The sequence below is a fragment of the Streptomyces sichuanensis genome, from assembly GCF_020328095.1.
In the GTDB taxonomy this organism is placed as follows: Bacteria; Actinomycetota; Actinomycetes; order Streptomycetales; family Streptomycetaceae; genus Streptomyces; species Streptomyces cinnamoneus.
In genome coordinates, this window is the sequence record NZ_JAIXMK010000023.1 from 1 (window position 1) to 57,155 (window position 57,155).

A 57,155-nucleotide genomic window follows, 5' to 3' on the forward strand; every position below is an offset into this window, starting at 1 on the left:
GCCGCCCGCCCGCGGAGCCCCCGGCGGGCCGGGAGCCGGACGCGGTGGACCTCGCCGCGGCGGCCGCCGCCTCGCTCGACGGTGCCGTCCTGCACGGCATCCCGCCCACCCCCCTCGTCGCCGACCTCAGCAGCGGCGTGACCCCGGACGGCGGCCTCCGCGACGGCGGGGCCGCGCCCGCCGCGCGCGGGAAGAAGAAGGCCCCGGCCGCCGGGACGCCGGGGACCGTGCCGGACCTCACCAAGCCCGCGCCCGAACCGGCCGGCGGACTGCCGGCCCGTGCCGAGCAGCTGCAGCTCGCCGGGGACATCACCTACGCGCTGCCCTCCCTCGGCCTGCTGGAGCGCGGCGGCCCGGGCAAGACCCGCAGCGCCGCCAACGACGCCATAGTGGCCTCGCTGACGAACGTCTTCGCGGAGTTCAAGGTCGACGCCGCCGTCACCGGCTTCACCCGCGGCCCGACGGTCACCCGCTACGAGGTCGAGCTGGGCCCGGCCGTCAAGGTCGAGCGGATCACCGCGCTCACCAAGAACATCGCCTACGCCGTCGCCAGCCCGGACGTACGGATCATCAGCCCGATCCCCGGCAAGTCGGCCGTCGGCATCGAGATCCCCAACACCGACCGCGAGATGGTCAACCTCGGCGACGTGCTGCGGCTGGCGGACGCGGCCGGTGACGAGCACCCGATGCTGGTCGCGCTCGGCAAGGACGTCGAGGGCGGCTACGTCATGGCCAATCTGACGACGATGCCGCACGTCCTGGTGGCCGGAGCCACCGGTTCCGGTAAGTCGTCCTGCATCAACTGCCTGATCACGTCGATCATGGTGCGGGCCACCCCGGAGGACGTCCGGATGGTGCTCGTCGACCCCAAGCGCGTCGAGCTCACCGCCTACGAGGGCATCCCGCACCTCATCACGCCGATCATCACCAACCCCAAGCGGGCCGCCGAGGCGCTCCAGTGGGTCGTGCGCGAGATGGACCTGCGCTACGACGACCTGGCCGCCTTCGGCTTCCGGCACATCGACGACTTCAACGCGGCCGTGCGCGAGGGCAAGGTCAAGCCGCCGGAGGGCAGCGGGCGTGAGCTCTCGCCCTATCCGTACCTGCTCGTCATCGTGGACGAGCTCGCGGACCTGATGATGGTGGCCCCGCGCGACGTGGAGGACTCCATCGTCCGCATCACCCAGCTGGCCCGCGCCGCCGGCATCCACCTGGTGCTGGCCACCCAGCGGCCGTCCGTCGACGTCGTCACCGGCCTCATCAAGGCCAACGTGCCCTCCCGGCTCGCCTTCGCCACCTCCTCGCTCGCCGACAGCCGCGTCATCCTCGACCAGCCGGGCGCCGAGAAGCTCATCGGCAAGGGCGACGGCCTCTTCCTGCCGATGGGGGCCAACAAGCCGGTCCGCATGCAGGGCGCCTTCGTCACCGAGGCCGAGGTCGCGGCCATCGTCCAGCACTGCAAGGATCAGATGGCGCCGGTCTTCCGCGACGACGTCACCGTCGGCACGTCGAAGAAGAAGGAGATCGACGAGGAGATCGGCGACGACCTCGACCTGCTGTGCCAGGCGGCCGAACTCGTCGTCTCCACGCAGTTCGGGTCGACTTCGATGCTGCAGCGGAAATTGCGTGTGGGATTCGCCAAGGCGGGCAGACTCATGGACCTGATGGAGTCGCGGGGCGTCGTGGGCCCCAGCGAGGGTTCCAAGGCCCGCGACGTGCTGGTGAAGCCCGACGAGCTGGACGGGGTCCTCGCGGTCATCCGCGGGGAGGACCGGCCGTAGCGGCTGGATCGCAGGCGACTGGATCGCGGTCGGACCGTGGTCGGATCGCAGCTGGAAAAGATCCCTGGCCAACCGTTTCTCTCGGGCCCGAGGGCAGTTGAGCGAGGGGGGAGGGGCGATGTGCCACTGCTGTTACCGCAGAGCATTCTGATGGCCTACAAAGTCCGGCTTCCCGCTTGCCCGACCGTTTCGCATCCCCCCTAGACTGAATCTCCAGCAGGTGGCTGCACGCTCGAAAGGCGCCCACGTGTCCATCGGCAACTCCTCAGAGTCAGAGTCAGAGGGTGACCGGCCCTCCGTCGGACGATCCCTTCAGCAGGCCCGCATCAGCGCCGGACTGACCGTGGAAGATGTCAGTTCGTCCACCCGCGTACGCATCCCGATCATCCACACGATCGAACAGGACGATTTCACCCGCTGCGGCGGACGCGTCTACGCCCGGGGACACATCCGCACGCTCGCCCGCGCGGTCGGCCTCGACCCCCTCCCGCTCGTCGCGCAGTACGACGCCGAGCACGGGGGACGTCCCGCGCCCACCCCGGCCGCCCCGCTCTTCGACGCCGAGCGCATCCGGCCCGAGCCGCGGCGCCCGAACTGGACGGCCGCCATGGTCGCCGCGATCGTCGCGGTCGTCGGCTTCGTCGGCTTCACGCTCTTCAGCGGCGGCTCCAAGAGCGGACCGGTCTCGGCCGACCCGGCCACCAGCAAGCCGTCCGCGGCACCGAGCAAGGCCAAGGCGGGGAAGGCGTCGTCCGACCCCAAGGCCGAGGCGTCCGCCAGCGCCATCGCCGGCGTCCCCGCCAACAAGGTCACCGTCAAGCTCACCGCCGACAACGGCCAGACCTGGATCTCGGCCAAGGACCACAACGGCAAGCTGCTGGAGGAGGGCGTCCTCAAGCAGGGTGCTTCCAAGACCTTCACCGACAGCAAGCGCATCGACCTGGTGCTGGGCAACGCCGGAGCAGTGCAACTGTTCGTGAACGGCAAAGAGGTCAAGAATCTGGCCGACGACGGCCGGGTCCAGCGCCTGAGCTACACCAGGGGCGACCCCTCGGCAGGCTGACCTGGGCGGGAGCCACGGACGGCAGGCGCACGGACGGGCGCGGAGAGCGCGTGGGTGACCAGGCTCTCCGCGCCCGCCTGCCACTCGGCAACGGAGGAGGCGCCGGGACAAAGTAGGCTGAGCCCTATGCCCGAACGCCGTACCGTCGCTCTTGTCACACTTGGCTGCGCCCGTAACGAGGTGGACTCGGAGGAGCTTGCAGGCCGCTTGGCGGCGGATGGCTGGGACCTCGTCGAGGACGCCGCCGACGCCGATGTGGCCGTCGTCAACACCTGTGGTTTCGTCGAGGCCGCCAAGAAGGACTCCGTAGACGCCCTCCTTGAGGCCAACGACCTCAAGGACCACGGGCGCACCCAGGCCGTGGTGGCCGTCGGCTGCATGGCCGAGAGATACGGCAAGGAGCTCGCCGAGGCGCTGCCCGAGGCCGACGGCGTGCTCGGTTTCGACGACTACGCCGACATCTCCGACCGCCTCCAGACCATCCTCTCCGGCGGCGTCCACGCCTCCCACACCCCGCGCGACCGGCGCAAGCTGCTGCCGATCAGCCCCGCCGAGCGCCAGAGCGCCGGCGGCTCCGGACAGGTCGCCCTGCCCGGGCACGCCCAGGAGGACACTCCTCCGGCGGACCTGCCCGAGGGCGTGGCCCCGGCGTCCGGCCCCCGCGCCCCGCTGCGCCGCCGGCTCGGGGACAGCCCCGTCGCCTCCGTGAAGCTCGCCTCCGGCTGTGACCGGCGCTGCTCCTTCTGCGCCATTCCCTCCTTCCGGGGATCGTTCATCTCCCGCCGTCCCTCCGACGTGCTGGGCGAGACGCGCTGGCTGGCCGAGCAGGGCGTCAAGGAGGTCATGCTCGTCTCCGAGAACAACACCTCCTACGGCAAGGACCTGGGCGACATCCGCCTGCTGGAGACGCTGCTGCCGGAGCTCGCGGCCGTCCCCGGCCTGGAGCGGATCCGCGTCAGCTACCTCCAGCCCGCCGAGATGCGCCCCGGCCTGATCGATGTGCTGACCTCGACGGACAAGGTCGTGCCCTACTTCGACCTGTCCTTCCAGCACTCGGCGCCCGGCGTGCTGCGCGCCATGCGCCGCTTCGGCGACACCGACCGCTTCCTGGAGCTGCTCGACACGATCCGGGCCAAGGCCCCGCAGGCCGGAGCGCGCTCCAACTTCATCGTCGGCTTCCCCGGCGAGACCGAGGAGGACGTCGCCGAGCTGGAGCGCTTCCTGACCGCGGCCCGGCTGGACGCCATCGGCGTCTTCGGCTACTCCGACGAGGACGGCACCGAGGCGGCCACGTACGAGAACAAGCTCGACCCCGACGTCGTCGCCGAGCGGCTGGCGCGCGTGTCGATGCTGGCCGAGGAGCTCACCGCGCAGCGCGCGGAGGAGCGGATCGGTGAGACGATCGAAGTACTCGTCGACCGCGTGGACGACGAGGACGGCGTCATCGGCCGGGCGGCCCACCAGGCCCCCGAGACCGACGGCCAGGTGCGGCTCACCTGGTCCGACGACGTGGCAGCGCCCGCACCCGGCCGTATGGTCGTGGCGAAGGTGGTGGCGAGCGAGGGTGTCGACCTCGTCGCCGAACCCCTCGGAATCGAGGGCGGGTGTACCGAGGAGGCGGGCAGATGAGCGGACTCCCGGCCTCCGCCGCAGGAGGTCCGGCTCCGGCGACGGGCGTGCGTCCGGCCGGATTGTGGAACATCGCCAACATCCTCACCATGGCGCGGCTGCTGCTGGTGCCCGGGTTCGTCCTGCTGATGATGCACGGCGACGGCTACGACCCGGCCTGGCGCTCCTTCGCCTGGGCGGCGTTCGCCGTTGCCATGATCACCGACCTCTTCGACGGCCATCTGGCGCGGACGTACAACCTGGTCACCGACTTCGGCAAGATCGCCGACCCGATCGCGGACAAAGCGATCATGGGTGCGGCGCTGATCTGCCTGTCGGTCCTGGACGACCTGCCGTGGTGGGTGACCGGCGTGATCCTCTTCCGCGAGATCGGCATCACGCTGATGCGGTTCTGGGTCATCCGGCACGCCGTCATCCCGGCCAGCCGGGGCGGCAAGATGAAGACCCTCGCACAGGGCGTGGGGGTGGGCATGTACATCCTCGCCCTCACGGGCCCGCTCGCGACCCTGCGCTTCTGGGTGATGGCGGTCGCCGTCGTGTTGACCGTCGCGACCGGGCTCGACTACGTCAGGCAGGCCGTCGTGCTGCGGCGGGCCGGGCGCTCCCGGGAGTCGGCGCGATGAGCGCCCCGGGCCCCGACGTCGCCGCGGAGGTGCTGGCGGCCCTGCTGGGCCGCGGGCAGACCGTGGCCGCCGCCGAGTCCCTCACCGGCGGTCTGGTCGCGGCCCGGCTGACCGAGGCGCCGGGGGCGTCCCGCACGGTCCGCGGTGCGGTCGTCGCCTACGCCACCGAGGTCAAGCGGGACGTGCTCGGCGTGAACGGGTCGTTGCTCGACGCGCGGGGCGCCGTCGACGCCGAGGTGGCCCGGCAGATGGCGCGGGGCGTACGGACCGCGCTGGCCGCCGACTGGGGGATCGCCACCACCGGTGTGGCCGGACCCGACGAGCAGGACGGCCGGGCCGTCGGCACGGTCTTCGTCGCCGTCGCCGGGCCGCACGGCGCGGGCGCAGTGCGCGAGCTGTCGCTCGACGGAGACAGGACGGCCATCCGGACCGGGAGCGTCCGGGCGGTCCTCGCGCTGCTCCTTCGCGAACTCACGGGGAACGCGGGGGCAAAGGATACGGAACACAACGGGGGGAATGGATGTTTGCAGCCCTGAGTGAACACGACATAGCTCCCCGCACGGCCGCACCCCGAGGCGGTACGGTGGGGCGTGAAGGAACCGGATTCGCGGTCCAAGGAGGGAGCCACCGATGATTCTGCTCCGTCGCCTGCTGGGTGACGTGCTGCGTCGGCAGCGCCAACGCCAGGGCCGCACTCTGCGCGAGGTCTCCTCGTCCGCCCGGGTCTCGCTCGGATATCTCTCCGAGGTCGAGCGCGGTCAGAAAGAGGCGTCCTCCGAGCTTCTCTCCGCAATCTGCGACGCTCTGGACGTACGGATGTCCGAGGTCATGCGCGAGGTGAGTGACGAGCTGTCGCTCGCCGAGCTGGCGCAGTCGGCGGCGGCGAGCGAGCCGGTACCCGCGCCGATGCGGCCGATGTTCAATTCGGTGTCCGTGACGTCCGTGACGGGCGTTCCGGGGGAGCGCGTGACCATCAAGGCCCCCGCGGAGGCCGTGGATGTGGTCGCGGCCTGAGGCGGGCTGAGACAGCCCCGACGGCATGTGTTTCACGTTCGGGATCCCGGTCAGGAGTTCTGACCGGGATCTCTGCGTTTTCCGGCCCGTGCGGCACCCCTGTGTCATGGTGGTTGCCGGGGCGGGAAAACCGGGAAAACGCGGAGCAAACGGATATATGCCGCGAATCGGCCGTGAACAGGAGGAATCAGATGTCCGTCGTGAAGAGCCCCCTGTCCGAGCAGGATCGCAAGGTCGTCGGTGATGCGCTCCAGGGCGCGCTCGTCGACCTCGTCGACCTTTCGCTCGTCGCCAAGCAGGTCCACTGGAACGTGGTGGGCCCCCGTTTCCGTTCGGTCCATCTGCAGCTCGACGAGGTCGTGGCGACCGCCCGCGGGCACGCGGACACCGTGGCAGAACGGGCCTCGGCGCTCGGCATCGCCCCCGACGGGCGGGCCGAGACGGTCGCCAAGACCAGCGGCATCGACCCGGTCGGCGGCGGCTGGACCAAGGACACCGAGGCGGTGCGCACGCTGGTGGCGGGGCTCGGCGCCGTGATCGTCAGGATGCGGGAGCGCATCCTTGCCACGGCCGAGCCGGACCCGGTCACCCAGGACATCCTGATCGGCCTGACGGGCGACCTCGAAAAGCACCACTGGATGTTCCAGGCGGAGAACGCCTGACCGTCGGCACGCGGCGGGGCCGGCGGTGGCCGCGGCGTCGCTACCGGCACGGGTGGCGGAGGCGGCCGGAGCAGGGTCTCCTGGGGGCATGAGCGAGCATCCGGTGATCCGCTTCACGACAGAGCTCATGGTGGTCTCGGACCTCGATCAGGCCACCGCCGGAGCCTTCGTCCGCACGGTCTACCAGGAGGGCGTGCACGAGGGGGAGCAGCGGGTGATCACCGAGCTGCACCGGCGTGACCAGGAGATCGCCGAGCTGGAGCGGGAGCTCGCGCGGGCGCGGGGAGAGCGCTTCGGCTGAGGGGCCCGGCCTGCTCGGGGCAGGGGTGGGGATGGGGGCGGGGCCTCGGGGGCCTCGGGGGGCGTGCTCAGGTGTCGGCCCCCTAAGGAGGCAGCCATGGACCGTAGCGAGGCGCCGGAGCGCCGACGGCGCCTGGGGCCGGCCGGGTGGCTGCTCGCGGCCGTGCTGGGCGGGGTGTGGTGCTGGGCCGTCTTCCGGCTGATCGCACAGCCGGGGCGGACGGGGTTCCTGGAGGGCGTGGTGGCCACCGGCGGATGGGGCCTGAGCCTGCTGCCGGTGCACTGCGTACCGCGGGACCGCAAGGCCGGCGGTCGGGGTGAGGAGGGTGCTGAGGGTGGCGAGAGGGCCGGAAGCGGCTCACGCCGCTGGTGGCGGCGGGCCGGAGGGCCGGGCGACGGGCGTGCGGGTGATGGGGGGCTGGGGGGCGGAGCGGTGCCGGATGGACCTGGCTGTGGGCCGGGCGAGGGCGGGCCGGGTGGTGGGCCGGTCGTGGGTGGGCCCGGTGGCGGGCCGGTCGTAGAGGGGCCAGGCTACGGGCCGGCTGGTGGTGGGCCGGGCGGCGGGTTGGGCAGCGGCGGTGGGCCGGGTGACGGCCCGGTCGTGGGTGGGCCTGGTGGCGGGCCGGGCTAGGGGCCGGCTGGTGGTGGGCCTGGTGGTGGGCCTGGTGGTGGGTAAGGCGCGGCACAGGGGCGGCTGGGGAGCTGGTCGTCATCCCTTCGGCTCAGTGGGAGCCGGCTGCCGGCCCGTGGGCGGGGCGGGGCCGGTCTGGCAGTGCGGGCACCAGAACGTGGTGCGCTCCTGGCCCGCCGGGCCCTGGCCCGCGGTGAGGATGGGCGTGCCGCAGCGGCGGCAGGGCTTGTCGGCACGGCCGTAGACCCACAGGTGACGGTCGGGACGGGCGTCGGCGGTGGTGATCCGGGCAGTACGGGCCTTGTTGGCCTCCAGGAGCTTCCGGGCGAGGGCCACCAGGCGTTCGGGCCCGTGCACCGACGCGACCGGAAGCCAGGGGGAGACCCGCAGCATGAAGCACAGCTCCGACTTGTAGACGTTGCCGATGCCCGCGAGATTGCGCTGGTCCAGGACGGCCTCGCCGATCGTGCGGCCGGGGTCGGCGAGCAGACGGCGGACCGCCTCGTCGGCATCCCAGTCGGGACCGAGCAGATCCGGACCGAGATGGCCGACGACGGTGGACTCGTCGGTGGTGCGCAGCAGGTCCAGGACGGGCAGACGATAGCCGACGGCCGTGTGACCGGCAGTGGCGAGCACGGCACGGATCTGGTGCTCCGGGCCACCGCCCCGCCGCCGGCCGCCGGCAGCCTGGACGCGCCAGGAGCCGTCCATGCCGAGGTGGGAGTGGAGGGTGAGGCCGCCCTCGACGCGGGTGAGCAGGTGCTTGCCGCGCGGGACGGTCTCCAGGACCGCCCGGCCGGTCAGGTCGACGGTGGCGAGCTTGGGCACGCGCAGGTCCGAGCGGATCAGCTGCGCGCCCGTCAGGGCACGGTGCAGCTCCTGCGCGGTGCGCCAGACGGTGTCCCCTTCGGGCATGGGGCGCCTCCTTCGTGCCTACGGCCCATGATGTGGCCTTGCTTCAGGGTGCGCGCAGGCGCAGCCCCCGCGGTGTGGCGTGGAACCCCACGGACTCCAGGAGCGGGCCGAGGGGAGCGGACAGGGCGGGGGAGCCGTTGATGCGTTCGACCGTGACGGTGCCCAGGGCGCCTTCCCGGGCCGCCTCGGCCAGTGCCGCGGCCGCCTCCTGCAGCCCCGGGTCGTCACTGCCGGCCGACTCCGCGCCCTCGTGCTGGGGCCAGGCGAGCAGGGTCTTCCCGCCACGCTCCATGTAGAGCGCCAGGGCGCCGTCGAGGAGGACGACCAGGGAGCCGGCCTTGCGGCCCGGCTTGTGCGCCGCGCCGGCGGGCGGCTCGGGCCAGGCGAGGGCCGCCCCGTAGGCGTTGGCCGGATCGGCGGCGGCCAGGACGACCGCCCGTCGGCGGGCGGGCCGGGCGGGCTGCGGGTCCCAGGGGGCGGCGGGCGCGCCGCCGGACCGCTCCCGGGCCGTGCCCGCGGCGCGCAGCCGGTCGACGGCGCCGTCCATGGCGAACTGCGCGGCACCCAGGCCCTCGACCACATAGCCCCGGCGGGCCTGGCCGCTCTCCTCGAAGACGGAGAGCACGCGGTAGGCCGCGGAGAAGCCGCCTTCCACCCCCTCGGCGGCCACGGCACCCCGGGTCACCACGCCGTGCCGGTCGAGGAGCGTGCGGGCCAGGGCGTGGGCCCGCAGGGTGGCGTCGGGCTCGCGCTGCGGCAGCAGCGACCAGCGGCCCGCCACCGTCGGCGGCCCGCTGCGGGAGGCGGTGGCGCGGGCCGTCAGGCCGGACAGGCCCGGCCGGCCCGTGAAGGCGCCGTAACGGCCGCGCGGCACGGCCCGCTTGGCGCGGTGCGCCGTGGACCCGGCCGTACGGCCCGAGCCGAGGAGCGAACGCAGCGGGGCGAGCGTGTCGTTGGTGAGCCGGCCGGACCAGGCGAGCTCCCAGAGGACCTCGGCGATCCGCGCGTCCGTGCCCGCTGCTTCCCCGGCTTCCGGATCGGCTGCGCGGACGCGGTCGGCGATCTGACGGAAGAACAGGCCGTAGCCGCCGGACAGGGTGTCGAGGACGGCCCGGTGGAGCGGGGACAGCTCCAGCGGGTGCGGCGCGGGCAGCAGCAGCGGGGCCGTGTCGGCGAGCAGCAAGGAGACCCAGCCGTCCTTGCCGGGCAGGGCCCCGGCTCCGGCCCACACGACCTCGCCCGAGGCGGTGAGCTCGTCGAGCATCGCGGGGGAGTAGTCCCGCACCCGGGCGGGCAGGACCAGCTTCTCCAGCGCGGACGCGGGCACCGGTGCGCCCTGCAACTGCTCCACGGCGCGCAGCAGTCCGTCGGTGCCGCGCAGTCCGTGCGAGCCGACGTGCTGCCAGGCGGGGAGGAACGCGGCGAGGGTGGCGGGCGGCACGGGCTCCAGCTCGTGCCGCAGGGCGGCCAGGGAGCGGCGGCGCAGTCTGCGCAGAACGGCCGCGTCGCACCACTCCTGCCCGATGCCGGAAGGATGGAATTCGCCCTGGACGATGCGGCCGCCGGCCGCGAGGCGGTGCAGCGCGCCGTCGGTCACCGCCGTGCCCAGGCCCAGGCGGGCGGCGGCCTGCGCGGAGGTGAACGGGCCGTGGGTCCGGGCGAAACGGGCCAGGAGATCGCCGAGCGGATCCTTGACGGGCTCGGTGAAGGCTTCCGGGACACCCACGGGCAGCGCCGTGCCCAGGGCGTCGCGCAGCCGTCCGGCGTCCTCGACGGCCGCCCAGTGATCCTGGCCGGCGATGCGGACCCGGATGGCGCGGCGGGCGTCGCCGAGCTCCTCGGCCCACTGCGGCTCGGCGCCGCGCCCGGCGAGCTCGGCACCGGTGAGGGGACCCAGCAGCCGCAGCAGGTCGGCGACGCCTTCGGCGTCCTTGACCTTGCGGTCCTCCGTCAGCCACTGCAGCTCGCGCTCCAGCTCGGTGAGCACCTCCGGGTCGAGCAGCTCGCGCAGCTCGGCCTGGCCCAGCAGCTCGGCCAGCAGCCGCGAGTCGAGGGAGAGCGCCGCGGCACGGCGCTCGGCGAGCGGGGAGTCGCCTTCGTAGAGGAACTGGGCGACGTAGCCGAAGAGCAGCGAGCGGGCGAACGGCGACGGCTCGGGTGTGGTCACCTCGACCAGCCGGACCCGGCGGGCCTCGACGTCGCCCATGAGCTCGGTCAGGCCAGGGACGTCGAAGACATCTTGGAGGCATTCGCGCACGGCCTCCAGGACGATCGGGAACGAACCGAACTCGCCCGCGACCTGCAGCAGCTGGGACGCGCGCTGGCGCTGCTGCCACAGGGGGGTGCGCTTGCCGGGGTTGCGCCGCGGCAGCAGCAGGGCCCGGGCGGCGCACTCCCGGAAGCGGGAGGCGAACAGCGCCGAGGAGCCGACCTGGTCGGTGACGATCCCGTCGACCTCTCCCTTGTCGAACGTGACGTCGGCTGCCCCGACGGGGGACTGCTCGCTGTCGTATTCCGCGCCCTGTCGTACCGGGTCGGCGTCGAGCAGATCCAGGCCCATGACGTCGGCGTCGGGCAGCCGCAGCACGATGCCGTCGTCGGCGTGCATCACCTGGGCGTCCATGCCGTACCGCTCGGCGAGCCGGGCGCCGAGCGCCAGGGCCCAGGGGGCGTGCACCTGGGCGCCGAAGGGAGAGTGGATCACGACGCGCCAGTCGCCCAGCTCGTCGCGGAAGCGCTCGACGACGATCGTCCGGTCGTCGGGCACATGGCCGCAGGCCCGGCGCTGCTCGTCCAGGTAGGCGAGGACGTTGTCGGCGGCCCAGCGGTCGAGGCCGGCGGCGGTGAGCCGCTCGCGGGCCGCCTCGGGCGCCGTGCCGCCGATCTCGCGGAGGAACGCGCCCAGGGCGCGTCCCAGTTCGAGGGGACGGCCGAGCTGGTCGCCCTTCCAGAACGGCAGCCGTCCGGGGATGCCGGGGGCGGGGGTGACCAGGACACGGTCGCGGGTGATGTCCTCGATCCGCCAGGACGTCGTGCCCAGGGTGAACACGTCGCCGACCCGCGACTCGTAGACCATCTCCTCGTCCAGCTCGCCGACCCGGCCGCCACCCTTCTTGGGATCCGCGCCGGCCAGGAAGACGCCGAACAGGCCGCGGTCGGGGATGGTGCCGCCGGAGGTGACGGCCAGCCGCTGCGCCCCCGGCCGCCCCGAGACGGTGCCGGCCGTGCGGTCCCACACCAGGCGGGGCCGCAACTCGGCGAAGGCGTCGGACGGGTAGCGCCCGGCGAGCATGTCGAGGACGCCGGTGTAGGCGGACTCCGGCAGGGCGGCGAAGGGCGCCGCGCGCCGGACCACGGCCAGCAGCTCGTCCACGTCCCAGGCGTCCATGGACGTCATGGCGACGATCTGCTGGGCGAGCACGTCCAGCGGATTGGCCGGCACCCGCAGCGACTCGATGGCGCCCTGGCGCATCCGCTCGGTCACCACGGCCGCCTGCACCAGGTCGCCCCGGTACTTGGGGAAGACGACGCCGGTGGAGACCGCGCCCACCTGGTGGCCGGCGCGGCCGACCCGCTGCAGGCCGGAGGCGACCGACGGGGGCGACTCGACCTGGACGACCAGGTCCACCGCGCCCATGTCGATGCCCAGCTCCAGGCTGGACGTGGCCACGACGGCCGGCAGCCGGCCCGCCTTCAGGTCCTCCTCGACCAGGGCCCGCTGCTCCTTGGAGACCGAACCGTGGTGGGCGCGGGCGATGACGGCGGGCGCGCCCTTGGCCGGGCCGGAACCGCCCATCAGCTGGGCCGGGGAGTGGTGCTCCGGCAGGGGCTCGCCGGTGGCGCGTTCATGGGCGATCTCGTTGAGGCGGTTGCACAGCCGCTCGGCGAGGCGTCGTGAGTTGGCGAAGACGATGGTGGAGCGGTGCGCCTGGACGAGGTCGGCGATGCGCTCCTCGACGTGGGGCCAGATCGACGGCTTCTCCTTGCCGTCGCCGCCCTCCTGCACCGGGGAGCCGCCGAGCTCGCCCAGGTCCTCGACCGGCACGACGACCGAGAGGTCGAACTCCTTGCCGGACGGCGGCTGGACGATCTCCACCTTGCGCTGGGGCGAGAGATAGCGCGCCACCTCGTCCACCGGGCGCACCGTTGCGGAGAGCCCGATGCGGCGGGCCGGGCGGGGCAGCAGGGTGTCGAGGCGCTCCAGCGACAGGGCCAGGTGCGCGCCGCGCTTGGTCCCGGCGACGGCGTGCACCTCGTCGAGGATCACCGTCTCCACGCCCGTGAGCGCCTCCCGCGCCGCGGAGGTCAGCATCAGGAACAGCGACTCGGGCGTGGTGATCAGGATGTCCGGCGGCCGCGTGACCAGCGCGCGCCGCTCGGCGGCGGGGGTGTCGCCGGAGCGGATGCCGACCCGGATCTCCGGCTCGGGCAGCCCCAGACGCACCGACTCCTGCCGGATGCCGGTCAGCGGGCTGCGCAGATTGCGCTCGACGTCCACCGCGAGGGCCTTGAGCGGGGAGACGTACAGCACCCGGCAGCGCTTGCCGCGCTCGGCGGGCGGCGGCGTGCTCGCCAGCCGGTCCAGGGAGGCGAGGAAGGCGGCCAGCGTCTTGCCGGAGCCCGTCGGGGCGACGACCAGCACGTCCGAACCCTCGTCGATCGCCCGCCAGGCACCGGCCTGGGCCGCCGTGGGCGCGGTGAAGGCCCCCGTGAACCAGGCGCGGGTCGCGGGGGAGAACGCGGCGAGGGCCCCTGCCGGGTCCTCCGCCGTCGGAGCTGCCATGTCGTCCGCCATGCACCCCATCGTGCACCGCACCACTGACAATGCCCCGGACGAGCAGGTCAGCGGTGGTTTCAGGCGGGGGCGGGGGCCTGGACGGGGTGGCCGTACGCCCGCAGCGTCAGCAGCGCGTCGAGGGTCACCATCGGCCGGCACTCCAGGGCCGTGCCCGGCGCCCACGCCCGCCAGCGGATCGGCCAGCCCCCGTCCTCCTCCTGGGTGGCGGCGAGGAACTCCAGGGACCTGGCCAGCTCGGCGTCGGTGAACCAGGGCCGGGCCAGCGAGCCGGGGGCGCGCGCGAAGTCGTGGGGGAAGTGGTACTCGCCCGGTGCGTACCCCTCGGGCAGCGGGTACTCGTCCGCCCGTCCGGGGTCCAGGACGGCCAGCCGTTGTGCGCGCACGGCCCGCCCCAGGCGCTCGGCGGCCGCCTCGGCGCGTCGCCGGTCCGGCGCCCCGTCCAGGAACGCGAGGGCCGCCTCGACCTCGTACGGATGCGTCCGCGCCCCCCTGCCGAGGGCGTCGACCGCCGCCCAGCAGAAGTCGGTGGCCCGGAAGAGCCACGCGTGCCACACCTGGTTGCGGTGCAGCAGCCCCACCACGGGCCCGGTGGCGAGCAGGTCGCTGGGCGGGTCGTCCACCACAGGGATCCACGGGGCGGCCGGATAGCCGCGCAACGAGGGGTGGAGGGCGGGCAGCGCGCCGTCCGGGGTCGAGATCGCCGTGAGGTAGCGGCACACGCGCTCCACCCGGCGGTCCCGGCAGCGGCCGATCTCGTCCAGCACGCGCAGCGCGTGCGCCGTGTGCAGCGGCTGGCTCACCGGGCCGCGCAGGTCCGGTTCCAGGGCGTGCCCGAATCCCCCGTCGTCGCCCTCGTACGCGGCCAGCGCCGCCTCGACGGCTTCGGGGCTGCCGCCGAGGAAGTGGTAGGCGAACCTGCGCTGCTCCAGGACACGGGCGGTGAGCCAGACGAACCGTTCGGCACGGTCGACAGCGGATGATCCGGGTGGGGCCATGCACAAGACCGTAGGGCGCGAAGCGCCGCCGGTCACCGCCTCGTGCACGGCTGCACTCTCAGGGGCGGGATACTTGGACCATGCGGTTGACGGTCTTCTGGCAGCGGATGGCGGATTATTTCGGCGCGGCGTACGCCGACTCCTTCGCGCGCGATCATGTGATGTCCGAGCTCGGCGGGAGGACCGTGCACCAGGCGCTGGACGCCGGCTGGAACGCCAAGGACGTCTGGCGCGGGGTCTGCAGGGCGATGGAGATCCCCGAGGACCGGCGCTGACGGCTCTGCGGACGACGACGGCCGGGCGGTCCGTTACTCATTTCGTCTGATAGGCCACACTTGCTCCCGTGGCAGCGACAGAGGACACCCCGGACGACCGACCGCCCCGGCCCCACGACGAGGCCCGCATGCCGCGCTGGCTGCCCCGGGCCGTGGTGGTGACACTTGCCCTGTTCGCCTGCTTCCAGCTGGCCGTCTGGGCGTTCCATCAGCTCATCGGGCTCCTCGTCAACATCCTGATCGCGTTCTTCCTCGCGCTGGCCGTCGAACCGGCGGTCGACCGGATGTCCGCGCGCGGCATGCGCCGTGGCCTCGCGACCGGTGTGATGTTCCTGGCCGTGACCGTCGCCTTCCTCGGCTTCTTCACGCTGCTGGGATCGATGCTCGCCGGGCAGATCCAGACCATGGTGGAGAACTTCCCCTCCTACCTGGACTCGGTGATCAGCTGGACCAACCGGATGTTCCACACCAGATTCTCCCGGGTCGCGATCCAGGAGAGCGTGCTGCACTCGGACTGGCTGCAGAAGTACGTGCGCAACAGCGCCAGCGGAGTGCTGGACGTCTCGGCCACCGTCCTCGGCGGCCTGTTCCAGCTGCTGACCATCCTGCTGTTCTCGTTCTACTTCGCCGCCGACGGCCCCCGGCTGCGCCGCGCCCTGTGCTCGGTGCTGCCCCCGCACCGGCAGGCCGAGGTGCTGCGCGCCTGGGAGATCGCCGTCACCAAGACCGGCGGCTACATCTACTCGCGCGCCCTGATGGCCCTGATCTCCGGCATCGCGCACTACGTCCTGCTGGAGATCCTCGGAGTGCCCTACGCCCCGGCGCTCGCCGTCTGGGTTGGCCTGGTGTCGCAGTTCATCCCGACGATCGGCACCTACCTCGCCGGCGCGCTGCCGATCCTGATCGCCTTCACCGTGAACCCCTGGTACGCGGTGTGGGTGTTCTGCTTCGTCGTGGTCTACCAGCAGTTCGAGAACTACGTGCTGCAGCCGCGCATCACGGCCCGGACCGTGGACATCCACCCGGCCGTCGCCTTCGGCTCGGTCGTCGCCGGCACCGCGCTGCTCGGGGCGGTGGGTGCCCTGATCGCCATCCCGGCCACGGCGACGTTGCAAGCCTTCCTGGGGGTGTACGTGAAGCGCTACGAGGTGGCCGGCGCGACCGGTGCCACGGGCCGGGACGGGCGTCGCGGGGACGGCCGCCGAGGACGCCCCTCGCTCCTGGCGCGCATGGCCAGGGCCTTGCGCAGGCGTTGATCAAGGGCTCGCGCACGGGCCGGTCAAGGGTCGCGCGGCGCGCGGGGCGGCGCGCTTGACAGCAAATTCGAACATCCATTCTCATGGGTGTCCCGGGCCGGCGGAGCCGAGTTATCCACAGGCCGGGGCGACGCCCGGGCGCATTGTCAGTGGCAGGCGTTAGCGTCGTGGACGTGAAGCGATCGACTCAAGCAAACCGGGTGGAACCCATGGCAGGCACCGACCGCGAGAAGGCGCTGGACGCCGCGCTCGCACAGATTGAACGGCAATTCGGCAAGGGCGCCGTGATGCGCCTGGGTGACCGGGCGAACGAGCCGATTGAGGTCATCCCCACCGGGTCGACCGCTCTCGACGTGGCCCTCGGCGTCGGCGGACTGCCTCGCGGCCGCGTGGTGGAGATCTACGGACCGGAATCCTCCGGTAAGACCACCCTCACCCTGCACGCCGTGGCCAACGCGCAGAAGGCGGGCGGCACCGTCGCCTTCGTGGACGCCGAGCACGCCCTCGACCCCGAGTACGCCCGGGCGCTGGGCGTCGACACGGACAACCTCATCCTCTCCCAGCCGGACACCGGCGAGCAGGCGCTGGAGATCGTGGACATGCTGGTCCGCTCCGGTGCGCTCGACCTGATCGTCATCGACTCCGTCGCCGCCCTGGTGCCGCGCGCGGAGATCGAAGGTGAGATGGGCGACTCCCACGTCGGTCTCCAGGCCCGTCTGATGAGCCAGGCGCTGCGCAAGATCACCAGCGCGCTCAACCAGTCCAAGACCACCGCGATCTTCATCAACCAGCTCCGCGAGAAGATCGGCGTCATGTTCGGCTCCCCGGAGACCACGACCGGTGGCCGGGCCCTGAAGTTCTACGCCTCGGTGCGTCTGGACATCCGCCGCATCGAGACCCTCAAGGACGGCACCGAGGCGGTCGGCAACCGCACCCGCGTCAAGGTCGTCAAGAACAAGGTCTCGCCGCCCTTCAAGCAGGCCGAGTTCGACATCCTCTACGGCCAGGGCATCAGCCGCGAGGGCGGCCTGATCGACATGGGCGTCGAGCACGGCTTCATCCGCAAGGCCGGCGCCTGGTACACGTACGAGGGCGACCAGCTCGGCCAGGGCAAGGAGAACGCCCGCAACTTCCTGAAGGACAACCCCGACCTCGCCAACGAGATCGAGAAGAAGATCAAGGAGAAGCTGGGCGTGGGCGTCAAGCCCGAGTCCCCGGCCGGCGAGCCCGGTGCGGACGCGGCCGGCGCCGCTGCCGGCGAGCCCGCCAAGTCGGTGCCCGCCCCGGCGGCCAAGTCCGCGGGCAAGGCCGCCAAGGCCGCGGCCAAGAGCTAGCCGGTGACCCGGCGAAGCGAGTGGCCCGAGCCGAGCGGGCCGCACGCGGGCGACCGCGACCGTACGGGCGGTGGCGCCCCCTCCCCGTCGAGGGCCGGGGGCGGAGCGCCACCGCCACCGGAGGAGCAGGCGCGGGCGATCTGCCTGCGCCTGCTCACCGGATCACCCCGCACCCGCAAGCAGCTCGCCGACGCACTGGCCAAGCGCGGCATAGCGGACGAGGTGGCGGCGGAGGTGCTGTCCCGTTTCGAGGACGTCGGGCTCATCGACGACGCGGCGTTCGCCGACGCGTGGGTAGAGTCCCGGCACCGGGGCAGGGGCCTGGCCCGGCGCGCCCTGGTGCGCGAGCTGCGCACCAAGGGCGTGGACTCCGCCCTGATCGACGAGGCGGTGGGACGGCTCGACGCGGAGCAGGAAGAGCACACGGCGCGTGAGCTGGTCGAGCGCAAGCTGCGCTCGACCCGTGGCCTGGACCGGGAGAAGCGACTCCGGCGCCTCGCAGGAATGCTGGCCCGCAAGGGCTACTCCGAGGGCCTCGCCCTGCGCGTGGTGCGCCGCGCCCTGGAGGAGGAGGGCGACGACCCGGAGCTGCTGGACCACTACCTCCCGGAGACGTAGCACCGGCCCAGGCCGCAACGGGTCGCAGCCCGGCCGGGCCGGCTTCAGCGGTGTGGCGACAGGGGCAGGGGCCGGCCCGGGTGGACGACCGGCAGACCCGCTGATCGCCAGGCTTGGAAGCCGCCCACCACGTCGGTGGCCCGGTGCAGTCCCAGGCGCCGGAGGGAGACCGCGGCCAGCGACGACGCGTACCCCTCGTTGCAGATCACGACCACCCGCAGGTCGTGCCCGGTGGCCTGGGGGGCGCGGTGGTCGCACAGCGGGTCCAGGCGCCACTCCAGCTCGTTCCGTTCCACGACGAGTGCCCCCGGGATCGTCCCGTCGCGCTCGCGCAGGGCCGCGTAGCGGATGTCGACCAGCAGCCCGCCCGCCGCCTGCGCGGCGGCCGCTTCGGCCGGTCCGAGGCGTTGCAGCTCGGCGCGGGCCGCGGCCAGCAGCTCCTCGACCCTCATGCCCACTCCTCCGGCAGCTCCACCTGTTCGAGCCGCAGGACGGGACCGCTCCGGCCGTAGCGCCGCATCATGGGCAGCGGCGGGTAGTAGGCGTGCACGGAGATGGCGTGCCGCTGGGACGACGCGTTGAACACCTGGTGCACGTGGTGAGGGCCGAAGGCCCGGCCGGCGCCCTCCGTCAGCTGCCTCTCGCGGTCGACACCGTCCGCCAGCTCCAGCAACGTCCAGCCTTCCGTGGGCAGTTGCGCGGCCAGCGACTGTTCGGTCAGTGATCCGGCCGCCGTGGCGAAGGCGCCGTGCGAGCCGCCGTGGTCGTGCCATCCGGTGCCCGCGCCCGGCGGCCAGGAGATCAGCCACGCCTCGCTGCCGCCCGGCCCGTCGAGCCGGATCCAGGTGCGCCCTTCGGGATCGAGGGGCAGCGAGGAGACGAGCGTGGCGTCGGCGGCCGTCCGGCGCACGAAGTCGAGAAGGTCGGCCTCCGACGGCCCGCCGGCGCCGTGAGCGGCGGAAGAAGGCGTCGAGGAACGAACGGAAGAGGGCATGGAGCACCGTCCTGAGTGATCGCGAAGAGGGCCCGCGGACGGGCGGCCGGCTCACGGCCGCACGGCGGAAGGAAGCGGATCAGCAGGACGGACGACAGACGCAGCCCGCGTAGCGCACGAGGTCCAGATGGACCCTCCGCCAGAAACGCAGCCCGGTGTCAGTCACGCTCCGGAGTCAACCATGACGGTAGGGGCCGGTCAACGGTTGGCCGTAGCCTCACTGCCGGCTGTCTCGGCGGCCCCGGCCGCCGCCTCCGGCACCCGCTCTCCCCCCGTCGCCTTCGCCGATGCCGGCGTCGGCCCCGTCGCGCCGCCCCGTGTCGCATCCGCGCACGCGTACAGCTCGGCGGGCCGCACCCCCGCCAGCGCCGCCACCAGGAAGCCGTCGGGCCGCACGACCAGCACGGTGTGGGCGTCCGCCCCGGGATAGCCCTCGGTCACCAGGAGTTCCGCCTGCAGGGGCAGGGCCGAGACGGCCGCCGCCAGCCGGGGCATCAGCCCGGCTCCCAGCCAGTGCCGGCGCTCCCACACGCCCGTGCCCGGCGCGACGAGTACCACCAGCAGCTTTCCGCCCAGCCGGTCGTGCAGCTGCGTCTCGGAGCCGTCCGGTGCCGTCACCGGCACGTCCGTGACCAGTGCCCCCACGGCCGTCCCGACCAGGACCGAGCCTGCGGGCGGTGCGGCCGGGGCCAGGGGCGTACGGGTGTGGACCTGGGGCGCGCCCAGAAGCCCCCGCCCCAAGTGCCCGTCGGTCAGCAGCACATCGTGGGCGCGCGCCGCGCGCGGCACCACCGTGCGCCGTACGGTGTGCCAGCCGCCCTCCCCGCGCACCGTCGGCAGGGTCCGGTCGGCGGCCCGCAGCCGCGCCGCGACCGCCTCGCGCCGTTCCGCCTGGTAGCTGTCGAGCAGGGTGTCCGAGGCGCCGTGGTGCCAGGCGAGGGCCAGCTTCCAGGCGAGGTTCTCCGCGTCCCGCAGCCCTTCGTCGAGCCCCTGCGTGCCCAACGCCCCCAGCAGGTGGGCGGCGTCCCCGGCGAGGAAGGCGCGGCCGCTGCGCCAGCGGCGCGCGAGGCGGTGGTGCACGGCGTGCACGCCGGTGTCCAGCAGGTCGTACGCCGGTACCTCCCCGCACCACAGGGACAGCGCGTCGCGCACCCGGGCGAGCAGTGCGTCGGGAGTCACCAGCCGCCCGTCGGACGGCACGGGCCAGTCGAGCCGCCACACGCCGTCCGGCAACGGGCGGGCCGTCACCTCGTCACCGCGCGGGGGCGAACGGTGCAGCACGGCCTCGCCCGGCCACGGCAGTTCGGCGCGGAGCGCGGCGACCGCGTACCGCTCGACGGCCGTACGGCCGGGGAAGCGCGCGCCCAGCAATTTGCGCACGACGGACCGGGCGCCGTCGCAGCCGACCAGGTAACTGGCCCTCCAGACCGTGCCGTTGTCGCCCCGGGTGTGCACGGTGACGCCCGAGGAGTCCTGCTTGAGGAGGGTCAGCCGGCTGTCCTGGACGATCCGTACGTCCGCCTCACCGCCCAGCGCGGCCCGCAACTCGCGCGTCAGCGCGTGCTGGGGGAGGTGCAGCGGAGACGGTTCTGCTCCCAGGGCCCTTGCGTCCCCCGGGCTCCCGGCGTCACCGAAGTCACCGGCTTCCCCCGGGCCACCGGACCCCCCGAAACCACCGGACTCCCCGTACTCCAGGAGCTCGTCGTGATCGCGCTCCTCGGCCTTCACACTGCCCGCCGGTGCCGCGAAGGCCACCCGCGCCACCTCGGCCCGGCGCCGCAGCGTGCGCCAGCCCGTCCAGCGCGTGCCCTCCGTCGTGGCGCACCCCAGGCGCTCCAGCAGGGCGGCCGTCTCCGGCCGCAGGACGGCGGTCCGGGCGAGGCGGCGGTCGTCCTGCCCCGCGCTGCCGGGCGGTGCCTCGTCCAGGACGGTGACGGGCACCTCGTACCGTGCCAGCGCGAGGGCCAGCGTGAGCCCGACCGGCCCGGCCCCGACGACGATCACCGGGTCCACGGCACGACTCCCCGGACCCCGCGGCGGACGACGACGGAGGACGCGCGGCGCGCGTGGTGCGTACGGGACGTACGGGGACTGGCAGGGGGAAAACGGTGCGCGATCACAGAACGTATGCAACCCATTGCCGCAGCGTGCGTCAAGTGATCAGAGGTCCTGCCACGGCGCGTCACGAGCGTGCGCCCCGCCGGCCGCGAGCGGCCGACGGGGCGTCATCCACGCTGAACTCACGTGCCGTCGGTGGTCTCCGCGCCGGAGGCGCCCGGCTCCGCCCCGGCGGCGCCGTGTGCGGGATCGGCCATGACGGCTGCGCCGGTGGCCGCCATCGGCGGCGGACTGCCCTTGCGCGAGCGCTTCGTGCGCCGTTCGACCCAGGTGGCGAGGGAGGACAGCGCCAGGCACAGCAGGATGTAGATCGAGCCGAAGACGATCACCATCGGGATGAAGGCGTAGACGCCGTTCACGGGCGGGGTCTGCTGGGCGAACGCCTTTCCGACGAACAGCAGCTCCTCGTAGAGGATGATGAATCCCAGGGAGGTGTCCTTGAGGGTCACCACCAGCTGGCTGATGATCGACGGAAGCATCGACCGGACGGCCTGCGGCACGAGGACGTTCGTCATGACCTGCGTCTTGCGCAGCCCGATCGCGTACGCCGCCTCGCTCTGCCCCTTGGGCACGGCGTTGATGCCGGACCGGAAGATCTCCGCCTGCACGGAGCCGTTGTAGAGCGTCAGCCCGATCACCAGGGCCCACATGGGGTCCGAGGTGAACACCGCCGCGTACAGCAGGAAGATCATGATGAGCAGTGGCATGGCCCGGAAGAACTCCACGGCCACCGTCGCCGCCCAGCGGACGGGCTTGTGGTCGGAGAGCCGTGCCGTGGCCAGCACCGTGCCCAGCAGCAGGGAGAGCACCGCCGCGATGGCGAAGGTCTTCAGCGTCGTCAACAGGCCGTCGACGATGCGCTGCTGGGTGTCGGCGTACTCGTAGTCGTCCCACAGCCCCGCCTGGAACTGGCCGGTGTCGTCCAGTTTGTAGACGACGAAGGCGAGCAGGCCGACGATGGCCACGGTGGAGGCGATGCCGTAGACCCGGTTGCGGGCCCGTGCCCGGGGACCGGGCACGTCGTAGAGGACGCTGCCGCTCATCGGGCCACCGCCAGTCGGTTCTCCAGCAGCCGGAAGAGGCCGCTGATGGTGAACGTGATGATGATGTAGCAGACCGCGATCCAGGCGAAGATCACGTAGATGTTGTAGCCCGCGGCCGCGTTGAGGGTCTTCTGCACCGAGCCGAGCTCGGTGACGTTGAAGCCCGAGGCGATCGCCGTGTTCTTGGCCAGGGCGATCATCAGGCTGCCGATGGGCGGGATCGCCGTCCGGGCGGCCTGGGGCAGGACGATCTGGCCCAGGGTCTGGTTGAAGGTCATCCCGAGGGAACGGGCCGCCTCCGCCTGCCCCACCGGCACGGTGTTGATGCCGGAGCGGATGGCCTCGCAGATGAAGGCCGAGGTGTAGCACCCCAGGGCCATCACGGCGAGCCAGAAGGAGTCCCATCCCTTCAGGCCGAGCGCCGGCAGCCCCAGCGTGACGGCCAGGAACAGCAGCACCAGCGGGGTGTTGCGCAGCAGCGTCACCCACACGGTGCCGAAGACGCGCAGCGCGGGCACCGGAGAGACGCGGAACGCCGCGACCAGGGTGCCCAGCACCAGCGCGAGCAGCGCGCTGAGCGCCGTCAGTTCGACGGTGCCGACGAAACCTTCGCGGAACATCGCGAAGTTGTCCGACAGAACGTTCAAGTCACTTCTCCGGGAATCGCGTGGCGGTCATGCGGCACCGACTGCCGGTCAGTAGCGCTGGATCGCGGGCGGCGTCGCGGACGACCCGGACAGGCCCAGCGTGGCGTCGTACGCCTTCTTCCAGTCGCCGTTCTGCACGTGCGCTTCGATGGCCTTGTTGACCGCCTCGCGCAGTGCTGCGTCCTCCTTCTTCAGGCCGATGCCGTAGGGCTCCTTGGAGAAGGGGTTGCCGACGACCTTCAGGGCGCCCTTGTTCTCGGCGGCGTAGCCCTTGAGGATCGAGTCGTCCGTGGTGACCGCGTCGACCGAGCCGTTGACCAGGTCCTGCACGCAGAGCTGGTAGCCCTGCTGGGCCTTGGCCTCGGCCACGCCGTACTGGGGCTCCTTGATCCGCTTGAGCGGCGTGGAACCGGTCGCCGAGCAGACCTTCTTGCCCTTGAGGTCGTCCGGGCCCTTGATGCTGCTGTCCGCCTTGACGAGCAGGTCCTGGCCGGCCTCGTAGTACGGGCCGGCGAAGCCGACCTGCTTCTTGCGCTCGTCGTTGATCGTGTACGTGCCGACGTAGAGGTCGACGCCGCCGCTGGCGATCTGCGTCTCGCGCGCCTCGGAGGGCACGGTCTTGAACTTGATGTGCGCCTCGTCGAAGCCGAGGTCCGCCGCGATCATGCGGGCGATCTCCACGTCGAAGCCCGAACGCTTCTTGGTGCCGGGGTTCTCGTAGCCGAGGCCGGGCTGATCGGCCTTGGTGCCGATCGTGATCTCCTTGCCCTTGATCTTCTCGAAGACCGGCGAGTCCTTGACGTCGGCGGCGGTGTTCACCTTGTACGCCGGCAGCGCGGACGCCGACGCGCCGCCGCTCGCCTTGTCGCCGTCCTTGGTGTCGTCGGGGCTGCCCGACTTGCCGCAGGCGGTCGCTGTCGCGGCGAGCGCCAGCACCACGGCGGCCGCTGCGGCGGTGTTGCGGAGCTTCATGAAGAACATCCTTTGCGTCTGCGCCTGCGGGGCGTCGGGGGCGGTGTGGCGACACAACGAATCGATGGAAATCGCCAGAAAAAAGGGGTGAAGGGAAAGTGGGCGGGAAGCGGTCGGCGCATCCGGCCCGGCCCGGCCGGACCATCGGTCCGGCCGGCGCGGTGCGACGGGGTGGGGCAGAACCGGGCGGGTTCAGTGGTGCAGGATCTTCGACAGGAAGTCCTTGGCCCGGTCGCTGCGCGGGTTGTTGAAGAACTGGTCCGGCCGCGCCTCCTCGACGATCCGGCCGTCCGCCATGAAGACCACGCGGTTGGCGGCGGAGCGCGCGAAGCCCATCTCGTGGGTGACGACGACCATCGTCATCCCGTCCCGCGCGAGCTGCTGCATGACCTCCAGCACCTCGTTGATCATCTCCGGGTCGAGCGCGGACGTCGGCTCGTCGAAGAGCATCACCTTCGGGTCCATGGCCAGCGCCCGGGCGATCGCCACGCGCTGCTGCTGGCCGCCGGAGAGCTGCGCGGGGTACTTGTCCGCCTGCGCACCCACCCCGACCCGGTCGAGCAGCGCCCGGGCCTTGGTCTCCGCCTCCTTGCGGTCCTTCCGGCGGACCTTCACCTGCCCCAGCACCACGTTCTCCAGCACGGTCTTGTGCGCGAAGAGGTTGAAGGACTGGAAGACCATGCCGACGTCGGCACGCAGCCGGGCCAGCTCCCTGCCCTCCTGGGGCAGCGGCTTCCCGTCGATGGTGATCGAACCGGAATCCGTCGTCTCCAGCCGGTTGATCGTGCGGCACAGCGTCGACTTGCCGGACCCCGAGGGCCCGATGACGACCACGACCTCGCCGCGGGCGATCGTCAGGTCGATGTCCTGGAGCACATGCAGCGCGCCGAAGTGTTTGTTGACCTTGCTCAGGACGACCAGTGCGTCCGCGGCGGGCGCCACGTCCTTGGTCACCGATACCTCGCTCATCGGCGTTCCTCGCTCCGTCCTCCTCGATTGGGGTGGACCTTAATGAGCCGCAACGACCAGCGTCATTACATCTGAGCTGAAATTGAGCATAACGATCCGGCTTCAAGCGGACACTCTCCGTCAACGCGCGCGCACGGGATACGCGGGCGTACCGGCTGCATAACGGAAGCCGTTCTTCGGGCAGGAACCCCTTGACGCGAACGGCCGTCATCGGCGTGGATGCGGTGTTGCCGCACCTGCGCCCGGAGGGGGCCGATGAGACTGCTGCTCGTGGAGGACGACGACCACGTCGCCGCCGCCCTGTCGGCCGTGCTGGCCCGGCACGGCTTCCACGTCACGCACGCCCGCAGCGGCGAGGAGGCCCTGCAGGCCCTGCTGCCGGACGTCGGCGCCCCGTTCGGCGTCGTCCTGCTCGACCTCGGCCTGCCCGACCAGGACGGGTTCGAGGTCTGCGGCAAGATCCGCAAGCGCACGGCCACGCCCGTCATCATGGTCACGGCCCGCTCCGACACCCGCTCGAAGATCCACGGCCTGAACCTCGGAGCCGACGACTACGTCGTCAAGCCCTACGACACGGGCGAACTGCTCGCCCGCATCCACGCCGTCGCCCGGCGCACCCCGCACTCCGAGGGCGCGCCGGGCCAGAGCCAGCAGCCCGAGACCGACGGGCCGAACGCCCTGCTCCTGGGCCCTCTGACCATCGAGGTCCCCAACCGGCGGGTGTCCGTGGACGGTACCGCCGTCCCCCTCACCCGCAAGGAGTTCGACCTGCTGGCGCTGCTCGCCCAGCGGCCCGGCGTGGTCTTCCGCCGCGAACAGATCATCAGCGAGGTGTGGCAGACCAGCTGGGAGGGGACCGGGCGCACCCTGGAGGTGCACATCGCCTCGCTCCGCTCCAAGCTGCGGATGCCCGCGCTCATCGAGACGGTCCGCGGCGTCGGCTACAAAATCGTCGTCCCGGCGTGAGGACACCACGAGCCCCGTGCGCACCCGACTCCTCCCCCTGCTCATCGTCCTCATGGCGGGCGTCTTACTGGCCCTCGGCTTCCCCCTCGCCGCCGGCATCGCGGCCGTGGAACAGCAACAGGTGGTCGTCGACCGCATCGACGACACCGCCCGGTTCGCCTCCCTCGCCCAGTACGTCACCGCCCAGCCCTTCGCACCGGCCGACCAGGCCGACGGACGGTTCCTGACGCTCCGCTCCGAGCTGGACCGGTACGAGGACCTCTACGGCATACGAGCCGGGGTCTTCTACCGCAGTGGCAAGGCCATGGCCGCCGCCCCCGCCGACTGGGCCCTGCCGCCCGGAGGGGAGGGCAGGCGGGCCTTCCAGGAGGCGCTCGCCGGGCGGCGCAGCCGTGACCCCGGCCAGGTCTGGCCGTGGCGGCACAGCCGCCTCACCGTCGCCTCGCCCGTCATCCGGGACGGTGACGTCGTCGCCGTCGTCGTCACCGAATCACCCACCGGACAGCTGCGCTCCCGCATCCTCCACCAGTGGCTGCTGCTCGCCGCCGGGGAGACCGCCGCCATGCTCGTCGCGGTCGCAGCGGCCTTCCGGCTCACCGGCTGGGTGCTCAAGCCCGTGCGCACCCTCGACGTCGCGGCCCACGACATAGCGACCGGCCGGATGAACTCCCGCGTCGCGGCCGACAGCGGCCCCCCCGAACTGCGCCGCCTCGCCCGCTCGTTCAACGAGATGGCCGACAACGTCGAGAACGTCCTGGACCAGCAGCGCGCCTTCGTCGCCGACGCCTCGCACCAGCTGCGCAACCCCCTGTCCGCCCTGTTGCTGCGCATCGACCTGCTGGCCCTCGACCTCCCCGAGGGGCACGGCGAGGTCGCCTCCGTCCAGGCCGAGGGCAAACGGCTGGCGCGGGTCCTGGACGACCTGCTCGACCTGGCGCTGGCCGAGCACGACCCCGGCGACCCCCAGCTCACCGACATAGCCGAGATCGTCACCGACCGGGTGGGCGCCTGGTCCCCGGTCGCCGACCGGGAGCGGGTCTCCCTCACCTACCGCGGCCCGGCCGCCGCGACCGGCTGGGCCGATCCCATCGCGCTCTCCAGCGCCCTCGACGCGGTCGTCGACAACGCCCTGAAGTTCACCCCCGAGCACGCGCGCGTGGAGGTGACCGTCGGCGTCGACGGCGACCGCGTGCACATCTCCGTCGCCGACGGCGGCCCCGGCCTCACCGAGGAGGAGCTCACCCGCATCGGCGACCGCTTCTGGCGCAGCAACCGCCACCAGAACGTCTCCGGCTCCGGGCTCGGGCTGTCCATCTCCCGGGCCCTCCTCGCCGCGACCGGCGCCACGCTGTCGTACGAGCACAACCGGCCCACCGGGCTGCGCGCCACCATCGTCGTGCCCCGCGACGGCGGGCCCGCCGCACGCGGCGGCTGAAACGCGCCGCCGGGCGGAGGTTTACGGCTTGATCGAGACGTAATAGCGGCGGGCGCCGTCGTGCAGGGGGAGCGGGTTGGTGAAGACGGCCGTCCGCAGGTCCACCTTCTGCGCGGCGTGGATCTTGACGCCGATGCGGTCACGGCTGCGTATCACCGTGCGCGTGATGCTCTCCGTGAGGTCCGCGTCGGTGTCGTCGAGGGTCACCAGGAGGTTGGCCACCGCGATCGTCTTGACCACCTGGGTGGCGCGCAGCTCCGGATAGGCGTCCGCCGGCATCATCGCGGCCCGGTAGAAGCGTGTCTCCGCCCCCATGGCGTGCAGATCGCCGATCAGGTCGCCCAGCTGCACCAGCCGGATCGGCAGCCGCCGCCCCAGGGACTGCACGGCCGTCGTCGGCAGGCCGCCGGACCAGAAGAAGGCGTCGATCTCGCCCTTCTCCAGCAGCCCCGGCATCCGGTCGATGCCCACCCGCACCGGGGTGATGTCCGTCGCGAGGTCGAGCCCCGCGGCCTTCAGCAGCCGCTTGGTGATCAGCTGCACGCCGGAACCGTTCGCCCCCACGCCCACCCGGAGCCCCTTGAGGTCCCGCGTCGACTCCACGGGAGAGTCCTTGCGCACCACCAGCTGCATGTAGTCGTCGTACAGCCGCGCGCACGCGCGCAGCCGCTCCGCGCCCGGCTGCCGGTTCTCCCGGTAGGTCGCCACCGCGTCCGCGGTGGCGATGGTGAAGTCGACGCTGCCGCTCGTCAGCTGCCGCAGGTTGTCCAGCGAGCCCTGACTGCGCCGCAGCTCCACCTCCAGGGCCGGCAGGTCCTGGCCCAGGTCCTCCTTGAGCAGGTCGCCGTACTTGGCGTAGACCCCGGTCGGCACGCCCGTCGCCACCGCGATCCGGCCGCTGGGCGACGGCCCCGCGTCCGGCGGCAGCAGCCACCACATGAGCAGCGCGAGCACGGCGGCGGCCACCGCACCCGTCCGCACGGTGCGGCGCCTGCCGGGGCGCGGAATTCGGGGGGCCATGGGCGGATCCTGCCAGCCCGCTCCCGCGTGGGCCAGGGTTCGCGCGAGAGACGGACGGACGGTATGGAAACGGGCCGGGGTCCGGGCTGCAAGAACGGAGGAGCGGTCTGTCGGGGCGACCACGTACCCTGGTCGATTGAGATGAGTGCGAAGACATACGAGGTGCGCACCTACGGGTGCCAGATGAACGTCCATGACTCCGAGCGGCTCTCCGGCCTGCTGGAGGACGCGGGCTATGTCCGCGCGCCCGAGGGCACCGCCGAAGGCGACGCCGACGTCGTCGTCTTCAACACCTGCGCGGTGCGGGAGAACGCCGACAACAAGCTGTACGGCAACCTCGGCCGGCTGGCCCCGATGAAGACGAAGCGGCCCGGCATGCAGATCGCCGTCGGCGGCTGCCTCGCCCAGAAGGACCGCGACACGATCGTCAAGCGGGCCCCCTGGGTCGACGTCGTCTTCGGTACCCACAACATCGGCAAGCTGCCCGTGCTGCTGGAGCGCGCCCGCATCCAGGAAGAGGCACAGGTCGAGATCGCCGAGTCGCTGGAGGCGTTCCCCTCGACGCTGCCCACGCGGCGCGAGAGCGCGTACGCCGCCTGGGTCTCCATCTCCGTCGGCTGCAACAACACCTGCACGTTCTGCATCGTCCCGGCGCTGCGCGGCAAGGAGAAGGACCGCCGCACGGGCGACATCCTCGCCGAGATCGAGGCGCTGGTCGCCGAGGGCGTCAGCGAGATCACCCTGCTCGGCCAGAACGTCAACGCCTACGGCTCCGACATCGGCGACCGCGAGGCGTTCTCCAAGCTCCTGCGCGCCTGCGGGAAGATCGAGGGCCTGGAGCGGGTCCGCTTCACCTCGCCGCACCCCCGCGACTTCACCGACGACGTGATCGCCGCGATGGCCGAGACGCCCAACGTGATGCACCAGCTGCACATGCCGCTGCAGTCCGGCTCGGACACGGTGCTCAAGGCGATGCGCCGCTCGTACCGCCAGGAGCGCTTCCTCGGCATCATCGAGAAGGTGCGCGCCGCCATGCCGGACGCCGCCATCTCCACCGACATCATCGTGGGCTTCCCCGGCGAGACCGAGGAGGACTTCGAGCAGACCATGCACGTGGTGCGCGAGGCCCGCTTCGCGAACGCCTTCACGTTCCAGTACTCCAAGCGCCCCGGCACCCCGGCGGCGACCATGGAGGGGCAGATCCCCAAGGAGGTCGTGCAGGCGCGCTACGAGCGCCTGGTGGCCCTCCAGGAGGAGATCTCCTGGGACGAGAACAAGAAGCAGGTCGGCCGCACGCTCGACGTCATGGTCGCCGAGGGCGAGGGCCGCAAGGACGGCGCCACCCGCCGCCTGTCCGGCCGTGCCCCCGACAACCGCCTCGTGCACTTCACCCAGCCCGAGGAGCCGGTCCGCCCGGGCGACGTGGTGACCGTCGAGATCACCTACGCCGCCCCGCACCACCTGCTCGCCGAGGGCCCCGCCAAGGCCGTGCGCCGCACGCGCGCGGGCGACGCGTGGGAGAAGCGCACCGCCGCCGCGGCCGCCAAGCCGGCCGGCGTCATGCTCGGCATCCCGACGATCGGCGCCCCGGCGCCGACGCCCGCCCCCGCGGCCACCGGCTGCGGCGGCTGCGAGTAGACGGCCCCCCCGCTGGCCCCCTCGGCCGGCACTGGCTGAACCTGCGCCCCGCCGCGGGCCCGCTCAAGCGGCGGGCGCACGGCGGGGCGTATCGTTCCCGCCATGCTCGTCGCCGCCGCCGTATGCCCCTGCCCGCCGCTCCTCGTGCCCGAGGTGGCCGCGGGCGCCGCACCCGAACTGGACGGCCTGCGGGCCGCCTGTCTCGACGCCGTGGCCGTGCTGGCGGCCGCCCGCCCGGACCGCCTCGTCGTCCTGGGCCCCGCCGACGTGACCGGCCGCGGACCGCATCCGCAGGGCACCGCCGGTTCCTTCCGCGGCCTCGGCGTCGACCTGGACGTCCAGCTCGGCAAGGCCCCCCAGGACGCCGGTCCTGCCGGTGACCGCGTACTGCCGCAGTCCCTGGCCGTCGCGGCCTGGCTGCTGGAACGCACGCAATGGACGGCCGCGCCCGTCGAGGGCCTGGGCGTCGGCGAGGAGCTGGAGACCGAACGCTGCCTGGCCGCCGGCCGGGAGCTGGCCGGCTCCGCGGAGCGGGTCGCGCTGCTGGTGATGGGCGACGGCAGCGCCTGCCGGACGGTGAAGGCCCCCGGCTACCTCGACGAGCGGGCCGAGCCCTTCGACACGGCGGCGGCGAGGGCGCTGGGCGCCGCGGACACCGCCGTGCTGGCGGCGCTGGACGCAGAGCTGGCGTACGAGCTGAAGGCCGCCGGACGCGCGCCCTGGCAGGTGCTGGCGGGCGCGGGCGAGGGCGCCGGGCTGAGCGGAGTGCTGCTGTACGACGAGGCGCCCTACGGCGTGGGGTACCACGTCGCCGGCTGGTCCTAGCCGGCCTTCCGGGACCCCACGGGGGCCCGGGAACGGCGACGGCCGTGGAGCGCGCTCCACGGCCGGTCGCCGATGATGAGGGATCAGGAGGACTCGGGACGACGGATCAGCCGGGCGTCACGGAGTCCTGGAGTCCGTACCGCCGCTCTTGCCGTCCTTCTCGGCGAGGCGGCCGAGGGCGTCCTTGGCCTTGCCCGTGCCGGTCCGGATCTGGCTGCTGTACTTCCCCTTGGTCTTCGCGTCGACCACCTGCGCGGCCTTCTCCAGCCCGTGTTCGATCCTGCCCTCGTGCTGCTGGGCGAAGTCTTCGACCTTGCCCTTCAGCGGGCCGAGCTTGGCCTTGAGATTGTCCATCAGGCCCATGGTGACCGCCCCTCGTCCTACTGTGCCGAAACTACTTGCGGGCGCCCTCACCGGCCTCGCTGTCGGCCGCCTTCTCCGCGGACTGCTGCTTGGGGATCTCGACTCCCTCCGCAGCCTCCTCCGCGGCGTCCCCGGCCTCGGCCTCGGCCGTCGTCTCCTCCGGCTTCGCCTCGGCCGTCTCGGCGGCGTCGGTCGATTCCGCCGTCCGAGTGGCAGTCGCGGCCTCTTCCGTTGACGCCGAGGACTTCGACGACGACCTGCCGAGAAGCCTTGCAAACACGCCCATATCTACTCCATTACCTTACTGGTGTGAGCGAAATCCCGCGTCGCCCGGGGCGTCCCATGGCGCCTTCGGCGGGCACCGGTCCGCGAACCGGCTCTCGGAACCTCGCAACAGGCAACGAACCCGTCGGCGTCCCGTCACGTCGCTCGTTCGTGGGGTGTGCCGGAGGTTTGGGACACTGATCAGGTGAGAAACGCAGCTCCCGCACCTCGGGTCATCGCCGTCGTCGGCCCCACCGCAGCCGGCAAGTCCGATCTCGGCGTCGCCCTCGCCCAGCACCTGGGCGGCGAGGTCGTCAACGCCGACTCCATGCAGCTCTACCGGGGCATGGACATCGGCACCGCCAAACTCACCATGGCGGAGCGCCAGGGCGTGCCGCACCACCTGCTCGACATCTGGGACGTCACGGTGGCCGCCAGCGTCGCCGAGTACCAGCGGCTGGCCCGCGCGGAGATCGACCGGCTGCTCGCCGAGGGCCGCACGCCGGTGCTGGTCGGCGGCTCCGGGCTCTACATCAAGGGCACCATCGACGCCATGGACTTCCCCGGCACCGATCCGGCCGTGCGCGCCCGCCTGGAGGGCGAGCTGGAGGAGCAGGGGCCCGGCGCACTGCACGCCCGCCTCGCCGCCGCCGACCCGGCCGCCGCCCGCGCGATCCTGCCGGGCAACGGCCGCCGCATCGTGCGCGCCCTGGAGGTCATCGAGCTCACCGGCCGCCCCTTCACCGCGAACCTGCCCGGCGAGGAGCCCGTCTACGACGCCCTGCAGATCGGCGTGGACGTCGAGCGCCCGGAGCTGGACGAGCGGATCACCGTCCGCGTCGACCGCATGTGGGAAGCGGGGCTCGTGGACGAGGTGCGCGCGCTGGAGCGCGAAGGACTGCGCGAGGGGCGCACCGCGTCGCGGGCGCTCGGTTACCAGCAGGTGCTCGACTTCCTCGCGGGGGAGTGCAGCGAGGACGATGCACGCGCCGAGACGGTCAGGGCCACCAAGCGGTTCGCGCGCCGCCAGGACTCGTGGTTCCGGCGGGATTCCCGCGTCCACTGGCTGAGCGGGGCGGCCGACGAGAGGGCGGAACTCCCCCGCCGAGCGCTGTCGTTGGTCGAACGGGCGATTACAGCCTGATCACGTGATGGCATCGGGACGCTCCGTGTGCCGTGCAGGCATCCATCGGCGTGCCATCATCGAGCTTCGATCGAGCCGTGAAGTCCGGGTTGGGAGGGCGCGTGGCGATGGAGGCCGGCCCTCGTGACAGACCACAGCAGCCGCCGCACGGGGGATCCCTCCCCGCGATGGCCGGGGAAGAACCGGACGACTTGAGTCCGGACGGACCCGACGCTTCCGACGGCACCGAGGGCATCCCTGCCGACGGCACCGGGCCCGCGTCGTTCCGGGAGCTGCGGCCGCAGCGCAGACTGCGCGTCTGGCAGCTCGCGCCGATCGTCGTGCTCGCCGCGACCGGCTCCCTGATGTTCGCCTTCCCGCTCGCCTTCGAGTTCGGCGACGGCGGCCCCGTCGTCGCCATGCTCGGCCTGCTCCTCAGCTGCTGCGCCGCGGGCTGGGGCGTGATGGCCGCCCGCCGCGTCGGCTACACCTGGCCGGGAATGCCGCCGCGCGGCTCCGGGCGACGCCCGGACTGGCGCTACGTCGCCGCCTACACGGCCGTCGTCGCCCTCATGGTCGTCCTCGCCGTCTGGCGCGTGGCCCGCCTGCGCTGAGCCCCGCGGCCGGGCCCCACGGTCCCGGCGGGAGCGTTGCCGGCCGGCCCCCGTACCATCGAACCGTGAGTACCGCGCAGATCGCCTTCCTCAAGGGTCACGGCACCGAGAACGACTTCGTGATCATCCCTGACCACGACGGCCTCATCGAGCTGTCCCCGGCCGCCGTCGCCCGGCTGTGCGACCGGCGCGCGGGCATCGGCGCGGACGGCGTACTGCGCGTCGTGCGCTCCGCCGCACACCCCGAGGCGCGGGCCATGGCCGACGAGGCCGAGTGGTTCATGGACTACCGCAACGGTGACGGCAGCATCGCCGAGATGTGCGGCAACGGCGTCCGCGTCTTCGCGCACTACCTCCAGCACGCCGGCCTCGTCGGCGAGGGCGACCTCGCGATCGCCACGCGCGCGGGCGTGCGCCGCGCCGCCATCGCCAAGGCGGGCCCCGACGGCACCCCCGGCGAGATCACCGTGGACATGGGCCGCGCCGTGCTCCCCGACGGCGAGGTCACCGTCACCGTCGGCGAGCACAGCTGGCCCGCACGGAACGTCAACATGGGCAACCCCCACGCCGTCTCCTTCGTCGCCGACCTCGCCGACGCCGGCAACCTGTACACCGCCCCCGCCGTCAGCCCCGCGGCCGCCTACCCGGACGGCACCAACGTCGAGTTCGTCGTCGACCGCGGCCCGCGCCACGTGGCCATGCGCGTCCACGAGCGCGGCTCCGGCGAGACCCGTTCCTGCGGAACGGGCGCCTGCGCCGTCATGGTCGCGGCCGCCCGCCGGGACGGCGCCGACCCGGCCGTCCTCGGCCACCCCGTCACGTACACCGTCGACCTCCCCGGCGGCCGCCTGGTGATCGGCGAGAAGCCGGACGGCACGATCGAGATGACCGGGCCCGCCGTGATCGTCGCGGAGGGCGTCCTGGACGCCTCCTGGTTCGCCGCCGCCACCGCCTGAGCACAGGCAGCACCTGCCGCGCACCGACACCCCGGACACCCTCGCTCGAATGGGTGATCCGTTTCACTCCGGGCGAGAGCAGGGGAGCGGTGCGTGATGGGCTCGGTAGCATCAAGCACCGGTCCGGAGGCGTGAGCCGACCGCCGGTCGAGGCTGCCGGAGGTGCCCATGAGCGCAGAGGCCACGAACGCTGGTGCTCCCGGCCGCAGGCGCGGCCGCCGCATCGACCTGAGACGGCTCGGGCGCGCCGCCCTCAGCGGCTCCGGGGCCCGCGGCCGGCTCCCCGATGCCATCGACCACGTCGCCAAGGTCCACCGGGCCCACCACCCCGGTGCGGACCTCGACATCCTGCGCCGGGCCTACGTCCTCGCCGAGTCCTCCCACCGCGGCCAGATGCGCAAGAGCGGCGAGCCGTACATCACCCATCCCCTCGCCGTCACCCTCATCCTCGCCGAACTGGGCGCCGAGACCACGACCCTGACGGCCTCGCTGCTGCACGATACCGTCGAGGACACAGAGGTGACGCTCGATCAGGTCGGCGAGCAGTTCGGCGAGGAGGTGCGCTTCCTGGTCGACGGCGTCACCAAGCTGGAGAAGGTCGACTACGGCACCGCCGCCGAGCCCGAGACGTTCCGCAAGATGCTCGTGGCCACCGGCAACGACGTCCGCGTGATGTCCATCAAGCTCGCCGACCGGCTGCACAACATGCGCACGCTCGGCGTCATGCGCCCCGAGAAACAGGCCCGCATCGCCAAGGTCACCCGCGACGTGCTGATCCCGCTCGCCGAACGGCTCGGCGTGCAGGCCCTCAAGACCGAGCTCGAAGACCTGGTCTTCGCCATCCTCCACCCCGAGGAGTACACCCGCACCCGCGACCTCGTCCACGCCCACGCCGGCCGCCCCGACCCCCTGGAGACGACTGCGGCGAACGTCCGGGCGGTGCTGCGCGAGGCGGGCATCGCCGCCGAAGTCATCGTCCGCAGACGACACTTCGTCTCCGTGCACCGCGTGCGCCTCAAGCGCGGCGAGCTGACCGGCGCCGACCTGGGCCGGCTCCTCGTCCTGGTGGGGGAGGACGCCGACTGCTACGCCGTCCTCGGCGAACTGCACACCTGCTTCACCCCGTTCATCTCGGAGTTCAAGGACTTCATCGCCGTACCGAAGTTCAACCTCTACCAGTCCCTGCACACCGCCGTCGCCGGCGAGGACGGGCACGCCGCCGAAGTCCTCATCCGCACCCACCAGATGCACCGCGTCGCCGAAGCCGGCGTCATCGCCCTCGGCAACCCCTACGCCGCCCCCGAGGCGCCCGACGCCGCGGACGGTGAGCGCGCCGACCCCACCCGGCCGGGCTGGCTCTCCCGGCTGCTGGAGTGGCAGCGCGCCACACCCGACCCCGACACCTTCTGGACCTCCCTCCGCGACGAGCTGGCCCAGGACCGCGAGGTGACCGTCTTCCGGGCCGACGGCGGCACGATCGGCCTGCCGGCCGGCTCCACCTGCGTCGACGCGGCGTACGCGCAGCACGGCGAGGGCGCCCACCACTGCATCGGCGCGCGGGTCAACGGCCGGCTGGCCACCCTGAGCACGGTCCTGCGCGACGGCGACACCCTGCACCTGCTGATGTCCGCCGACACCGTCTCCGGCCCCTCTCCCGACTGGCTGGAGCACGCCCGCACCCCCGCCGCCCGGATCGCCATCGGCCGCTGGCTGGCCGCGCACCCCCTGCCCGACCCGGCGCACCCCTCGCCCGAGCCCGCCCCGTCGCCCCCGCCCGCCGTCCCGGCTCCCGTCCCCGCCCCGCCGAGGAATGCCCCCCGGGGCACCGCCCCGGCCGCCCAAGGCCCGGTCGCCGTCGTCGCCGACGGGACGGTGGCGGGCGTGCGGCTGGCCGGCTGCTGCACACCCGTCCCGCCCGACGAGGTCACCGGCTTCACCGTGCGCGGCGGCACCGTCACCGTGCACCGCGCGCCCTGCCCGGTGGTCGACCGCATGGTCACCGCCGGGCGGCAGCCGGTCGAAGTGCAGTGGCGCAGTCCGGACGGCAGGGGCACCGGCGACTACCGCGTCACCCTGCGCGCAGAGTCGTTCAGCCGGCCGCACCTGCTCGCCGACCTCACCGAGGTCATCGCGGCGCTGGGCGCGGCCGTCGTCTCGGCCGCCGTGGAGCCGCCCCACGAGCAGCGCGTCCGCCACACCTACACCCTCCAGCTGCCGGACGCAGGCCGGCTCCCGGAGCTGATGCGGGCGATGCGCCGCGTCCCGGGGGTCTACGACGTCGCGCGGGCGGGGCGCTCCGTGGCACCCGCGCCGCTGTGACCTCCCGCCCTGCGAGGACCTGCCGCGTCGCCCTGGAAGCCCCACCCCGCCCGGACGGGTGATACGACACTCGTACCACCATCCGAGACGCTCATACGGGTGGGGCGGCGCCGCGCCGCCACCGGTCGGCGGCCGGGCGCTGATAGCGGTGGAGGCATGTCGCACTCACCGGAGCGTTCCTCCCGGCGCCGGCGGTCCGCGCGCCGCGCCGCCCTTCTCGCTGTCGCAGCCGCCCTGGTCCTCGGCGCCGCCGCGCCGCCGGCGCCCGGCGCGCTGGGGGTCGGCGACCGGCTTTTCCCGACCCTCGGCAACCCCGGCTACGACATCGCCGCCTACGACATCACCCTCGGCTATCGCGCGAACAACGAGCCGCTGACCGCCGTCACCAGGATCGTCGCCCGGGCCACCGCCCCGCTGGAACGTTTCAATCTGGACTTCACCCACGGGACGATCTCCTCGGTCGAGGTCGACGGAGCGACCGCCCGGTTCTCCCCGGCCGACGAGGACGTGGTCGTCACCCCGGCGCACCCGGTGCCCTCGGGAGGGTCGTTCACCGTCACCGTCCACCACACCAGCGACCCGCGCGGCGACGGTGAGGGAGGCTGGGTCCCCACCACGGACGGGCTGGTCATGGCCAACCAGGCCGACGCCGGACACCGCGTCTTCCCCGGCAGCGACCACCCCTCCGACAAGGCGATGTTCACCTTCCGCGTGACCGCCCCCAAGGAGCTGACCGTCGTCGCCAACGGGCTCGCCGCCGGGCGCGAGACCAACGGGGCGAACACCACCTGGACGTACCGGACCCTGCATCCGATGGCCACCGAACTCGCACAGGTCGCCATCGGCCGCTCCGCCGTCCCCGAACGCAGCGGCCCGGGCGGCCTCAAACTGCGGGACGTGGTGCCCACCGGCGACCAGAAGGCGCTGGAGACGTGGACGGCGAAGACGCCCGAGCACATCGCCTGGATGGAGAAGAAGGTCGGCCGCTACCCCTTCGAGACCTACGGGGTCCTCATCGCCGACGCCTCGACCGGCTTCGAGCTGGAGACCCAGACCCTCTCCCTCTTCGAACGCGACATCTTCTCCAAGCCCGGCTTCCCCGCCTGGTACATCGAGTCCGTCATGGTGCACGAGCTCTCGCACCAGTGGTTCGGCGACAGCGTCAGCCCGCGCGTCTGGTCCGACCTGTGGCTCAACGAGGGCCACGCCACCTGGTACGAGGCGCTGTACGCCGAGGAGAAGTCCGGCCGGAAGCTGGTCGACCGCATGCGGGCGGCCTACGAGCTGTCCGACCGGATGCGCGCCGACGGCGGTCCGCCCGCCGCGCCGACGCCGCCCGTCCGCGGCAAGAAGATCAGCATCTTCCGCCCGGTCGTCTACGACGGCGCCGCGCTCGTCCTCTACGCCCTGCGCCAGCGGATCGGGGCCGACGCCTTCGACCGGCTGGAGCGCAGGTGGGTCCAGCGGCACCGCGACGCGACCGCCACCACCGCCGACTTCGTCGCCCTGGCCACCGAGGTCTCCGGCCGGGACCAGTCCGCCTTCCTGCGCCCCTGGCTGTACGGGCGGCACACCCCGCCCATGCCCGGCCACCCCGACTGGAAGGCCGCCGCGAAACCCGCGTGACGGCGCGACGGCGGCGTGGGACGATCGACGGGTCGGCGAGGCCGCCGGCCCCGGGAATCTCCGGAGGCCGCCGGACGTTGTCGACCCTGAGGGCCCCCGCCGCGGGGGCAGGCACATACCCACGACGTAAGGATCAAATGACCTCCTCTTCTTCCCTTCCCCAGGACCGGCAGGACCGGCAGAGCCTCCCGGAGAGCCTTCGGGCCGACGCCCTGATGGAAGAGGACGTCGCCTGGAGCCACGAGATCGACGGGGAGCGCGACGGCGATCAGTACGACCGTTCCGAGCGCGCGGCCCTGCGGCGTGTAGCGGGACTCTCCACCGAGCTGGAGGACGTCACCGAGGTCGAGTACCGGCAGCTGCGCCTGGAGCGCGTGGTGCTGGTCGGCGTCTGGACGTCCGGCACGGTGCAGGACGCCGAGAACTCCCTCGCGGAGCTCGCGGCGCTCGCCGAGACCGCGGGCGCGATGGTGCTCGACGGTGTCGTCCAGCGTCGCGACAAGCCGGACCCGGCGACGTACATCGGCTCGGGCAAGGCGCAGGAGCTGCGGGACATCGTCCTGGAGAGCGGCGCCGACACCGTCGTGTGCGACGGTGAGCTCAGCCCCGGCCAGCTCATCCACCTTGAGGACGTCGTCAAGGTCAAGGTGGTCGACCGTACCGCCCTGATCCTCGACATCTTCGCCCAGCACGCCAAGTCCCGCGAGGGCAAGGCCCAGGTCTCGCTGGCCCAGATGCAGTACATGCTGCCCCGGCTGCGCGGCTGGGGTCAGTCGCTGTCCCGGCAGATGGGTGGCGGTGGCTCCGGCTCGTCCGGCGGCGGCATGGCCACCCGTGGCCCCGGTGAGACCAAGATCGAGACCGACCGGCGCCGGATCCGCGAGAAGATGGCGAAGATGCGCCGGGAGATCGCGGAGATGAAGACCGGCCGCGACATCAAGCGCCAGGAACGCCGGCGCAACAAGGTCCCCTCGGTGGCCATCGCGGGGTACACCAACGCCGGCAAGTCCTCGCTGCTCAACCGGCTCACCGGCGCGGGCGTGCTGGTGGAGAACGCCCTGTTCGCTACCCTCGACCCGACCGTGCGCCGGGCCGAGACGCCCTCCGGGCGGCTCTACACCCTCGCCGACACCGTCGGATTCGTCCGGCACCTGCCGCACCACCTCGTCGAGGCGTTCCGCTCCACCATGGAGGAGGTCGGCGACTCCGACCTGATCCTGCACGTCGTGGACGGCTCGCACCCGGCGCCGGAGGAGCAGCTGGCCGCCGTGCGCGAGGTCATCCGCGACGTGGGTGCGCTGGACGTCCCCGAGATCGTGGTGATCAACAAGGCGGACGCCGCCGACCCGCTCGTGCTGCAGCGCCTGCTGCGCATCGAGAAGCACTCGATCGCGGTGTCCGCGCGGACCGGCGCGGGCATGGAGGAACTGCTCGCCCTGATCGACGCCGAGCTGCCCCGGCCCGCGGTGGAGATCGAGGCGCTCGTCCCGTACACGCACGGTGCGCTGGTCGCGCGGGCCCACGCCGACGGCGAGGTGATCTCCGAGGAGCACACCCCGGAGGGCACCCTCATCAAGGCCCGGGTGCACGAGGAGCTCGCCGCGGAGCTCCAGCGGTACGTACCCGCCGCGCGCGCCTGACCGTACGCACACGAAGGCCCGCCCCGGATCCTCCGGGGCGGGCCTTCGTCGTCGTGCTGCCGGTCCGGCCGTCCGGCCACCGGCTCCTGCTCGCTCTCCCGCGTTCTACCGCTTGTTCGCGAACTTCTGGCTGAGCGCGTCGTAGACGCCCTTCGCCTCCGGGCCCAGGCGCGGACCCGCCAGCCAGGTGCTGTTGGACGGGCCGATCGAGGTGTTCGAGACCAGCACCACCTTGCCGTCGGCACCCTTGGCGAACCAGCCGCCACCGGAGGAACCACCAGTCATCGTGCAGCCGATGCGGTACATCGTCGGCTGCGACGGCTCGATGGTGAGACGGCCCGGCTTGTCGACGCAGTCGTACATCTTCTGGCCGTCGAAGGGCGGCGCGGCCGGGTAGCCCCAGGCGCCCATGCTCTGGATGGACTTCACCTGCGGGGTGCTGAAGTCGACGGTCAGGGCGTTGCCGACCGTCTCCTCAAGCGACTTGCCGTTGCCGTTCTCCGACTTCACGTGCAGCACGGAGAAGTCGTAGGGGGCGCCGGCCCCACCGGTCTCCGCACCCTGGGTGATCCACTGGGACGACGTCTGCGCCCAGTCCGCCCACCACACGCCGTACGGGGCGACGTCCGTCACCGGCGCGCTGTTGACCTGCGCGCCCGGCAGGCCCTTGTCGTTGTACGACGGCACGAAGGCGATGTTGCGGTACCAGCCGCCCTTCTTGCCGGCGTGCACACAGTGGCCCGCGGTCCACACCATGTTGGACTTGCCGGGGTGCGCCGGGTCCTTGACGACGGTGGCCGAGCAGACCATATGGCCCTCGGGGCTGTCGAAGAAGACCTTGCCGACCGGGGCGGCGTTGTTGTGGTACGGCAGACCGACGGCCTTGGCCTGTACCGGACGCGGCTCGGGGTCGGTGACGCCCTGGTCGCTGGCGCTGCCGCCCGGCACCGTGCCCGGGGCGCCCTGGGTGGCGAGCGTCTTGTCGCTGGAGCGCGCGTCCTTCATCGTGTCGGGCTTCCAGTGGCCCTCGATGATGGGGTTGATGAAGTCGCGGGCCTCACGCATCCACTGGTCCTTGTCCCAGTTCTTCCAGGCCCCCTCCTTCCACTTCTTCTTCCACTTCTCCAGGTCCTGGGTGGGGATCCCCTTGGGCAGGCTGGGGAAGTCGTCGCCCTTCTGGCCGGCGGCCGCGCTGGGCTTGGCCTCGCCCGTGGCCTTGTCGTCGGACGGGCCGCACGCGGTGGCGGTCAGCGCCAGCGCGGCGGCGAGGGCGGCGGCCGCCAGGGCCGGCCGGCGTTTCGATGGCATGGAGTGAGCTCCCCCTGTGATGTGCACGCGCTGTGGGCGAATGTCCGCTCTGCGCGCGAATGTTGTGAACTTGTCATGCACCGCCCCGGCGCGGGGCAGGGCCCCACTATGCCGGTGCCGAGGGAGACGGGAACGGGCGGGTCCTCGGTTCCGGAAAGAAGGATCTTGAGCTGGGGCCGTGATCCGCAGCTCCCGGCGTCGTTGGTACGTACGGGGGACGCCCGACCATCGTTCAGCGGCAGGAGGAGGTACCCGCGCCATGGCCCCGACCCGACCACCCCTCCCGCCACCGTCCGCGCCCCCGCCGACGGCCCCCGAGGGCCCCGCGCGACGCCAGTCCTCGCGCGAATCCGCAGCCCGTACGTACGCCCGGTCGCTGCCGATCGTGCCGGTGCGCGCCCGGGGGCTGACGATCGAGGGCGCCGACGGCCGGCGCTACCTCGACTGTCTCTCCGGCGCGGGCACCCTGGCGCTCGGCCACAACCACCCGGTGGTCCTCGCGTCCATCCGTTCCGTCCTCGACTCCGGTGCCCCGCTGCAGGCCCTGGACCTGGCCACCCCCGTGCAGGACGCCTTCGCCGACGAGCTCCTGGCCACCCTCCCGCGCGGCCTGGCGGACTCGGCCCGCATCCGGTTCTGCGGGCCGTCCGGCGGCGACGCCGCGGAGGCCGCGCTCGCGCTCGTACGGGCGGCGACCGGCCGTGAGGGGCTGCTGGCGTTCTCCGGAGCCGGGTCCCCGGAGGCCGCCGGGGGAGTGCCGGGCGCGGTGACCCGGCTGCCGTTCCCGCAGGGCTACCGCTGCCCGTTCGGTGTCGGCGGCGAGCACGGGGAGCGGCTGTCGGCACGCTGGGCCGAGACCCTGCTCGACGACCCCGGTGGCCGCGCGGCGGCTCCGGCCGGCCTGATCGTCGAGCCCGTGCAGGCCGACGGCGGGATGCTGCCGGCGCCCGACGGCTGGCTGCGCCGGATGCGGGCGGTCACCGCGGCCCACGCCGTTCCCCTCGTCGCCGACGAGAGCAGCACGGGCGTCGGCCGGACGGGAGCCTTCTGGGCCGTCGAGCACAGCGGGATCGTCCCGGACGTGATGGTCCTCTCCAAGGCCATCGGTGGCAGCCTCCCGCTCGCCGTCGTCGTCCACCACGAGGACCTCGACCCCGGCGGGCCCGGCGGCGCCGGAACGTTCCGCGGCAACCAACTCGCCATGGCCGCGGGCACCGCGACCCTGCGGTACGTCCGCGAGAACGGACTGGCCGAGCGCGCCGCCCTGCTCGGCGCACGGATGCTGGACCGGCTGCGGCAGACGGCACGGGAGCACGCGTGCGTGGGGGACGTGCGGGGGCGGGGGCTGATGATCGGCGTCGAATTCGTCGACCCGGAGGGGGATGCCGGCGCTGGGCGTGAGGGCGCCGGTCGGGACGGTGTCGGCGATGACGGTGCCGGTCGGGAGGGTGACGGCCGTACCGGCGCCGGCCATGGTGGGGCCGCTCGTCACGGTTTCGGCCGTACCGCCCCCGGTCGCGACGGTGTCGTTCCGCTGCCCGCCGCTCCCGACGTGGCCGCCGCAGTGCAGCGTGCGTGCCTCCGGCGGGGGCTGATCGTCGGGCTGAGCGGCCCGCACTCCAGCGTCGTGCACCTGCTGCCGCCCCTCACCCTCACCGACGAGCAGGCCGAAGCCGTCCTGGAGCGGCTGTCCGACGCCATCGCCACGGTCTCCCGCACGGGCCACCGGATCCCCACCCCGCGAACGCCGAAGGAGGAAGGCGCCGCATCCCCGGCCGGCAACGCCGTGACATGCCCGCCGCACACCGCATGAACGCACCCCTCCGCACCGACGCGTCCCCCGGCGACGGCCCGGACCGCACCCCGGCGGTGCCCCGCCCGGCAGGCCACCGCACCGAGGCCGCGGCCCTCGCCCCCTCCGGCGCCGGCGACCCGCTGGACCACCCCGACCCCGCAGCCGCCGCGGACGCCGCCGCAGTGGAGAACCTCCTCCGCTGCTGGGTCCGGGAGAACGCCATCCCGCGCCCCCACGGCGACATCCTCTACCTCCCGCTCAACGCGAGCGGCATCCCGCTGACCGTCCCCGTGCGCTACTGGTCCCCCACCGGCTGGCACCGCTTCGGCCACGTCACCCTCACCGGCGGCTCGGACGACGCCCCCGCCTTCGACGCCGTCACCCTGGCCGCGCTCCTCGGCCGGGAAGCCGCCCACCGCGCGGCGCAAGCGGGCCGGGCCCCGGCCGAGCAGGGCGCCGAACTGGCCGCACGGGTCGCCGACTCGGTGCGCCGCACCACCGTCTTCCTCACGGCCCGGCGCCGCCGACCCGCCGACCCGGACGCCGGAGACCTCTTCCTCTACGGCGAACAGTCCCTGCTTCTCGGCCACCCCCTGCACCCCGCGCCGAAGAGCCGCGACGGCCTGACCGACGCCGAGGCCCCCGCCTGCTCACCGGAGTTGCGCGGCCGCTTCCCGCTGCACTGGCTGGCCGTCCACCGCTCCGTCCTGGCCACCGACTCCGCCTGGACCGAACGCGGCCGCTCCGTCGACGCCCCCACCCTGGCCGCCCGCCTCGCCGGCCCCGGTCTCGAACTGGACCTCCCGCCCGACACCGTCGCCCTGCCGATGCACCCCTGGCAGGCGCGCGACATCCACCACCGCCCGGCCGTCGCCCCCCTCTTCGAGGCCGGGCTGCTGCACGACCTCGGCGCCCGCGGCGAGCCCTGGTACCCGACCTCCTCCCTGCGCACGGTGCACCGGCCCGGCGCACCCGCGATGCTCAAGCTCTCCCTCGGCCTGCGCATCACCAACTCGCGCCGGGAGAACCTCCGCAAGGAACTGTGCCGCGGTGTCGAAGTGCACCGCCTGCTGCGCGGCGGCCTCGCCGAGCGCTGGCGGGCCGCCTGCCCCGGCGGCCTCGGCTTCGACATCGTCCGCGACCCCGCCTGGCTGGCCGTCGACGCCCCCGACGGCACCCCGCTGCCCGGCGTCGACGCCGTCATCCGGCACAACCCGTTCGGCCCCGGCGACGACGCCCTGTGCGTCGCCGGCCTGACCTCACCCCGGCCGTGGCCCGGCAGCCAGGGGCCGGCCGGACAGCCCGCCGTGTCCTCCCGCCTCGCCGACACCATCGGCCGGCTCGCCCACCGCACGGGCCGGCCCGCCGGTGCCGTCGCCGCGGAGTGGTTCCTGCGCTACCTCGACGCCGTCGTGCGCCCCGTGCTCTGGCTCGACGGCGAAGCAGGCGTCGCCCTGGAGGCCCACCAGCAGAACACCCTCGTCCTGCTGGACGCCGACGGCTGGCCCGTCGGCGGCCGCTTCCGCGACAACCAGGGCTACTACTTCCGCGAGTCCCACCGCGCCGCCCTCGACCAACGGCTCCCCGGCATCGGGCAGGAGAGCGACACCTTCGTCTCCGACGAGGTCGCCGACGAGAGGTTCTGCTACTACCTCGGCATCAACAACGTCCTCGGACTGATCGGTGCGTTCGGCTCACAGCGGCTGGCCGACGAACAAGTCCTGCTCGCCGGACTGCGCCGCTTCCTCAAGGAGACCGCCACCGGCCCGTCCCCGACCCGCTCCTCGCTGCCGGAGCACCTCCTCCACGCGCCCTCCCTGCGCTGCAAGGCCAACATGCTGACCAGGCTGCGAGGGCTCGACGAACTCGTCGGACCCGTCGACACCCAGTCCGTGTACGTCACCGTCGCCAACCCCCTCGCCCCGGCGGCGGGGTGAGCGGCATGGGCACGGAGTGGAACGACCCGGGCGGCGCACCGCCCTACGACCCGTTGACGGATCCGCTCTCCGCCCTTCCGGGTGAGGGTCCCGGCACCGAGCGGGTCCCGGATCGGGTTCCCGAGCCCGACGACTGCGTCGACACGATCGACCTGCGGCTGACCGAGGAGATCGTCGAGTTCCTCGCCTGCGAACCACCGACGCCGGCCCAGCCCGGTCCGGCCTTCGGATCGGACCTGCTGGACGGCCTCGCCGACTGGGGACCCGTGGCCACGGACATCGGCCCGTTCCAGCTCGTACCGGTCCGCATCGAGCGCGACCTCCGGCTGATCACCCAGTGGATGAACGATCCGGCAGTGGCGGCGTTCTGGGGCCTCTCCGGGCCCGACGCCGCAACCGCCGGTCATCTGCGCGCCCAGCTCGACGGCGACGGGCGCAGCGTTCCCTGCCTCGGGGTGCTCGGCGGCGTCCCGATGAGCTACTGGGAGGTGTACCGCGCTGACCTCGACCCGCTCGCGCGGCACTACCCGGCCCGGCCGCACGACACCGGGATCCATTTCCTGGTGGGCAGGGTCGCGGACCGGGGGCGGGGTCTGGGCACCCTGTTGTTGCGCACCGTCGCGGACCTCGTCCTGGACCGCAGGCCCGCCTGCTGCCGGGTCGTCGGGGAACCGGACCTGCGCAACACTCCGTCCGCCGCGGCTTTCCTCGGGGCGGGTTTCCGGCTGACCGCGGAGATCGAGCTGCCGGACAAGCGCGCCGCCCTGATGATCCGCGACCGTGCCCTGAGGGGCGTGCTGTAGCTGCGCCCGGCGACGGCACGGCGGTGTCCTCCGGTCTCCGGGTGACCGTGGGTGCCTGCCGGTATGCGCGGGGGTACCGGCAGAGCCATCCCGGCCCGCGATGTCAGTGCGGCCCCGTAGGCTGGCAACGCTATGACTGCCACCTCCTCGCCTTCCCTCACCGACCTGCTGCACGCCGCCGTCACCGCCGTCGGGGGCACCGAGCGGCCCGGCCAGGTCGCCATGGCCGAAGCCGTCGCCGCGGCCATCGACGGCGGCTCCCACCTGCTCGTCCAGGCGGGCACCGGCACCGGCAAGTCGCTCGGCTACCTCGTGCCGGCCCTCGCCCACGGCGAGCGGGTGGTCGTCGCGACGGCCACGCTCGCGCTCCAGCGCCAGCTCGTCGAGCGCGACCTCCCGCGCACGGTCGACGCCCTGCATCCGCAGCTGCGGCGCCGCCCGGAGTTCGCCATGCTCAAGGGCAGGTCCAACTACCTCTGCCTGCACCGGCTCCACGAGGGCGTGCCGCAGGAAGAGGAGGAGGGGCTCTTCGACCCCTTCGAGGCGGCGACGCCCACCAGCAAGCTGGGCAAGGACCTGCTGCGGCTGCGTGACTGGTCCGACGAGACCGAGACCGGCGACCGCGACGACCTCACCCCGGGCGTGTCCGACCGGGCGTGGTCGCAGGTGTCCGTCACCTCCCGGGAGTGCCTGGGCGCCTCCAAGTGCGCCTACGGTGCCGAGTGCTTCGCCGAGGCGGCGCGGGAGCGCGCCAAGCTCGCCGACGTTGTGGTCACCAACCACGCGCTGCTCGCCATCGACGCCATCGAGGGCGCCCCCGTGCTGCCCGGCCACGAGGTGCTGATCGTCGACGAGGCCCACGAACTGGTGTCCCGCGTGACCGGCGTGGCCACCGGCGAGCTCACCCCCGGCCAGGTCAACCGGGCCGTGCGCCGGGCGGCCAAGCTCGTCGACGAGAAGGCGGCCGATGCCCTGCAGACGGCGGCCGAGAGCTTCGAGCGCCTGATGGAGCTGGCCCTTCCCGGCCGGCTGGAGGAGATCCCCGAGGACCTCGGCTACTGCCTGATGGCGCTGCGCGACGCGGCGCGCACGGTCGTCACGTCCCTGGGCAACACCCGCGACAAGTCCGTCCAGGACGAGGACGCCGTCCGCAAGCAGGCCCTGGCCTCCGTGGAGAACATCCACGCCGTCGCCGAGCGCATCGTGGAGGGCCCCGAGTACGACGTCGTCTGGTACGAGCGACACGACCGCTTCGGAGCCTCGCTGCGGGTCGCGCCGCTGTCGGTGTCCGGGCTGCTGCGGGAGAAGCTCTTCAACGAGCGGTCCGTGGTGCTCACCTCGGCCACCCTCAAGCTCGGCGGCGACTTCAACGGCGTCGGTGCCTCCCTGGGCCTCGCGCCCGAGGGCGTCGAGGGGGAGGACTGCCCGGAGTGGAAGGGCGTGGACGTCGGCTCGCCGTTCGACTACCCCAAGCAGGGCATCCTCTACGTCGCCAAGCACCTGGCCCAGCCGGGCCGGGAGGGCAACCGGACCGACATGCTGGACGAGCTGGCGGAGCTCATCGAGGCGGCCGGTGGCCGCACCCTCGGCCTGTTCTCCTCGATGCGGGCGGCGCAGGCGGCCGCCGAGGCGCTGCGGGGCCGACTCGACATGCCGATCCTCCTCCAGGGCGAGGAGACGCTGGGCGAGCTGATCCGCACCTTCGCCGGGGACACCCGCACCTGTCTCTTCGGCACCCTGTCGCTGTGGCAGGGCGTGGACGTGCCCGGCCCCAGCTGCCAGCTGGTGGTCATGGACCGGGTGCCGTTCCCGCGGCCGGACGACCCGCTGATGAGCGCCCGGCAGCGGGCGGTGGAGGACGCGGGCGGCAACGGCTTCATGGCGGTGGCGGCGACGCATGCGGCGCTGCTGATGGCGCAGGGTGCCGGTCGTCTGGTGCGGGCGTCGGGGGACCGGGGCGTGGTGGCCGTGCTCGACCCGAGGCTGGCCACGGCCCGCTACGGGTCGTTCCTGCGTGCTTCGCTGCCGGACTTCTGGTACACCACCGACCGTAACCAGGCGCGCCGCTCGCTGGCGGCCATCGACGCGGCGGCCAAGGCCGAGGGCAGGTAGGACCGAGGGCCGGCAGGACCCGGGCAAGGACCGGCGCGAGCCGGGGGTCCGAGCAGGCCGAGGGCAGAGAAAGAGCCCCGGAACCGGCGCAGTGGTTCCGGGGCCCGGCCTCTCCGTGCGGGTGTCACACGCGTCGCAGCACCGCCACGACCTTGCCCAGGATGGTGGCCTCGTCGCCGGGGATCGGCTGGTAGGCGGCGTTGTGCGGAAGCAGCCAGACGTGGCCGTCCTCGCGCTTGAAGCGCTTGACGGTCGCCTCGCCGTCCAGCATGGCGGCCACGATGTCGCCGTTCTCCGCGACGGGCTGGCGGCGGACCGTCACCCAGTCGCCGTCACAGATGGCGGCCTCGATCATGGAGTCGCCGACGACCTTGAGGACGAACAGCTCACCGTCACCCACCAGCTGGCGGGGGAGGGGGAAGACGTCCTCCACGGACTCCTCGGCGAGGATCGGGCCGCCGGCGGCGATCCGGCCCACGAGGGGCACGTACGAGGCGGCGGGCTTGCCCGTCGTGTCGGTCGGCTGCGTGCTGGGCTGGTCGGAGCCGCGCACCTCGTAGGCGCGGGGCCGGTGCGGGTCCCTGCGCAGGAAGCCCTTCCGCTCCAGCGCCATGAGCTGATGGGCGACGGACGACGTGCTGGACAGTCCCACCGCCTGGCCGATCTCGCGCATGGATGGTGGGTATCCACGGCGCTGGACGGAGTCCCGGATCACCTCGATCACACGGCGCTGCCGGTCGGTGAGACCGGAGCTGTCCGCCCGGATGCCCGGGGGCCGTCCGGGGAGCGAGCGGGCAGGCTTCTGCCCCTCGGCGTTCATGGCTGCGTCGTTCATCGGGTGTGCCTGGTCGAGTCGGTTCTGGGAGCGGTCCTGGGCGGTGATGGTGGCGCTGTCTGCGGTGGTGGTCACGTCGGCCCCTCTCGAAATGTTCTCCCTAGCTGGACAACGGTAGTTGCTTTCGAAAGGTTGCGCCAAACACACGTTCGAGTGAAATATCCGGGATCGGCTGACGTGATCAGGTTCCAGGGTGTACGGGCCGAGATCAATTCGCCCCATTACGGTACTCTTCGGTGCTGGAGCGAAGCCCGGTGGCAGCCCCGGCGTAGCCGGGCGGAGCTTCCTCCGGTGCGAGCCGGAGCCCGCTTCCCGCGTCGTGGTGACGCCGGCGCCGGAGGTCCGTCCGTCCCGCACCGTAGCGGGTCGGCGGGGGTCCGGCCGGCATCCGTCCGGCGGCGCCGTGCCGTGGGCTCAGTGTGGCATCCGTGCCCCTGTGGGGCCGCGCTCGGGGCTCCCTCGTGGGGCCGTGTCCGCTCACGGCGGCCCGACACGCTGTGGGTCTCGGTTCGCCGTCCGGCACCAGATCTAGTGGTTTGATGGCGGCGGCTACCCACAAGTTGTGGTCGACGGCCCTCCCCGGTCAATCGGGGGCACGGTCATCGCCTATGCTGGGGGCTGCTCGACGTGAGCCCCCAGGGGCCCGTCGTGGCGCTGATCGTGCACAGTTTTTCTTGGGGTTCCCGAGGGTGAAGGAGGGTGGAGAGCCATGCACTGCCCCTTCTGCAGGCACCCCGACAGCCGGGTCGTCGACAGCCGGACCACCGATGACGGCTGCTCGATCCGCAGACGCCGCCAGTGCCCCGACTGCTCCCGCCGGTTCACGACCGTCGAGACCGCGTCACTCATGGTGATCAAGCGGAGCGGCGTCACCGAGCCCTTCAGTCGCAACAAGGTGATCTCCGGCGTGCGCAAGGCGTGCCAGGGGCGCCCCGTCACCGAGGACGCCCTGGCCCAGCTCGGCCAGCGGGTCGAGGAAGCGGTGCGCGCCACCGGCAGCGCCGAGCTCTCCACGCACGACGTCGGGCTCGCCATACTCGGTCCGCTCAAGGACCTCGATCTGGTCGCGTACCTGCGCTTCGCGTCCGTGTACCAGGCGTTCGACTCGCTTGAGGACTTCGAGGCCGCCGTCGCGGAACTCCGCGAGGGCGTCCGCCGCGCCGAGGCCCGGGACGCCTCGGCAGCAGACCCGGCCGACTGTGCCGCAGGTGCCGAAGTCCCGGCGCCCGCCGTGGCCGTCGACTGAGCGGTCGTACTTCAGACCTGCCCGGCTGCCGTGCGCGGCCGGGTGACAGAACACATCGCGCCCCGGAAGAATTGGGCGCATTAGGGCGTTTTGCCCGTAGAGGGAGGCGGCATGACCGAGACGACGAGCGGCCCGGCACGAGGTTCCCGCTCCAAGGGAAACAAGGGCGGCAAGGGCCTGCGCATCGAACGCATCCACACCACTCCCGGCGTGCACCCGTACGACGAGGTGGTCTGGGAGCGTCGTGACGTCGTCATGACCAACTGGCGCGACGGCTCGATCAACTTCGAGCAGCGCGGCGTGGAGTTCCCCGACTTCTGGTCGGTGAACGCGGTCAACATCGTCACGAGCAAGTACTTCCGTGGCGCCACCGGCTCCCCCGAGCGCGAGTCCAGCCTCCGCCAGCTCATCGACCGCGTCGTGAAGACCTACCGCGCGGCCGGCGAGGAGCACGACTACTTCGCCTCCCCCGCGGACGCCGAGATCTTCGAGCACGAGCTCACCTACGCGCTCCTGCACCAGGTCTTCAGCTTCAACTCGCCGGTCTGGTTCAATGTCGGCACCAAGCAGCCGCAGCAGGTCTCCGCCTGCTTCATCCTCTCCGTCGACGACTCCATGGAGTCGATCCTCGACTGGTACAAGGAAGAGGGGATGATCTTCAAGGGCGGCTCCGGCGCCGGCCTGAACCTCTCCCGCATCCGCTCCTCCAAGGAGCTCCTCTCCTCCGGCGGCAACGCCTCCGGTCCCGTCTCCTTCATGCGCGGCGCCGACGCCTCCGCCGGAACGATCAAGTCGGGCGGTGCCACGCGCCGTGCCGCCAAGATGGTCGTCCTCGACGTCGACCACCCCGACGTCGAAGCCTTCATCGAGACCAAGGTGAAGGAGGAGGAGAAGGTCCGCGCCCTGCGCGACGCCGGCTTCGACATGGACCTGGGCGGCGAGGACATCACCTCCGTCCAGTACCAGAACGCCAACAACTCCGTCCGCGTCAACGACGAGTTCATGAAGGCCGTCGAGAGCGGCTCGACGTTCGGTCTGCGCGCCCGGATGACCGGCGAGGTCATCGAGGAGATCGACGCCAAGGGCCTCTTCCGCAAGATGGCCGAGGCCGCCTGGGCCTGCGCCGACCCCGGCATCCAGTACGACGACACGATCAACCACTGGCACACCTCGCCGGAGACGGGCCGGATCACCGCGTCCAACCCGTGCAGCGAGTACATGCACCTGGACAACTCCTCGTGCAACCTCGCCTCCCTCAACCTCATGAAGTTCCTCCGCGACGACGACAACGGCAACCAGTCGTTCGACGCCGAGCGCTTCGCCAAGGTCGTCGAGCTCGTCATCACGGCGATGGACATCTCCATCTGCTTCGCCGACTTCCCGACCGAGAAGATCGGCGAGACCACCCGCGCCTTCCGTCAGCTGGGCATCGGCTACGCCAACCTCGGCGCCCTGCTGATGGCCACCGGCCACGCCTACGACAGCGACGGCGGCCGCGCCCTCGCCGGCGCCATCACCTCGCTGATGACCGGTACCTCCTACCGGCGCTCCGCCGAGCTGGCCGCGGCCGTCGGCCCGTACGACGGCTACGCCCGCAACGCCGACGCCCACCAGCGCGTCATGAAGCAGCACGCCGACGCCAACGGTGCCGCCCTGCGCATGGACGACCTGGACACCCCGGTCTGGGCCGCGGCGACCGAGGCGTGGCAGGACGTCATCCGCCTCGGCGCGAAGAACGGCTTCCGCAACGCCCAGGCGTCCGTGCTGGCGCCGACCGGCACCATCGGCCTGATGATGGACTGCGACACCACGGGCGTCGAGCCGGACCTGGCCCTGGTCAAGTTCAAGAAGCTCGTCGGCGGCGGCTCGATGCAGATCGTGAACAACACGGTGCCCAAGGCGCTCAAGCGCCTCGGCTACCAGCCGGAGCAGATCGAGGCGATCGTCGCCCACATCGCCGAGCACGGCAACGTGATCGACGCCCCGGGCCTGAAGGCCGAGCACTACGAGGTCTTCGACTGCGCCATGGGCGAGCGCGCGATCTCCGCCATGGGTCACGTCCGCATGATGGCGGCCGCGCAGCCGTTCCTCTCCGGCGCGATCTCCAAGACGGTCAACCTGCCCGAGTCGGCCACCGTCGAGGAGGTCGAGGAGGTCTACTTCGAGGGCTGGAAGATGGGCCTGAAGGCCCTCGCGATCTACCGCGACAACTGCAAGGTCGGTCAGCCGCTCTCCGCCAAGAAGAAGGAGAAGGAGGAGACCAAGGCCGTCGAGGCCGTCCCCGCCGCCGCGGAGAAGGTCGTCGAGTACCGCCCGGTCCGCAAGCGCCTGCCCAAGGGCCGCCCGGGCATCACCACCTCCTTCACGGTGGGTGGCGCCGAGGGCTACATGACCGCCAACTCCTACCCCGACGACGGTCTGGGCGAGGTCTTCCTGAAGATGTCCAAGCAGGGCTCGACCCTCGCGGGCATGATGGACGCCTTCTCGATCGCCGTCTCGGTCGGTCTGCAGTACGGCGTGCCGCTGGAGACCTACGTCTCGAAGTTCACCAACATGCGCTTCGAGCCGGCCGGCATGACGGACGACCCGGACGTGCGGATGGCGCAGTCGATCGTCGACTACATCTTCCGCCGCCTGGCGCTGGACTTCCTGCCGTTCGAGACGCGCTCGGCGCTGGGCATCCACTCCGCCGAGGAGCGCCAGCGTCACCTGGACACCGGTTCCTACGAGCCGGCCGACGAGGAGGTCGACGTGGAGGGTCTCGCGCAGTCCGCCCCGCGCCAGACCGAGACGCCGAAGCCCGAGGTTCCGGCCCAGCCCGCCGCGGTGGCCCCGGCCCCGAAGCAGGCCCACAACTCCACCGAGCTGGTGGAGATGCAGCTGGGCCTGAACGCGGACGCGCCGCTGTGCTTCTCCTGCGGCACCAAGATGCGCCGCGCCGGCAGCTGCTACCTCTGCGAGGGCTGCGGCTCGACCAGCGGCTGCAGCTGACGACGAGCGCCGTCGAGGGCAGCTGACCCACAGCTGCTGACCCACGGCTCGTGAAGGGGACCGGCCATGCGGCCGGTCCCCTTCGTCGTGCGCTCGTGCGACCGGTCGGGGAGTGGTATTCGGCTGCTCCCCACCGGCATATTCCGGCCAGCTCGTATGTTGTGAAGGGTAGTCAGTTGATCAAGTGAAGGCGGGGGTACCCGGAATGAGTAATTCCCAATGGAGCGGCGACGAGCTGGATCTCGACGCCTACCTGGACCGGATCGGCCTGCAGGGCCCTCTGGAGCCGAACCTGCAGACGCTGCGGGCGATGCACCGGGGCCATGTGGCGGCGATTCCCTTCGAGAACCTCGAAGTGCAGCTCGGCCGCCCGGTCCTGCTGGACGTCAAGGCCCTGCAGGACAAGATGGTGACGCGCAGACGCGGCGGCTACTGCTACGAGCAGAACTCGCTGTTCGCCGCGGCGCTGGAGCGCATCGGCTTCTCCGTGACCGGTCTCGGTGCGCGTGTGCGGGTGGGGAGTGACGGCATGCGCCCCGTCACGCACATGACGCTCAAGGTGGTGGCGGACGGCGAGGAGTGGCTGTGCGACGTGGGCTTCGGCGGCGAGGGGCTGCTGGAGCCGCTGCCCTTCCGGGACGGTGCCGAGGCCCGGCAGGGGGAGTGGAGGTTCGGCCTCGTGCGTGAGGAGAACGGCGTGCACGCCCTGCGGACACTCCGGGCGGACGGCTGGGGCGACCTGTACGCGTTCGGGCCGGAGGACCGATTCCCGATCGACTACGTCGTCATGAACCACTACACCTCGACGCACCCCCGTTCGCCGTTCGTCTCCCGGGTCATCGTCCAGCAGACGGAGTCCGCCCTACGACGCATGCTCGTGGGCCCGGTGTTCGTGACCGTGCGTGCCGACGGTTCCACGGAACAACGGGAAGTCGGTGCAGCGGAGTTGAACGAGGTGCTGCGGAGCGAGTTCCGCATCGAGCTGGACGAGGAGGAAGTCGCCACGCTCGCCCGCGTGTACTCCTCGCGTACGTGACCCGCGCCACTGTCCGCGCCGTACGATGGCCCGGTGCTGGTCAAGTGGATTCGCTGCACCGTGGTGGACCGCCGGGGCTTCGAGCGGGGACAGCGGAAGTGGGCGGGATTGCTCGGTGAGCCCGGGTTCCGGGGACAGGGGGGAGGGTGGAGCAGGGCGCGCCCTGACGTGGTCCACCTCTTCGGCTTCTGGGAGAGCAGGCCGTTCTACGACTCCTTCATGGCGCGCTCGCACGATCGGCTCGCGGCGTCGCAGGTCGGCACGTACCGCAACCCCCAGGTGCGGCTCTTCGAGCACCGTTTCGACGTGAAGGTCGGTTTCCGGCCGCAGTTCACGGATGCGGACGTGGTCCGGTTCGCCCACTGCCGGGTCCGCGAGGACAGGGTCGAGCACTTCACCCTGATGCAGGAGAAGGTGTGGAACCCGGCGATGGCCGGCTCCCCCGGAATGCTGCGCGGTGTCTTCGGCGAGGCACCCGGCCAGGAGTTCCTGGTGCTGTCGATGTGGAACTCCGAGGCCGAGCACGGCAAGTACCGCGCGGACAGGGTGGAGCGGCTCGGCCTGCGGGCACAGACCGAGGCCGACGTCGCAGCCATCACCGGCGACGTGGTGGAGATAGAGCAGGCGTGGACGGTGTGACTGACCGGGGACCGGCGGTGTGACCGCTCGGGGCTTCTGGGCGGTGTGACCCCAGGGGTCCGCTGGGGCCCCTGGGGTCAGGCCGGTGAGGCGTAGACCCCGGCGCTGACCGCCGCGAGCACGGCGTCGGCCGCCTGTTCCGCGGCGGCCGCGTCCACGTCTTCGCGGGTGATGAACAGCCGGAAGAACAGCGGGGCGGACACCGCCCGCGCCACGGCCCCCGCGTCGGTGCCGGGCGGCGCCTCGCCGCGCTCGACGGCCCGGGCGATCAGGGGCGCGCAGCGCCCGAAGCGTTCGGCGTAGAAGCCGCCCAGTGCCCGGGCGGCGCGCTCGGACTGGAACGCGGCGGTGATGAAGGCGGTCGGGGCGGCCGCGCCCGCAGGGTCGGTGAAGGTGTCGACGACCTCATGTGCGAGCGCGAGCAGGTCACCGCGGAGCGTGCCCGTGTCGGGCGGGCTCCAGCTGTCCTCGCCCGCCAGGTCGAGCGCGTCCGCCACCATCCCTTCGACGCCTCCCCAGCGGCGGTAGAGCGTCGTCTTGTGGACGCCGGAGTGCTCGGCGACGTATTCGACGGTGAGGCCGGGATAGCCGTGTTCGACGAGCCCGGAGAGGACGGCGTCGCGCACGGCGGCGCGCGTGCGGGCGGTGCGCCCGCCGGGGCGCACCGTGCCGGGGGCGCTGGAAGAGGGGGCTTCCGAAGGCAACTGCAACTCCCGTTGCGTTAAGGGGCTGGGCTCTGTCATGCTGAGGATAACGCAACTACGGTTGCGTTTGCTGTCCGTGTCGGTGTCTCGCCCCGGAGGTCCGCCCGTGCCCACCCAGCTCTCACTGCACAATGTGTCCGTCTCCCGGGGCGACCGGCTGCTGCTCGACGGCGTGTCCCTGTCCGTGCGGGCCGGCGAACGAGTCGGCATCGTGGGAGAGAACGGCGCCGGCAAGTCGACGCTGCTGAAGATCCTGGCCGGCATCGGCCGGCCCGACGACGGCACCGCCGTGACCTCGGCCGACGGCGGCATCGGTTACCTACGGCAGACCCCCGGCCTTCCGCCGGACGCAACGGTCGCGCAGGCGATCGACGCGGCCCTCGCCGACCTGCGCGCCATGGAGATCCGCCTGCGCGAGCTGGAGGCGGAGCTCGGCGCGGCGGGGCCTCAGGCGCTCGACGAGTACGGCGCACTCCTCACCGCCTTCGAGGCCAGGGGCGGCTACGAGGCCGACGCGCGGGTCGACAAGGCCCTGCACGGTCTGGGCATCGGCCACTTGGCGCGCGACCGCCGCCTGGGCAGCCTCTCCGGTGGCGAGCAGGCGCGGCTCGGCTTGGCCTGTCTCATCGCGGCGGCCCCCGAGGTCATGCTGCTGGACGAACCGACCAACCACCTCGACGGCGCCGCCCTGACCTGGCTGGAGGACACCCTGCGCGCCCATCGCGGCACGGTCGTCGCCGTCTCCCACGACCGGGTCTTCCTCGGCCGCGTCGCCACCGCCGTCATCGAGGTCGACGCCGACCGGCGGACGCTCGTCCGCTACGGCGGCGGCTACGCCGGCTTCGTCGCGGAACGGGCTGCGGCCCGCCGCCGCTGGGAACAGGAATACGACCAGTCGTGCATGGAGACGGCCGCCCTGGCCGGGACCGCCGCGACCTCCGCCCGGAGCGTGGCGCCGGGGCGCGCCATCAAGGACGGCAACAAGATGGCCTACGACCGTGACAAGGGCCGCGTCCAGTCCTCCGTCTCCACCCGTGTCCGCAACGCCCGGGAACGGCTGCGCAGGCTGGAGGAGAACCCCGTCCCGCGCCCGCCGGAGCCCCTGCGCTTCGCGGCCGGCCCCGCGCTCGGCACTGCCGACGGAGACCTCGTCACGCTCGACGGGGTACGCGTCGGCGACCGGCTCGCGGTCGAGGCCCTCACCGTGCGGGCGGGAGAGCGGATGCTGGTGCACGGCTCCAACGGCGCCGGGAAGTCGACGCTGCTGCGGCTGATGGCGGGCCTCGCCCTGCCCGATGCCGGCACCGTGCGCAGGAACGGCCGCATCGGTTATCTCGCCCAGGAGATCCCCGTGAGCCGGCCCGCGGAGCGGCTGCTGGAGGCGTACGGGCAAGGGCTGCCGGGCACGGACGAGGAGCGGCGGGCGCAGCTCCTGGCGTACGGACTCTTCCGCGAACGCGACCTGCACGTGCCCGTCGGATCGCTCTCGGCCGGGCAGTGCCGCCGCCTCGCCCTGGCCCGGCTGCTGGCCCGCCCGGCGGACCTCCTCCTGCTCGACGAACCCGCCAACCACCTCGCCCTGGGGCTCATCGAACAACTGGAGGAGGCGCTGGCCGCATGGCCGGGTGCCGTGGTGATCGTCTCCCACGACCGGGCGCTCCACCGCCGCTTCAAGGGCCGCCGGTGCGCGATACGCGCAGGCCGGGCGGAGGTCACGGAAGAGCGCGAGGCGGTCGCCGCCTGTGCGAACTAGGGTGGCCGCATGGCACGGCCCCGGCGCATCGTCCTCATCCGGCACGGCGAATCCGAAGGCAACATCGACGACACGGTCTACGAGCGAGAGCCCGACCACGCCCTGGCACTGACGGCGACCGGCCGCAAGCAGGCCGAGCAGGCCGGCGTCCTCCTGCGCGAGCTCTTCGGGGACGAACGCGTCTCCGCCTACGTCTCGCCCTACCGCCGCACCCACCAGACCTTCCAGGCCCTCGGCCTCGACCCCACGCGGGTCCGCGTCCGGGAGGAGCCGCGCCTGCGCGAGCAGGACTGGGGAAACTGGCAGGAGAGGGAGGACGTGCGCCGCCAGAAGGCGTACCGCGACGCCTACGGCCACTTCTTCTACCGCTTCGCGCAGGGCGAGTCGGGCGCCGACGTGTACGACCGGGTCGGCTCCTTCCTGGAGAGCCTGTGGCGCAGCTTCGACGACCCGGGGCACCCGCCGAACGTCCTGCTCGTCACGCACGGCCTGACCATGCGGCTGTTCTGCATGCGATGGCTGCACTGGACCGTCGCCGAGTTCGAGTGCCTGTCCAACCCGGGCAACGGC

The 57,155-nt window shown here is 72.5% G+C and carries 49 protein-coding genes (1 of these 49 running past the window's edge); 32 read left to right on the forward strand and 17 right to left on the reverse strand.

From position 1 onward, the window contains the following. The 8 genes from LE181_RS09995 to LE181_RS10030 all read left to right on the forward strand — a co-directional run. Positions 1-1,781, forward strand: a 1,781-nt coding sequence (locus tag LE181_RS09995; RefSeq protein ID WP_225660860.1) for a DNA translocase FtsK, incomplete at its 5' end; no start/stop codon positions are given. Between the two features lie 247 nt (positions 1,782-2,028). Continuing rightward, positions 2,029-2,844: a helix-turn-helix domain-containing protein gene (locus tag LE181_RS10000; RefSeq protein ID WP_225660861.1), complete on the forward strand. Its 816-nt coding sequence runs from the start codon at positions 2,029-2,031 to the stop codon at positions 2,842-2,844. A gap of 126 nt (positions 2,845-2,970) precedes the next feature. Then, positions 2,971-4,473, forward strand: a complete 1,503-nt coding sequence (rimO, locus tag LE181_RS10005; protein WP_225660862.1) for a 30S ribosomal protein S12 methylthiotransferase RimO — start codon at positions 2,971-2,973, stop codon at positions 4,471-4,473. Further along, on the forward strand, positions 4,470-5,096 hold the full coding sequence (pgsA, locus tag LE181_RS10010) for a CDP-diacylglycerol--glycerol-3-phosphate 3-phosphatidyltransferase (protein WP_225660863.1): 627 nt from the start codon (positions 4,470-4,472) through the stop codon (positions 5,094-5,096). The genes rimO and pgsA overlap by 4 nt, the downstream gene beginning before the upstream one ends. Next, positions 5,093-5,632, forward strand: coding sequence for a CinA family protein (locus LE181_RS10015; protein ID WP_225660864.1), 540 nt, complete (start codon positions 5,093-5,095; stop codon positions 5,630-5,632). The genes pgsA and LE181_RS10015 overlap by 4 nt, the downstream gene beginning before the upstream one ends. A 94-nt stretch (positions 5,633-5,726) precedes the next feature. After that, positions 5,727-6,110, forward strand: coding sequence for a helix-turn-helix domain-containing protein (locus LE181_RS10020; protein WP_086566431.1), 384 nt, complete (start codon positions 5,727-5,729; stop codon positions 6,108-6,110). Positions 6,111-6,301: 191 nt separating this feature from the next. Further along, the gene (locus LE181_RS10025) at positions 6,302-6,772 is read left to right on the forward strand and encodes a Dps family protein (RefSeq protein WP_225660865.1); all 471 of its coding nucleotides are present in this window, start codon (positions 6,302-6,304) and stop codon (positions 6,770-6,772) included. A gap of 88 nt (positions 6,773-6,860) precedes the next feature. Next, positions 6,861-7,073, forward strand: a complete 213-nt coding sequence (locus LE181_RS10030; protein ID WP_225660866.1) for a hypothetical protein — start codon at positions 6,861-6,863, stop codon at positions 7,071-7,073. A 708-nt stretch (positions 7,074-7,781) separates the two neighbouring features. Here LE181_RS10030 and LE181_RS10035 read toward each other — a convergent pair. Genes LE181_RS10035 through LE181_RS10045 form a run of 3 tightly spaced genes read right to left on the reverse strand, consistent with a single transcriptional unit; the run spans position 7,782 to position 14,411 of the window. Continuing rightward, positions 7,782-8,618 carry a DNA-formamidopyrimidine glycosylase family protein gene (locus LE181_RS10035; RefSeq protein ID WP_225660867.1) on the reverse strand — a complete coding sequence of 279 codons (837 nt, stop codon included), beginning with the start codon at positions 8,616-8,618 and terminating at the stop codon, positions 7,782-7,784. Between the two features lie 43 nt (positions 8,619-8,661). Beyond that, on the reverse strand, positions 8,662-13,413 hold the full coding sequence (locus LE181_RS10040; protein ID WP_225660868.1) for an ATP-dependent helicase: 4,752 nt from the start codon (positions 13,411-13,413) through the stop codon (positions 8,662-8,664). A gap of 59 nt (positions 13,414-13,472) precedes the next feature. Continuing rightward, a complete protein-coding gene (locus tag LE181_RS10045) occupies positions 13,473-14,411 on the reverse strand; it encodes a hypothetical protein (protein ID WP_225660869.1) in 939 nt (312 codons plus the stop codon). Positions 14,412-14,491: 80 nt separating this feature from the next. Here LE181_RS10045 and LE181_RS10050 point away from each other — a divergent pair, with 80 nt between their 5' ends. From LE181_RS10050 to recX, 4 genes are all read left to right on the forward strand, one after another. Next, positions 14,492-14,686 carry a DUF3046 domain-containing protein gene (locus tag LE181_RS10050; RefSeq protein ID WP_190110382.1) on the forward strand — a complete coding sequence of 65 codons (195 nt, stop codon included), beginning with the start codon at positions 14,492-14,494 and terminating at the stop codon, positions 14,684-14,686. Positions 14,687-14,814: 128 nt separating this feature from the next. Then, on the forward strand, positions 14,815-15,942 hold the full coding sequence (locus tag LE181_RS10055) for an AI-2E family transporter (RefSeq protein ID WP_225660954.1): 1,128 nt from the start codon (positions 14,815-14,817) through the stop codon (positions 15,940-15,942). 209 nt (positions 15,943-16,151) lie between these two features. Further along, positions 16,152-17,276: a recombinase RecA gene (gene recA / locus LE181_RS10060; protein ID WP_225660870.1), complete on the forward strand. Its 1,125-nt coding sequence runs from the start codon at positions 16,152-16,154 to the stop codon at positions 17,274-17,276. A gap of 3 nt (positions 17,277-17,279) precedes the next feature. Then, on the forward strand, positions 17,280-17,894 hold the full coding sequence (gene recX / locus LE181_RS10065) for a recombination regulator RecX (protein WP_225660871.1): 615 nt from the start codon (positions 17,280-17,282) through the stop codon (positions 17,892-17,894). Between the two features lie 44 nt (positions 17,895-17,938). Here the strand turns inward: recX and LE181_RS10070 are convergent, their stop codons facing one another. The 8 genes from LE181_RS10070 to LE181_RS10100 all read right to left on the reverse strand — a co-directional run bounded on the left by LE181_RS10070 (position 17,939) and on the right by LE181_RS10100 (position 24,637). Next, a complete protein-coding gene (locus LE181_RS10070) occupies positions 17,939-18,346 on the reverse strand; it encodes a rhodanese-like domain-containing protein (protein WP_225660872.1) in 408 nt (135 codons plus the stop codon). After that, on the reverse strand, positions 18,343-18,888 hold the full coding sequence (locus LE181_RS10075; protein ID WP_225660873.1) for a cupin domain-containing protein: 546 nt from the start codon (positions 18,886-18,888) through the stop codon (positions 18,343-18,345). The genes LE181_RS10070 and LE181_RS10075 overlap by 4 nt, the downstream gene beginning before the upstream one ends. A gap of 79 nt (positions 18,889-18,967) precedes the next feature. Beyond that, positions 18,968-19,054 (reverse strand): putative leader peptide, encoded by an 87-nt coding sequence (locus LE181_RS32630; RefSeq protein ID WP_364835302.1) that lies wholly within the window; start codon positions 19,052-19,054, stop codon positions 18,968-18,970. Between the two features lie 32 nt (positions 19,055-19,086). Continuing rightward, positions 19,087-20,901: an FAD-dependent oxidoreductase gene (locus LE181_RS10080; protein ID WP_225660874.1), complete on the reverse strand. Its 1,815-nt coding sequence runs from the start codon at positions 20,899-20,901 to the stop codon at positions 19,087-19,089. Between the two features lie 227 nt (positions 20,902-21,128). Continuing rightward, the gene (locus tag LE181_RS10085) at positions 21,129-22,049 is read right to left on the reverse strand and encodes an amino acid ABC transporter permease (RefSeq protein ID WP_225660875.1); all 921 of its coding nucleotides are present in this window, start codon (positions 22,047-22,049) and stop codon (positions 21,129-21,131) included. Next, positions 22,046-22,696, reverse strand: coding sequence for an amino acid ABC transporter permease (locus LE181_RS10090; protein WP_225660876.1), 651 nt, complete (start codon positions 22,694-22,696; stop codon positions 22,046-22,048). The genes LE181_RS10085 and LE181_RS10090 overlap by 4 nt, the downstream gene beginning before the upstream one ends. 48 nt (positions 22,697-22,744) lie before the next feature. Continuing rightward, a complete protein-coding gene (locus LE181_RS10095) occupies positions 22,745-23,668 on the reverse strand; it encodes a glutamate ABC transporter substrate-binding protein (RefSeq protein WP_225660877.1) in 924 nt (307 codons plus the stop codon). A 192-nt stretch (positions 23,669-23,860) separates the two neighbouring features. After that, positions 23,861-24,637, reverse strand: coding sequence for an amino acid ABC transporter ATP-binding protein (locus tag LE181_RS10100; protein WP_225660878.1), 777 nt, complete (start codon positions 24,635-24,637; stop codon positions 23,861-23,863). Positions 24,638-24,892: 255 nt separating this feature from the next. On the opposite strand from LE181_RS10100, the gene LE181_RS10105 reads away from it, so the two are divergent. Then, complete coding sequence (locus LE181_RS10105) at positions 24,893-25,603, forward strand: response regulator transcription factor (RefSeq protein ID WP_225660879.1); 711 nt, start codon at positions 24,893-24,895, stop codon at positions 25,601-25,603. 16 nt (positions 25,604-25,619) lie between these two features. Beyond that, positions 25,620-27,038: a HAMP domain-containing sensor histidine kinase gene (locus LE181_RS10110; RefSeq protein WP_225660880.1), complete on the forward strand. Its 1,419-nt coding sequence runs from the start codon at positions 25,620-25,622 to the stop codon at positions 27,036-27,038. A gap of 21 nt (positions 27,039-27,059) precedes the next feature. Here LE181_RS10110 and LE181_RS10115 read toward each other — a convergent pair whose 3' ends face one another. Beyond that, positions 27,060-28,058: a TAXI family TRAP transporter solute-binding subunit gene (locus LE181_RS10115; RefSeq protein ID WP_225660881.1), complete on the reverse strand. Its 999-nt coding sequence runs from the start codon at positions 28,056-28,058 to the stop codon at positions 27,060-27,062. Positions 28,059-28,199: 141 nt separating this feature from the next. On the opposite strand from LE181_RS10115, the gene miaB reads away from it, so the two are divergent. Together miaB and LE181_RS10125 are read left to right on the forward strand one after the other, a co-directional pair. Beyond that, positions 28,200-29,696, forward strand: a complete 1,497-nt coding sequence (miaB, locus tag LE181_RS10120) for a tRNA (N6-isopentenyl adenosine(37)-C2)-methylthiotransferase MiaB (protein ID WP_225660882.1) — start codon at positions 28,200-28,202, stop codon at positions 29,694-29,696. Positions 29,697-29,798: 102 nt separating this feature from the next. Next, positions 29,799-30,521 (forward strand): class III extradiol dioxygenase subunit B-like domain-containing protein, encoded by a 723-nt coding sequence (locus LE181_RS10125; protein WP_225660883.1) that lies wholly within the window; start codon positions 29,799-29,801, stop codon positions 30,519-30,521. Between the two features lie 117 nt (positions 30,522-30,638). Here the strand turns inward: LE181_RS10125 and LE181_RS10130 are convergent, their stop codons facing one another. Further along, complete coding sequence (locus LE181_RS10130) at positions 30,639-30,884, reverse strand: antitoxin (protein ID WP_190110397.1); 246 nt, start codon at positions 30,882-30,884, stop codon at positions 30,639-30,641. 31 nt (positions 30,885-30,915) lie between these two features. Further along, complete coding sequence (locus LE181_RS10135; protein WP_225660884.1) at positions 30,916-31,170, reverse strand: hypothetical protein; 255 nt, start codon at positions 31,168-31,170, stop codon at positions 30,916-30,918. Positions 31,171-31,353: 183 nt separating this feature from the next. Here LE181_RS10135 and miaA point away from each other — a divergent pair, with 183 nt between their 5' ends. From miaA to hflX, 6 genes are all read left to right on the forward strand, one after another. Continuing rightward, positions 31,354-32,292, forward strand: a complete 939-nt coding sequence (miaA, locus tag LE181_RS10140; protein WP_225660885.1) for a tRNA (adenosine(37)-N6)-dimethylallyltransferase MiaA — start codon at positions 31,354-31,356, stop codon at positions 32,290-32,292. A 107-nt stretch (positions 32,293-32,399) separates the two neighbouring features. Further along, positions 32,400-32,885 (forward strand): hypothetical protein, encoded by a 486-nt coding sequence (locus tag LE181_RS10145; RefSeq protein WP_225660955.1) that lies wholly within the window; start codon positions 32,400-32,402, stop codon positions 32,883-32,885. A 65-nt stretch (positions 32,886-32,950) separates the two neighbouring features. Then, entirely contained in the window at positions 32,951-33,841 is an 891-nt protein-coding gene (gene dapF / locus LE181_RS10150) for a diaminopimelate epimerase (protein WP_225660886.1), read from the forward strand. Positions 33,842-34,009: 168 nt separating this feature from the next. Beyond that, positions 34,010-36,160, forward strand: a complete 2,151-nt coding sequence (locus LE181_RS10155) for a RelA/SpoT family protein (RefSeq protein WP_225660887.1) — start codon at positions 34,010-34,012, stop codon at positions 36,158-36,160. Between the two features lie 156 nt (positions 36,161-36,316). After that, positions 36,317-37,786 (forward strand): M1 family metallopeptidase, encoded by a 1,470-nt coding sequence (locus LE181_RS10160; protein ID WP_225660888.1) that lies wholly within the window; start codon positions 36,317-36,319, stop codon positions 37,784-37,786. Positions 37,787-37,923: 137 nt separating this feature from the next. Then, on the forward strand, positions 37,924-39,426 hold the full coding sequence (gene hflX, locus LE181_RS10165; protein WP_225660889.1) for a GTPase HflX: 1,503 nt from the start codon (positions 37,924-37,926) through the stop codon (positions 39,424-39,426). A gap of 105 nt (positions 39,427-39,531) precedes the next feature. Here hflX and LE181_RS10170 read toward each other — a convergent pair whose 3' ends face one another. After that, a complete protein-coding gene (locus LE181_RS10170) occupies positions 39,532-40,734 on the reverse strand; it encodes a trypsin-like serine peptidase (protein WP_225660890.1) in 1,203 nt (400 codons plus the stop codon). Between the two features lie 259 nt (positions 40,735-40,993). Between LE181_RS10170 and LE181_RS10175 the strand changes: the two genes are divergently transcribed. The 4 genes from LE181_RS10175 to LE181_RS10190 all read left to right on the forward strand — a co-directional run bounded on the left by LE181_RS10175 (position 40,994) and on the right by LE181_RS10190 (position 47,381). Then, positions 40,994-42,547 (forward strand): aminotransferase class III-fold pyridoxal phosphate-dependent enzyme, encoded by a 1,554-nt coding sequence (locus LE181_RS10175; protein ID WP_225660891.1) that lies wholly within the window; start codon positions 40,994-40,996, stop codon positions 42,545-42,547. After that, a complete protein-coding gene (locus LE181_RS10180; protein ID WP_225660892.1) occupies positions 42,544-44,466 on the forward strand; it encodes an IucA/IucC family protein in 1,923 nt (640 codons plus the stop codon). Before LE181_RS10175 ends, LE181_RS10180 begins: the two co-directional genes overlap by 4 nt. A 5-nt stretch (positions 44,467-44,471) precedes the next feature. Continuing rightward, on the forward strand, positions 44,472-45,269 hold the full coding sequence (locus tag LE181_RS10185; protein ID WP_225660893.1) for a GNAT family N-acetyltransferase: 798 nt from the start codon (positions 44,472-44,474) through the stop codon (positions 45,267-45,269). A gap of 132 nt (positions 45,270-45,401) precedes the next feature. Next, on the forward strand, positions 45,402-47,381 hold the full coding sequence (locus LE181_RS10190; protein WP_225660894.1) for an ATP-dependent DNA helicase: 1,980 nt from the start codon (positions 45,402-45,404) through the stop codon (positions 47,379-47,381). A 124-nt stretch (positions 47,382-47,505) separates the two neighbouring features. Here LE181_RS10190 and lexA read toward each other — a convergent pair whose 3' ends face one another. Then, a complete protein-coding gene (gene lexA / locus LE181_RS10195; RefSeq protein WP_099202316.1) occupies positions 47,506-48,291 on the reverse strand; it encodes a transcriptional repressor LexA in 786 nt (261 codons plus the stop codon). 634 nt (positions 48,292-48,925) lie between these two features. Between lexA and nrdR the strand changes: the two genes are divergently transcribed. From nrdR to LE181_RS10215, 4 genes are all read left to right on the forward strand, one after another. Beyond that, on the forward strand, positions 48,926-49,462 hold the full coding sequence (gene nrdR, locus LE181_RS10200; RefSeq protein ID WP_225660895.1) for a transcriptional regulator NrdR: 537 nt from the start codon (positions 48,926-48,928) through the stop codon (positions 49,460-49,462). Positions 49,463-49,573: 111 nt separating this feature from the next. Next, on the forward strand, positions 49,574-52,453 hold the full coding sequence (locus LE181_RS10205; protein WP_225660896.1) for a vitamin B12-dependent ribonucleotide reductase: 2,880 nt from the start codon (positions 49,574-49,576) through the stop codon (positions 52,451-52,453). Positions 52,454-52,658: 205 nt separating this feature from the next. After that, positions 52,659-53,489 (forward strand): arylamine N-acetyltransferase family protein, encoded by an 831-nt coding sequence (locus LE181_RS10210; RefSeq protein ID WP_225660897.1) that lies wholly within the window; start codon positions 52,659-52,661, stop codon positions 53,487-53,489. A 33-nt stretch (positions 53,490-53,522) separates the two neighbouring features. Next, positions 53,523-54,128, forward strand: coding sequence for a YdbC family protein (locus tag LE181_RS10215; protein WP_225660898.1), 606 nt, complete (start codon positions 53,523-53,525; stop codon positions 54,126-54,128). Positions 54,129-54,205: 77 nt separating this feature from the next. Here the strand turns inward: LE181_RS10215 and LE181_RS10220 are convergent, their stop codons facing one another. Continuing rightward, on the reverse strand, positions 54,206-54,871 hold the full coding sequence (locus LE181_RS10220; protein WP_372458306.1) for a TetR/AcrR family transcriptional regulator: 666 nt from the start codon (positions 54,869-54,871) through the stop codon (positions 54,206-54,208). 67 nt (positions 54,872-54,938) lie between these two features. Here LE181_RS10220 and LE181_RS10225 point away from each other — a divergent pair, with 67 nt between their 5' ends. Together LE181_RS10225 and LE181_RS10230 are read left to right on the forward strand one after the other, a co-directional pair. Continuing rightward, positions 54,939-56,585: an ABC-F family ATP-binding cassette domain-containing protein gene (locus LE181_RS10225; protein ID WP_225660900.1), complete on the forward strand. Its 1,647-nt coding sequence runs from the start codon at positions 54,939-54,941 to the stop codon at positions 56,583-56,585. A 9-nt stretch (positions 56,586-56,594) separates the two neighbouring features. Next, positions 56,595-57,155: the 5' portion of a histidine phosphatase family protein gene (locus tag LE181_RS10230; protein ID WP_225660901.1), read on the forward strand. 99 nt of this gene lie beyond the right edge of the window; 561 of the gene's 660 nt are visible here — the first part of the coding sequence; its start codon is at positions 56,595-56,597; its stop codon lies off the right edge, out of view.

What these genes read in the sequence shown, in the direction of transcription:
- LE181_RS10180 (WP_225660892.1), top strand. Translation starts at nt 42,544, where the DNA reads ATGAACGCACCCCTCCGCACCGACGCGTCCCCCGGCGACGGCCCGGAC.
- LE181_RS10130 (WP_190110397.1), bottom strand. Translation starts at nt 30,884, where the DNA reads ATGGGCCTGATGGACAATCTCAAGGCCAAGCTCGGCCCGCTGAAGGGC.
- LE181_RS10190 (WP_225660894.1), top strand. Translation starts at nt 45,402, where the DNA reads ATGACTGCCACCTCCTCGCCTTCCCTCACCGACCTGCTGCACGCCGCC.
- LE181_RS10100 (WP_225660878.1), bottom strand. Translation starts at nt 24,637, where the DNA reads ATGAGCGAGGTATCGGTGACCAAGGACGTGGCGCCCGCCGCGGACGCA.
- LE181_RS10160 (WP_225660888.1), top strand. Translation starts at nt 36,317, where the DNA reads ATGTCGCACTCACCGGAGCGTTCCTCCCGGCGCCGGCGGTCCGCGCGC.
- hflX (WP_225660889.1), top strand. Translation starts at nt 37,924, where the DNA reads ATGACCTCCTCTTCTTCCCTTCCCCAGGACCGGCAGGACCGGCAGAGC.
- nrdR (WP_225660895.1), top strand. Translation starts at nt 48,926, where the DNA reads ATGCACTGCCCCTTCTGCAGGCACCCCGACAGCCGGGTCGTCGACAGC.
- LE181_RS10095 (WP_225660877.1), bottom strand. Translation starts at nt 23,668, where the DNA reads ATGAAGCTCCGCAACACCGCCGCAGCGGCCGCCGTGGTGCTGGCGCTC.
- recA (WP_225660870.1), top strand. Translation starts at nt 16,152, where the DNA reads ATGGCAGGCACCGACCGCGAGAAGGCGCTGGACGCCGCGCTCGCACAG.
- LE181_RS10045 (WP_225660869.1), bottom strand. Translation starts at nt 14,411, where the DNA reads ATGGCCCCACCCGGATCATCCGCTGTCGACCGTGCCGAACGGTTCGTC.
- LE181_RS10105 (WP_225660879.1), top strand. Translation starts at nt 24,893, where the DNA reads ATGAGACTGCTGCTCGTGGAGGACGACGACCACGTCGCCGCCGCCCTG.
- LE181_RS10175 (WP_225660891.1), top strand. Translation starts at nt 40,994, where the DNA reads ATGGCCCCGACCCGACCACCCCTCCCGCCACCGTCCGCGCCCCCGCCG.
- LE181_RS10125 (WP_225660883.1), top strand. Translation starts at nt 29,799, where the DNA reads ATGCTCGTCGCCGCCGCCGTATGCCCCTGCCCGCCGCTCCTCGTGCCC.
- LE181_RS10145 (WP_225660955.1), top strand. Translation starts at nt 32,400, where the DNA reads ATGGAGGCCGGCCCTCGTGACAGACCACAGCAGCCGCCGCACGGGGGA.
- LE181_RS10050 (WP_190110382.1), top strand. Translation starts at nt 14,492, where the DNA reads ATGCGGTTGACGGTCTTCTGGCAGCGGATGGCGGATTATTTCGGCGCG.
- miaB (WP_225660882.1), top strand. Translation starts at nt 28,200, where the DNA reads ATGAGTGCGAAGACATACGAGGTGCGCACCTACGGGTGCCAGATGAAC.
- LE181_RS10040 (WP_225660868.1), bottom strand. Translation starts at nt 13,413, where the DNA reads ATGGCGGACGACATGGCAGCTCCGACGGCGGAGGACCCGGCAGGGGCC.
- LE181_RS10055 (WP_225660954.1), top strand. Translation starts at nt 14,815, where the DNA reads ATGCCGCGCTGGCTGCCCCGGGCCGTGGTGGTGACACTTGCCCTGTTC.
- LE181_RS10025 (WP_225660865.1), top strand. Translation starts at nt 6,302, where the DNA reads ATGTCCGTCGTGAAGAGCCCCCTGTCCGAGCAGGATCGCAAGGTCGTC.
- LE181_RS10210 (WP_225660897.1), top strand. Translation starts at nt 52,659, where the DNA reads ATGAGTAATTCCCAATGGAGCGGCGACGAGCTGGATCTCGACGCCTAC.
- LE181_RS10135 (WP_225660884.1), bottom strand. Translation starts at nt 31,170, where the DNA reads ATGGGCGTGTTTGCAAGGCTTCTCGGCAGGTCGTCGTCGAAGTCCTCG.
- LE181_RS10020 (WP_086566431.1), top strand. Translation starts at nt 5,727, where the DNA reads ATGATTCTGCTCCGTCGCCTGCTGGGTGACGTGCTGCGTCGGCAGCGC.
- LE181_RS10075 (WP_225660873.1), bottom strand. Translation starts at nt 18,888, where the DNA reads ATGCCCTCTTCCGTTCGTTCCTCGACGCCTTCTTCCGCCGCTCACGGC.
- LE181_RS10170 (WP_225660890.1), bottom strand. Translation starts at nt 40,734, where the DNA reads ATGCCATCGAAACGCCGGCCGGCCCTGGCGGCCGCCGCCCTCGCCGCC.
- rimO (WP_225660862.1), top strand. Translation starts at nt 2,971, where the DNA reads ATGCCCGAACGCCGTACCGTCGCTCTTGTCACACTTGGCTGCGCCCGT.
- LE181_RS10185 (WP_225660893.1), top strand. Translation starts at nt 44,472, where the DNA reads ATGGGCACGGAGTGGAACGACCCGGGCGGCGCACCGCCCTACGACCCG.
- LE181_RS10035 (WP_225660867.1), bottom strand. Translation starts at nt 8,618, where the DNA reads ATGCCCGAAGGGGACACCGTCTGGCGCACCGCGCAGGAGCTGCACCGT.
- LE181_RS10155 (WP_225660887.1), top strand. Translation starts at nt 34,010, where the DNA reads ATGAGCGCAGAGGCCACGAACGCTGGTGCTCCCGGCCGCAGGCGCGGC.
- LE181_RS10030 (WP_225660866.1), top strand. Translation starts at nt 6,861, where the DNA reads ATGAGCGAGCATCCGGTGATCCGCTTCACGACAGAGCTCATGGTGGTC.
- LE181_RS10115 (WP_225660881.1), bottom strand. Translation starts at nt 28,058, where the DNA reads ATGGCCCCCCGAATTCCGCGCCCCGGCAGGCGCCGCACCGTGCGGACG.
- LE181_RS10085 (WP_225660875.1), bottom strand. Translation starts at nt 22,049, where the DNA reads ATGAGCGGCAGCGTCCTCTACGACGTGCCCGGTCCCCGGGCACGGGCC.
- LE181_RS10205 (WP_225660896.1), top strand. Translation starts at nt 49,574, where the DNA reads ATGACCGAGACGACGAGCGGCCCGGCACGAGGTTCCCGCTCCAAGGGA.
- pgsA (WP_225660863.1), top strand. Translation starts at nt 4,470, where the DNA reads ATGAGCGGACTCCCGGCCTCCGCCGCAGGAGGTCCGGCTCCGGCGACG.
- LE181_RS10070 (WP_225660872.1), bottom strand. Translation starts at nt 18,346, where the DNA reads ATGAGGGTCGAGGAGCTGCTGGCCGCGGCCCGCGCCGAGCTGCAACGC.
- LE181_RS10015 (WP_225660864.1), top strand. Translation starts at nt 5,093, where the DNA reads ATGAGCGCCCCGGGCCCCGACGTCGCCGCGGAGGTGCTGGCGGCCCTG.
- LE181_RS10220 (WP_372458306.1), bottom strand. Translation starts at nt 54,871, where the DNA reads ATGACAGAGCCCAGCCCCTTAACGCAACGGGAGTTGCAGTTGCCTTCG.